Origin of the sequence: Myxococcus sp. AB056 (genome assembly GCF_006547365.1) — a bacterium.
Classification (GTDB): domain Bacteria; phylum Myxococcota; class Myxococcia; order Myxococcales; family Myxococcaceae; genus Myxococcus; species Myxococcus virescens.
In genome coordinates this window covers 113,120-170,032 of the sequence record NZ_VHLB01000004.1, presented here as the reverse complement: position 1 = coordinate 170,032, position 56,913 = coordinate 113,120, and the positions used below count along the sequence as shown (strand labels likewise).

Sequence of the window (56,913 nt, the reverse complement as noted above, 5' to 3'; positions counted from 1 at the left end):
CGCGAGCGCCGGGGCCGCGAGCGAGCCGAGGAGCGGCAGGTCTCCGACGAGGAAGACGAGGCGCGCAACCGCTGAGCCGCAGGGGAGGCCCGGACCTTCGGACCTCGTACCCCGTGAAACACCGGGCCGTGGCTCGCGAGCAAGGTCTCGCCACCACGGCCCGGGAGGACGGCCTGCGTGCTACTTCGCCGCGCGCGGCACCGGTGCTTCATCCGGCTCGATGGGCACCAGCTTGCCCAGCCCGAGCGGCGTCACCTGCTCCTGGATGGTCGCCGGGTCACCCACGAGGACAATCTGCATCGAGGCCGGGTCCAGGTACTGCTCGGCCATGCGTTGCACGTCCGCGGCGCTGGCGTCGCGCAGGCCCTCCACGGTGCGGTTGAACTCGTCCAGCGGGCGGCGGGTGATGAAGAGCGCCGCGGCGCTGGCACCCAGGCCCTCCACGGACTCGAAGGCGCCCGGGAAGGCGCGGATGAGGCCCTCGCGCGCGGCCTCCAGCTCCTCGGCGGTGATGGGCCGGTTCTTCAGGCCCGTCAGCTCGTTCATCACTTCGCTCAAGGCCGGGCCCGTCACGTCCTGGCGCACGGAGCTGTACGCGGTGAGCGGCCCCACGCCCAGGCGCGGAGAGAGGCTGGCGCCCGCGCCGTAGCTGTAGCCCTTGTTCTCCCGCAGGTTCATGTTGAGGCGGCTGCCGAAGAAGCCACCGAACACGGTGGTGGCCAGCTCCAGCGGGTACTCGTCCGGGTTCCCCGCGGCGATGCCAGCGCGGCCCACCAGCAGCAGCGTCTGGTCCAGGCCCGGCTTGGGCACCACGTACACCTGCTGACGCGGCGGGGCCTTCGTGGCCGGCGGCGGAGGCGGCGGCGTGGCCTTGTTCTTCGACCAGCCGAAGTGCTTCTTCGCCAGGGCCACCCCTTCTTCCAGGCTGATGTCACCGGTGAGGATGACCGCCTGGGCCTTGGGGCCGGTGTGCTTCCGGTAGAAGCCCATGACATCCGCCAGGGTGAGCGCCTGCACGGACGCGGGCGTGCCGTCGGGGAGGTGTCCGTAGGGGTGGTCCAGCCCGAACACGGCCTCCAGGTAGGCCAGCTGCGCCAGCACACCGGGCTGCCCCATCGCGCGCGCCAGGTCCGCGAGCTGCTGCTTCTTGCGGCGCTCGAACGCGTCGAGGTTGAAGGCGGGTCGCAGCGCCACGTCCGACAGCAGGGCCATGGCCGCGTCCAGGTTGCGCGTCAGCACGCGCACGCCCACCTGCGCGCCGTCCGCCTGCACGTCCATGGCGGGAGTCACACCCAGGTCCGCGAAGGCGTTGTCCAGCGCCACCGTGTCCCGCTTGCCCGCGCCTTCCAGCAGCATGCGGTACGTCAGCTCGGCGAGCCCTTCCTTGCCCTTGGGGTCCTGCGCGCTGCCCGCGGCGAAGGCCACGCCCGCGAACACGAGCGGCAGCTCCCGCCGCGTGCTCACAATCACGGTGATGCCGTTGTCCAGCTTCGCGCTCTGGAAGGTGGGAAGCACCAGGTCCGGCGCCTTGCCGGGCTGGGGCGGCGTGGCGCGGAAGGACTCGGCGTCAGCCGTGGCTTCGGCCGGGGCCGCCTTCTCACCCAGCGCGGGCGAGTCCGGATTGGCCGGCGCGGGCTTCGGGTTGCTGGCGCAGGCGGCCAGCGTGGTGACGAGCAGGGCGGAGAAGAGGCGGCGCATCAGTGGCGCTCCTTCGAGTCGAGGGGCGCCTGCCGGCGTGCGGGCGGCACCGCGTGGAGGATGACGCGCGCGCCGGGGCGCAGCGTGTCCTGGGCGAACTGCTTCACGGCTTCGGGCGTCACCGACTCGTAGCGAGCCAGGTCCTGGGCCACGTAGTTGGGCTCGCCGACGAAGTGGTTGTAGCTCTGGAGGACGTCCGCCTTGCCGCCGAAGCCGCCGACGGACTGGAGGCCGGCCAGCGTGCGCGTGTCGTAGCGCGTGCGGGCGCGGGCAATCTCCTCCGGGGTGATGCCCTGCTGGCGGACCTCGTCCAGCACCGCGTCCACCTCGTGGAGCAGCGTGTCCGTGGACACGCCGGGCCGCGCCACCACGTCCACCGAGAAGACGGACTGCGCGCCCTGGCTCTGCTGGGTGGCGTTGACGCTCTGGGCCAGCTCCTTGTCCAGCACCAGCCGGCGGTAGAGGCGGCTGGCCTTGCCGGTGGACAGCGCGGTGGCCAGCACGTCCGCGGTGGCGTCCCCTTCTTCCAGGTACGCGGGCGTGAGCCACTGGATGGACAAGAGCGGCAGCCGGGCCACGCGCTCCTCCTCGCGCAGCACCACGGGCGCGGTGAGGTTCACCGGCGCGACTTCCGGCCGCTGCGGCCGGGCGTGGCTGGGCAGCGTGCCGAAGTACTTCTCCACCAGCGCCTTCGTCTTCGCCACGTCGAAGTCACCGACGATGGCCAGCGTGGCGTTGGACGGCGCGTACCACTTGCGGAAGAAGTCCTTCACGTCGTCCACGTTGGCCGCGTTCAGGTCCTTCATCGAGCCGATGACGTCCCCGTGGTACGGGTGCGGCAGCGGGAAGAGCGCGTGCCACGCCTTCTCGCGGGCGGCGCCGTATGGCGCGGTTTCAATGGATTCGCGCCGCTCGTTCTTCACCACCTCGCGCTGCGTCTCCAGCTTCTCCGGCGTGATGGCGTCGAGCAGGAAGCCCATGCGGTCGCTCTCCAGCCACAGCGCCGTCTCCAGGTGGTTGCTGGGGACGGTCTCGAAGTAGTTGGTGCGGTCGAAGCTGGTGGTGCCGTTGAGGTCGGTGGCGCCCAACTGCTCCAGCCGGGCGATGTGGACGTCGTCGGCCACGTTGCGCGAGCCCTGGAACATCATGTGCTCGAACAGGTGCGCGAAGCCGGTGCGGCCAGGTTGCTCGTGATACGCGCCGACGTGGTACCAGATGTTGACGGCCACCACCGGCAGCTTCCGGTCCACGGAGAGGATGACCTCCAGGCCGTTGGGCAGCGCGTATTTCTCATACGAGATGGCGAGCGCCTCGCGGCCGGGCTCCAGCGGCTTCGCCTCCTGGGGGGTCGGTGTCTGGGCAAGCGCCGGCGGCCCGCTGAACACGAGGGCTGCGGCGACGAGGGCCTTCATTCGGAACAAGGTGCCTCCGGGTCTCGATGCCAATGACTCACGTGACGCGCTTAGCACGCACGTCCGGTGACGTGGGTAGGGAATGGTGGCGGGAAGACGCAGCGCGCCAGGATGTTGGTTCCTGGTCAGCATGAGAGACTGAAATCATGTCCGCCGAAGTCTCATCCGGTGCCCTGCCCCGCTGCGCCCTCCATCCGGATGCGCTCGCGGGCGCCACCTGTCAGCGCTGTGGCAGCTTCGTCTGCACCGAGTGCACGACGTGGGTGATGGGCCGCATGTACTGTCCTGCCTGCGCGGTGCGTCCGGAGGTGAACTACCTGGAGGCCTTCCGGCTCAAGCTCTGGGGACGGCGGGATGCGAGCGCCTGGCTGGTGGTGGGTGTCACGGAGCTGCTCCTCTTCCTGGCGCTGGGGGCGCTGATGGCGGGGACATTCGGCCTCGCGCTGGCGTGTCTGGCCAGCGCGGGCGTGGGCCTGTCGTTCTTCCTGGGCATGCGCTGGGCCCGCCTGGGCCTGCTGGCCGTCCCGCTGCTGGCCATGCTGCTCACCGCGCCGTCGATGGGCGCGCCCGCGCTGGTGTTCTTCGTTCCGCTGATGGTCGCGGTGAACATCTTCCGCGACACGCGCAGCCGTCTCTTCTTCCGCCTGGAGGTCCCCGAGCGAGAGCTGCGCCGGCTGTGGGACCTGCGGGTCAACAACCCCCTTGCACGGCATGCGTTGTCCCTGGGCGTGGGCTCGCTGCTCCTGCTCGTGCTCACGCCGTTGCTGTCCTTCCTCGGCGTGGGGCTCGTGTTGGGCTTCCTCTTCATGGCCGTGGCCATGGCCATGGCCATGCTGACCCTCGTCCTGGGCGCGGTGGCGCTGCGGCGGGTGGACCCGGAGGCACGGCCGCCCATCGGAAGGCGCTGGGAGGCGCTGGGCGCCATGGGCCTGGCGCTGGCCTCGCTGACGTTCGGGTTCATGCTGCATGGGCATCGGCTGGTGGAGCTGCTCGGCGGCGCGGTGGACTGACGGCGGCGAGACGGTGCCGCCGGTGCATGGCTCGCTTCCCGCCCTGGCGTCCCGGCGCGCGGGGGGCGGCCGGTGCCTGGGGAACGTGGGGTGCCCACGCTCACGGAAGAGACCCAAGCCCGACACCGGGGAGGCCACCGTCATGGCGAACATACGTGAGGAGCAGGGAGAGGCAGCGGAGGGCCGGGGCGCTACGCCCAGCCTCAAGGAGCAGCGCAGCGAGTCGCATGCGGCGCAGACCTATACGGCCTTCTTGAAGGACCTCGAAGCGAACGCGGGCGTCGTTCGTGACCTGGCGGAGAAGGCCGCGCAGTCCGTGCTGTGCCTGCTGGAGCAACGCCTCATGGACACCGAGGCGAAGCACCTGGAGGCCCAGCTTCCGCGGAAGGTGAAGGACATGCTGAAGCGGTGTCCTCGGCACGAGGGCAAGGTCGCTCGGAAGTACAAGCTGGAGCAGTTCCTCGCCATGGTGGCCGAGGAGCTCGACACCACGCCCAACGAGGCTGAACGCCTGGCCCGGGCCGTGTTCGTCACGGTGCGAAATCACATCAGCGAGGGCGAGGCCGACGACGTCATGGGCCAGCTCCCCGCGGACCTGCGCTCGCTGTGGGTACCCGAGGCCTGAACCCAAGGAAGGAGCCGTGTGATGCGGAAGGTACAAGACGTGATGACGAAGGACGTCACGGTCATCAACGCGAAGGATTCATTGAAGGACGCCGCGCTGAAGATGCGCGAGCTGAGCGTGGGCCCGCTGCCCGTGTGTGATGGTGACCGGTTGATGGGCATCATCACCGACCGCGACATCGTGGTGCGTGCGGTGTCCCAGGGAAAGGACCCCAACAGCACGACGGTGGCGGAGGCGATGACGGAGCAGCTCGAATACGCCTTCGATGACGAGGACATCTCCGTGGTGGCGGAGAAGATGAAGGAGAAGAAGGTCCGCCGCATCCTCGCGCTGGACCGGGACAAGAAGCTGGTGGGGATTGTCGCGATGGGCGACCTGCTGGAGGCGCTGGCGGAGGAGGACGTCGGAGAGACCCTGGAGAGCATCTCCGAGGCCCCTCCCCCCGCTGCGCACTGAGCGTCCCCTCCGCACTGCTCCCGTGGGTGCTCGTGGGACTGATGCGGGTCGTCATGGGGCGTCGCCGCAAGGACGCGTAGCGCTTCGAAGTGGAATGGATGCCGGGCGAACTCATCCGCCCGGCCCCCCGCCCTACTCGCGGAGCAGTGACGCCGCCAGCGCGCGCACGCTCGAGGACCCATCGTTCGCGGCCACATCGCGAAGCAGGGCCGCGGCGGGAGCTTCCACGGCTTGCGACTGGCCCAGCAGCCGCACCACTTCGATGCGGACGCGCTCACTTCGCTCGGCGCGCAGCACCCGGGCCAGCGCTTCCATGTGGGCGCCGACGACCCGCTGAGAGACAGCCTTCACCGCGAGCGCACGAACCCGCGGGCTCGGGTCGTCGAGCATCACCTGGTCCAGCAGGGTATCCACCGCCGCGCCAGGGATGGCGCTCAGTGCCTCCGTCGCCGCACCCCGAACAGCCGCCTCCGGATGCACGAGCGCCGACTTCACGTAGGCCAATCCCACCGGAGCCCCTGCCCGGGCCAGGGCATCTAGACAGACCTCGGGCTCCAAAGTACCCGTGCGGCAGCGCCTCACGAGTCCCTCCACCAGCGCCTGGCTCCGGCCCGGCTCTGCCACCTCCAACGCCTTCGACAGCGCCCCCATCGACAGCGCCGCCGCGCTCCTCACCCCCGCGTCCCGCGTCCCATCCACCACGCGCTCCAGCGCATCACCGAGCAGCAGCGAAGGCCGTTCCATCCGTCCTACGGCCCGTGCCGCGTGGGCCCGGGTCTTCGGCCGGATCCGTTCCCCCTCCAACACGGACACCAGCGCCCGCTGCGCCCCTGGCGTCCCCGCGCTGGCCAGCGCCTCCAGCATCTGCTCGGAGCGCACCGCGTCCGCGGCGCCCTGATGAATCAGCGCCACGGCTCGATCCACGTCCGCCAGATTCTGTCGGAACAAGGCCGTCAGTCGCAGCCGAGCCGTAGCCAGGCCCTCGCGCTTCGCCAGCGACCGCAGCAAGTCATCCAGCTTCGCCCCCTTCACGAGCTGCCTGTCCCGCGCCTCCAGCGAAGCCCCCTCCATGCCTGCCGAATCCGTGAGCCGCTCCGACCGCAACGTCGCCCGAACGGCGTCAAACGGCCTCAGCGACGAAAGCAGGTAGTCCACGCCCACGTGGGTCAACGCGACCCGCGTCTCCTCGCGGATGCGTGGGAACCCCGTGCCGGCGCCGCCCAGCTCCACCACCTCCGAGCCCGTGGCCTCCTTCACGCACCCATTCGAGAACAGGGTGAAGTCCAGGTGCCCTTGCAGCCGGGGGAGCACCGCCGAGCCCGCGCGCAGGTAGCGCCGCTTCGTCTTCACGTAGGTGTTCGCGCTGCCACCCGCGCGGTACACGGCTTCGACGTCACCGCGCGAGTCCGGCTCCTCGGTGCGCCAGCGGGGGCCGTCCTCCGCCACGAACTGCGTCGACGCGAGCAGCAGGCGCACGAGCCGCCGCGCAGACGCGTCCTGCGCCGCATCGAAGTGCACGGCCATCACCCGGCCCCGCACGTCCTGGCCCACGTACACCGGCCGCTCGAACATGCCCCGGAGCGCCTGCAGCGCTGCGTCACCGGGCGCCAGCGTCTCACCGGAGTCCATGGCCACCCGCGTGGGCATGAGGTGGCCGGAGAACAGGTGCTGTTCACCCTCCGCGCCCAGGTAGGTGAGTTCGAACAGGCCGCTCCAGCCGGTGTGCAGGGACTCGCGCGCGCCAGCCGAAAGGTCCGTGTGGGTCCGGAGGTCCAGGTCGAACGTGTAACGAAGCCGGTGGCCCACGACGAGCACCCGCTCCCGCCCCTTCACGCCCGGAAGGATTTCCTCGGGAGCCGGTGTGGGGGCTTCATCGTCCAAGGCGTGTGAGACGGCCGGCGGTGTCTCAGGAGAAGCCGGCGTCTGTGTCTCCTGGCCCGCACGCCACAGCGCGGCTGCCGTGAGCACGGCGAGCAGCAGGACCAGGCTCTTCAGGCGCGGGCTCACGCCCCCGCATACGCGCCCGAGCGTCAATCCTGGTTGCGCGTGAGCCGGCCACGGCCCGTTTCACGCGGGCGCGTGGCGTCCGACATGAAACAAAGGCACGGCCGTTTCAGGGATTGCCGAGCTTCAATTCCAGCTCCGCCAACTCACGCTGCACGGTGGCATCCGTCACGCGGAGACCTTCCACCTTGCGCACCGCGGAGATGACGGTGGAGTGGTCCTTGCTGAAGCGCGCGGCGATTTCCGGGAAGGAGCTCTTCGTCAGCTTGCGGCTGAGGTACATGGCCACCTGGCGCGCATGGGCCAGGGCCTTGTGCCGGCGGTCTTCCTTCAGCGACTCCACCGTGACTTTGTAGAAGCGGGCCACCTCGCGCTGGATGGCCTCCACGTCCACCGCGCTGTGAGCGGGGAGGATGTCGCGCAGCACCTGGGACGCGAATTCCTCCGTCACTGGCTGGCGCGTCAGGCTGTGCACCGCGGACAGCTTCACCAGCGCGCCCTCCAGCTCGCGCACGTTCTTCTGGATGTGCTTGGCGATGAAGTGCGCCACCGAGTCCGGCAGGTCCAGACCTTCGGCCACGGCCTTCTTCTGGAGGATGGCCACCCGCGTTTCGTAGGTGGGCTCGCGGATGTCCGTCATCAGCCCCATGGCGAAGCGGCTGCGCAGCCGGTCCTCCAGGCCCGGAATCTCCGCGGGCACGGTGTCGCTGGTGAGGACGATGGCCTTGTTCATCTCGTAGAGCGTGTTGAAGGTGTAGAAGAACTCCTTCTGCGTCTCCTCACGCTTGCCGAGGAACTGGATGTCGTCGAGGAGGAGCACGTCGCACTCCTCACGGAACTTCCGGCGGAAGTCCCCCATGCGGTGCTCGCGGACGCTCTCCACGTACTCGTTGGTGAACTGCTCGCTGGAGAGGAACACCACGCGCTGGGATGGATCCCGCTCCCAGATGAGGTTGCCCACTGCCTGGAGCAGGTGCGTCTTGCCCAGGCCCGTGCCGCCGTAGATGTAGAGCGGGTTGTAGTGGTGGCCCGGCTTGTCGGCCACGGCCTGCGCCGCGGCGGCCGGGAGCTGGTTGCTGTCCGCCACCACGAAGGTGTCGAAGGTGAAGCGCGCGTTCAGCCGGCCCGGGCGCGTGGCGCTCGCCTTGACTGAGGGTGTGGGTGGGAAATGCGGGTCCGGCTCCAGGCCCTCCACGACCTCATAGGCGATGGAGGTCAGGCCCTCCCCCATCCGCGCGAGCTGGACATCCAGCATGGGGCGGTAGTGGTCATCCACCCAGTCGCGGAAGAAGCGGTCCGGAACGCCCATCACCAGGGCGCCGTCACGCACCTCCAGCGGGCGCATCCGCTCCAGCCATCTCAGCGCGTAGTCGAACTTCTCCTGGCGGATGGCATCCAGCATCCGAGCCCAGAGAATTCCAGCACTTGGGAGGGGGGTAGCGGCTTGGGCGAGGGCGTTCACGCGTGTCTCAAACGTGCAAAAGCAGGGGAACGACGGGCGTTCGGCGGTGCTAACAGACGGTTCCAGGTGGATCAAGCAACCGGCCAAAACCGCCGTGGCCACGAGGGGTTTTCCGGACGGAGCGGATCCACCAGGAACGTGCCAACCCAGGAGGGTTGTGGATCCTCCCGGCCCCCACCCCAAGCACTGGGGGATGGAGCAATCCGTCTTGACTGAGAGTCCGTCCTGCAAAGCGTCCGGCTTTTGCGTGGGGACTTAAGGCGAGGTGTGGCCATGGGCAGCAGGTGCCACGCGTTCGGCAACCAGGAGGCTCGCGTCAGGGGGCCCACCACCACCAGATTCACCCGCGACAGAGTGAACTCGCTTGCCCGGCCAGGAAAAAGCGCTCGGAAACCAGACGCATTCGCTGTCCGCGATTAAAGTGCCCCCGCCGTGCGTTGGGCGGGGAGCATCCTGCTTCCTGTATCACCCAGACCTTCACTGTCCCACCTGGCTCCGGGCTTTCCACCGGGCCAATGGGGTTTCCAGAGTGGGCGAAGGTGATCCAACGTTGACTTACCCTGGAAATGGGGGTACGGACCCGCCCCTTTCCCTAGTTCAGGTCGCGCCGGAGCGGTAGGAGGCGCCGCCGTCATCACCAAGGAGTAAGAGCCGTGTCCAAGCGCACGTACCAGCCGTCGAAGGTCCGCCGCAATCGCGCCCACGGGTTCCGCAAGCGGAACGCCACGAAGGGCGGCCGGGATGTCCTCAAGCGCCGTCGTGCGAAGGGTCGCAAGCGGCTCGTCGTGTCCGCTCCCAAGAAGTAAGCGAGTTCGCGTGTGAGGGCCGAGGGTGCGACGCCGGGCCAGTCCCGCCCGGCAGACCAGCGCTTCCCCAAGGCCCTGCGCCTGCTTCAACGGCGCGAGTTCCTCGAGGTCCAGGAAGGCGGGCACAAAGTCCCTTCGGACTGCCTCCTGGCCCTCGTGAAGCGCAATGGCCGACCGTACTCACGTGTTGGCCTGACCGTGTCGAGCAAGGTGGGCAACGCCGTCGTCCGAGCGCGCTTGAGGCGCGTCTTGCGGGAGCTTTTTCGGAAGCGCCGCATGCAATGGCCGTCAGGCCTGGACGTCGTCCTGGTGGCACGCTCCTCCGCGAAGGATGCTTCCTTTCCGGCGTTGTCGCGTGCCTTTGACGGTGTCACCCGTAAGCTGCAGCGACTGCCCCGCGCCGCGGAGACGAAGCCGAAGGAGCCGCCCAGATGAGCCCCCTGGCCTTCGTCATCTCGCTGCCCATCCGCTTCTACCGGAAGTTCCTCGGACCGCTGCTCCCCAAGGTGTGCCGGTTCCATCCCTCCTGCTCCACGTACGCCATGGAGGCGCTGGAGAAGCACGGCGGCCTCAAGGGGTCGTGGCTCACTCTCTGGCGGCTCGTGCGCTGCCAGCCCTTCCACCCCGGCGGTATCGACCCGGTGCCGTGACGAGGGGTTCCACCCATTGCCGCCCTCTCCCTCGTGGAGGGGGGAGTCTATGAACGATCCGCTCTCGCCCCAGTCGAACGATTCGCAGAAGCGACTGCTGGCGGCCCTGGCCCTCTCGTTCGCGGCCACTGCCGTCTACACCTTCTTCTTCGCGCCCACTCCGCCTCCGCCCGGCTCGGAAATCCCCGACGCGGGCGTGGTGGCCACGGCACCCGCCGATGCCGGCACCCCCCCGGCCGTCCAGCCTCCCGAAGGCGGTACCGGGACGGGCGCCACCGCGGAGGCCCCGCCGCCTCCGGCGCGCAAGGTGGAGCTGCAGCGCGACGAGGCCACCTACGCCTTCTCCTCCGAGGGCGCCGGCCTCACTGCCGCCGTGCTCAAGGGCGCGAAGATGCGGGAGCAGCAGGAGCTCACCGTCTCCCAGGGCTTCCAGAAGCTGTTCGGCAAGGAGATTCCCCCCGCGCCGCAGATGGACCTGGCGCGCCCCACCCCGGGCCAGCCGCTGCCCCTGGCCGTGTCCATCACCGGCGCCAACCCGCTGCCCGCGGACCTGAACTACGCCCTGGATGAAGGCGCCCCCGGCAACGCGGACGGCGTCACCTTCACGGGCCGCCGCGGCCCGTGGGAGGTCGTGAAGACGGTCAAGTGGCCCATGGACGGGTTCGAGCTGAGCTACACGCTCCAGGTGCGCAACACCTCCGGCCAGCCGCAGAGCGGCGAGCTGCAGGTGCACCACAACCGCGCCATCGACCCCAACTTCGAGCACGCGCCGTCCTTCTTCGGCGGCGTGGGCAACCTGAGCCGCTCCGCCTGCTGGGTGGGTGACGAGCTCCAGAAGATGAGCCCGGGCGACGACCACCCGGACGCCGAGGAGACCCGCGGCCAGATTCAGTTCTTCGGCATCGACCAGCAGTACTTCCTGTCCGCGCTCTACCCGCTGGAGGGGCCGCGCGCCGGCTCGTGCTCCTTCGAGGCCACGCCCACCCTGCGCAAGGTGACGGCGTCCTTCCCGATTACGGCCGCGCCGGGCGAGACGGTGACGCTGCGCTTCGGCGGCTACTTCGGCCCCAAGGATACGGACATCCTGGCCCAGGTGCCCGGCGCCTCGCTGCGCGCGTCCACCGGCCTGACGGACGCGACGTTCCACCCGCCGCTGGCGGAGACGGTGGACTTCGGCATCTGGGCCGTCATCTGCAAGGTCCTGCTGTGGGTCATGAAGTTCTTCTACGGCGTCACCGGCAACTGGGGCGTGGCCATCATCCTGCTCACGGTGGTGGTGAAGCTCGTCCTGCTGCCCCTCACCTACCGCTCCATGGTCAGCATGGAAGAGGTGAAGAAGCTCCAGCCGCGCATGGAGGAGATCCGCAAGAAGCACGCGGACAACCGCGAGCAGCAGAACCTCGAAATCATGAAGCTGTACCAGGAGGCCAAGGTGAACCCGCTGGGCGGGTGTCTCCCCCTCCTCATCCAGATGCCGGTGTGGATTGCCCTGTTCACCGCGCTGCGCAACAGCTTCGACATCTACGGCGAGCCCTTCATCGGGCCCATCTGGCGTGACCTGACCTACAAGGACCCCACGTACCTGTTGCCGCTGGCGCTGGGCGTGTCCATGGTCATCACCCAGAAGATGCAGCCGCAGATGATGGATGCGACCCAGGCGAAGATCATGACCTGGTTCCTGCCCATCATCTTCACGCTGACGCTGCTTCAGTACCCGGCCGGCCTGTCGCTCTACATCTTCACGAACAACATCCTCTCCATCGCGCAGCAGTACGGCCTGCGGAAGTGGCTGGACCGGAACAAGCCCCAGACGGGCGGTGGGACGCCGGCGGTGGCCGGTGCGGGAGGCAGACGCAAGTGAGCGAGCAGGTTCCCCAGCAGACGCCGTCCACCCCGGCCTCCGGCGATTCGGCCGGAGAGTTCCGGGGCCGTGTGGAGAAGCTCCTCGGGGACATCCTCGGGCTGATGGGCTTCCCGGCGCGGCTGGACATGAAGGACGCCGCCGATGGCAGCCTGTCGGTGGCGCTCCACTTCGAGCCCGCACCGCCTCCCGGCGTGGAGGTGGGACGGCGCAGCCAGGTGGTGGACTCGCTCCAGTTCCTGTTGAACAAGATGCTGCATCGCCCTGGCGCCGACCGGCGCTGGGTGATGCTGGGTGCGGGTGTGCACCCGGAGCCCCGGCAGCGCCGTGAGCCCCAGGCCGCGGCGGCTCAAGCCGCGGCTCCGGCCGCCCCTGCCCCCGCCGCGCCCCGTGCCGCGGCGGCCCAGGCGCCAGCGCCTGCTCCGGCGAAGGGAGGCCAGCGGGGTGCGCAGGCGCCCGCCGCCAAGGCCGCTCCCGCCAGCAAGGGCGAGGGGGATGAGCGCTCGGTGACGGTGGAAGAGGATGCCGCGCTGAAGGCGGCCGTCAGACAGCTCGCGGAGAAGTCGGGCAGCCTGGGCCGCTTCTACGCGATTGCCGCCATGAAGCTTGAAGACCGCGCGCGCGTCCTCACGTCAGTAGAAGGAGTGGGTGGCGTGAAGGTGTCGGCGGAGGGCGAGGGCCGAAACCGCCGCGTGGTGTTCACTCCGGACAAGCCCGCCCCGCTTCCCAAGCGGAGCATGCTGCCGGACGACGACGAGGACGACTTCGACGCGTGAGCCGCTGGGCGCGCCGCGCGCGCCGGGGCTCCCGAAGCGAGACGAGGGATGGGCAAGGCGAAAGCTCTCAAGGACAAGCTGTACGGCGCGGCGGTGCTCAAGATGAGCTTCCGCCTTCGCGGGGATGAGGAGTCCCCCGCGTTCCGCTTCGTCTACCCGGGCGTCCTACGGGACCTGGAGCTCGAGGACGAGGCCGTGGAGCGGTACATCGAGGAGAACCGCGAGGCCGTGGAGAAGGCCGCTCGCGGCTCCACGCCTCCCATTGGGGCCCGCTGAAGCAGCGGGGCCCGCGCTGTTCGTTCAGGCTGGATGCGCTCCAGCGGCCGCGTATGACGTCTTCTTCCATGACCATCGCGGCCCTGGCGACCGCACCTGCCGCGGGCGCCGTGGGCATCCTCCGGCTGTCGGGCCCCGAGGCCCTGGATGTGGGCCGGCTGCTGGCCCCGGGTGTGCCCGCGCAGCCCACGCCGCGCCATGCGTACCTCGCGTCCTTCGTGGATGCGGAGGGCCGCTCGCTCGATGAGGGCCTCTTCCTCTACTTCCGCGGGCCTCAGTCCTTCACGGGCGAGGACGTGGTGGAGCTTCAGGCCCACGGCAGTCCGCGGCTGCTGCGGCTGCTCCTGACGCGGGCGCTGGAGGACGCGCGCGTGCGCCACGCCGCGCCCGGTGAGTTCACCCGCCGGGCCTTCCTCAACGGGCGGTTGGACCTGACGCGCGCGGAGGCGGTGGCGGACCTGGTGGCAGCGGACTCGGAGGCCGCGGTGCGTGCCGCGGCGGCGGGGCTCTCCGGTGTGCTCGCCTCGCGCGTGCAGGCGCTGGAGCAGCCGCTGCGCGCGCTGCATGCGGACATGGAGGGCGTGCTCAGCTTCCCTGACGAGGCGGAAGGCGCGGACGAGGACGTGGGCGGGCGTGTCACCGCGCTGCGTGCCCAGGCGGAGGCGCTGCTGGCCGAGGCGGGCCGGGGCCGGCTGGTGCGCAGAGGGGCTCGCGTGGCGCTGTTCGGTCCCGTCAACGCGGGCAAGTCCACGCTGTTCAACCGGCTGGTGGGCGAGGCCCGCGCGCTGGTGGATGACGAGCCTGGCACCACGCGGGATGCCTTGGAGGCCCGGGTCGAGTGGGACGGGCTGGCGGTGACGCTCTTCGACACCGCGGGGCTTCGGGAGACGCCGGGACGTGTCGAGGCGCTGGGCATCGCGCGAACGCGGGAGTTGCTCGCGGGCGTGGACCTGGCGGTGCTCGTGCTTCCGCCGGGTGTCACACAGGCGGACGTGGAGGCGTGGACGCGTGACGTGGGGAGCGCGCCCGTGCTGGTGGTGGACGGGAAGTGTGATGTGGCCGAGGTATCCAGCTCGCCGCGCCAGCGTGTGAGTGGCCTCACGGGTGAAGGTGTGGACGCGCTTCGCGACGACATGCTCGGGCGGCTGTGGGGCGGTGGCACGCCCTCGGCGGTGGCCCTGGTTTCCGAGCGTCACGCCGATGCCTTGCGTCGCGCGTCCGAGGCGCTGGGCCGCGCGGAGAGTGCCTCGCGCGTGTCCACCCTGGAAGTCGTCTCCGGTGAAGTGGGGCTCGCGCTGGAGGCGCTCGGCGAAGTGTCCGGTACCGTCGTTTCGGAGGCCCTGCTGGACGCAATCTTCCAGCGCTTCTGCATCGGGAAATGACGCCTTCCGTCGAGCGGAGGACGTGTCAGACGGCTCCATAGAATGCCCGCCTCAACCGGTGATTCTCGGAGGCGCTGTGATTGAAGGCATCATCCCCCTGGCGAACCATTCGATGCTCTCGGCCCTGCCCTCGGGCTGGGTGGGGGAGATTCTGGACGAGGAGCTGGTCGCCTCGCCTCGTCCCACGGCCGCGCAGACGCGCGCGGCCTTCATGTTGGGCGTGGAGCTGGGTGAGCAGCTCGACAAGCGCCGTGGCGGCAGTGGCCGCTGGTGCTTCCTGCGCGCGCCCGAGCTGCACCTCGGTCACGACATGCTCGTGCCGGACATGGCCGGCTGGCGCCGCGAGCGCGTGGACGTCCCCTTCGAGCCTGACGTCCCCTTCCTCACGCTGGTGCCGGACTGGGTCTGCGAGGTGCTGACGCCCTCCACCGCCGCGTTGGACCGCGCGCGCAAGCTGCCGCTCTACGCGCGCGCGGGCGTGTCACACGTGTGGCTGGTGGACCCCGCCGCGCGCACGCTGGAGGTGTACCAGCGCGTCAAGCGGGGCTGGCTCCTGACGGGGAGCTACGAGGATGACGCGCTGGTGCGGGCCGACCCCTTCCCGTCCTCGACGCTGGAGCTGGGCTCGCTGTGGCTGCCCGAGGGCGCCGAGAAGCCCTCGCTGCTGGTGGCTGTTCCGTGATGCGCGCCGGCGCCCGCGCTGAACTCACGGGCGATGTCGCGGGCATCGTCCGTCATCGCGTCACGCGGCGGCTGCCACCACCGGCTTGAGGACGTAGCGGCCGTACGTCACGAAGGCGAGCAGCACACCCATCACGAGCGACCAGAGCATCGGGTTCTCGGGCGTCAGCTTCGTCGAATGACGCGCGTACAGCACGGCGAGCGCGAACGTCTCGAATGTGAGCACCGCGGCCGCGTGCGCGGTGAGGCTGGGCATCCACTTGAACGCCGCCGGGATGATGAGCAGCACGCCACCGGCCATTTCAAGGAAGCCGAGTGCCCGCCATGCTCCGAGGGGAACCTCGCTGAACTGGCTCGCGAGCTGCTGGAAAGAGAATGCCTTGTACGACCCGCCTGCGAGAAACAGCAGCGCGAGGACGGCCTGAAGAATCCAGAAGACGATGTTCATGGGTGGGGGCTCGGTGTTCAGGCCTTGAGGGCCGGGTTGTCGGATGCCTTCTCGAGTGCCTTGGCGAGCTTTCCGTGCATCAGCTTCCAGCCGTACTCGGCGCCGTGGAACGCCTGGTCCTCCTTGAAGCCGGAGTGCTCGAAGAGGACGCGCGTCCCATCGCCATCGGCTTCGAGCCGGTAGCGGACGCGGGTATCCAGCCAGCCTTCGCCAACGACCCAGGTGAACTCGAGCTCGGACGGAGGCGCGCACTGGAGCACCTCGCAGTGCACGACGAGTCCATCGAATCGGGCCCGAGGGTCCGGAGGCACGCGGAAGGTGAAGCGATGCCCGACGCGCGGCTCGAAGTCGTTCGGGTACATCCAGTCAGCGAGCGCCTCGCTGGTCGCGAGCGCGCGCCACACGACGGCGGGCGACTGGGTGAACTTCAGCTCCCGTCGGATTGTCTTTGTCGTCATTGCTGCTTGTCGCCTTTCTCAAGGTGCCGCCGCAGGCGGGCGAAGTTGTCGTCCCAGAACCGCTCGTAGTGAGCGATCCAGTCGCGTACCGGCTCCAGTCGCTCCGGCACGAGGCGGTACCGCCGTTCCCTGCCGTGCCGTTGCTCGGTGACGAGGCCCGCATCGAGCAGCACGCGCAGGTGCTGTGACACCGCCGGGCGGCTCATCTCGAAGTTCTCGGCGATGGAGTTCACCGGGCGGTCGCCATCGACCAGCAGGTCGAGCATGCGGCGCCGCGCCGGATGGCTGATCGCTCCGAACACCCCTGGCTCGGTGTGCATCATCGTGTACCGATAATGCGTAAGAAGATGCTTACGTGTCAAGCGGCGGAATGTCGTGGCCCGGCTCTTCACCGCGCAGGTGTGCCGTCTCGATGAGCGAGTAGCGGAGCGCCGCGACCTCGGCGCCTCGCTTCGACCTGCTGCTGTCGTGGTTCTTCCGGACCTTCAGCTGGCGCGCTTGAGGTCCGCGTCACCAGCGGGGCGCGCCAGCCGGCGCACCGCGCGCAGGAGGAGATCCGGATCCACCGGAGCGGCGAGGAAGCCGCGGGCCCCCACCGCCTGGGCGCGAGGCAGGTCCTGTTCCGGCATCTTGCCGGCGACCAGGACCTGCGCGTGGACCTGACGCGGCAGCGCCTCCATCGCTGGCAGCGGCGCAACCACGACCTGGGCCGCGTTCGCCGCGAGCAGCTCCTTCGTGCTTGCGACCTGAGCCCGCAGGCCCGCCTCGGACATCACGCGCACCAGCCCGGTGGTGGCCTCCTCACCCCAGCCGTACACCAGGACCTGAGCCATGGGCACCGGCTGCGCGGCCGTGAGCACGGGCAACGCCGAGGAGACGTGGTCCCGCGTTCCGGCCGTGCGCTGCATGGCGCGCGCGGAGAACGGCGCCTTCGGGGACCCAGGCCGCGAGACATGCGCCAGGTGCAAGCCCTCCGTCGTGGCAGGCGTCGTGGCCTGTTCGGAGCGCCCTGCCTCCGGGGGCAGCGGCTGCGCGCCAGCGGCCAGCGGCTCGGGCATGGCGCGGATGGCCTGCACCAGCCGCCTCATCTCCGCGGGCACCGCCTGCGCCTGGACGACCACCTCCTCCAGCGAGCTCAGCAGCGGCAGCCCATCCTCCCCGCCAGGCGCCTCCATGTTCGTCAGCTCCGCCATGCTGCCGCCGAGCACCATGGGCATGCTCTCGTCCGCCTCCGGCAGCGAGAAGCTCTCCATGCCGGGACGCCGGGGCACCGCCTCACCGGTTTCACCCCGGTAGAGCTGTCCAATGGCCCGGCGGATGGACGCATCCGACGCCAGCTTCGCCACCACGCGGGGCTTGCCGGACACGCTCTTCACCGCGTCCAGGGACGCCAGACTGGCGGGGGCGGCGATGGCCACCACCAACACCGAGTCCCGGCCCCCCTGCCCTTCCAGCTTCAGCGGCACCACCCGGTGGGTCTCCGCCACGCGCTCCGGAATCAGCCAGGTCAGGCTCGCGTCCGGCGGCTGGATGTCCAGGTCCACCGTCTGCATCCCCGCCTGGAAGGCCAGGGCCTCCAACACCTGCTGCGCGGTGCTGAAGCGCTGGTCCACCACCACCTGCCCCAAAGGCACGCCCCACTTGCGCTGGTACGCCAGCGCCGAGTGGAGCTGCAACGCGTCCACCACACCCCGCTCCAGCAGGATGTCACCCAGTCGCTTCTTCATCTCGTCCCCCCTCACGCCTTCCTCCCTGGCCGCCAGCCCCCTGGGGCAGCCCGAGTCCGGGAAGGTCACAATGTCTTCTACGCGTCCATTCGCCGGGGAGCTTCCCGGCGGGCGACAGACGCTTCCGTCGCCGCGCCACGTGCAAGGCGGGGACCGGGCTCCGGTCCCCGCGCCGAGGCGGGCGTCTGGTACTCGATGGTCGGCCTGCCCTCAAGTGCGTTGTGACGCATTGAGCTATCCTCCGCCCGACAAGCCGGAGAGCACCCTGTCGGAGCGTTGCCTAGCTTCACTTCCATGAACGCCATGCGTCTGGGCGAATGGGTGGAGCTCCTTCGGGAGAAGGCGTGCGGGATGCCGGGCCTGGAGGGCGTGGGAGACGGCCTGGCGGGCCTGGTGCTGGAGCCGGCCAGCCTCCAGCCCTACCTGCACTTCCGGCGAGGGCGCTACACGCGCAACCTCATCTACCGGGATGCCAGGTTGGAGGTGCTGTTGAACTGCTGGGACGCGGGCACCTTCTCCCCCATCCACGACCATGACGGGCAGGAGTGCTGGTTCAGCGTCCAGTCCGGGGCCTTCGTGCTGGAGAACTACACCCTGGAAGCCGGGGGCCTGGGACCGGGGCCGGCCCGGCTGGGGCCTCCCGTCATGGTGGGGCCCGTGGGCTCGGGCTTCGTCGACTTCCGCTGCCCGGAGGCCCCCATCCACCGCGTCACCGCGGCGAGAGGCCCCGCCGTCTCACTGCACGTCTACGCGGGGCCGGTGGACCGGTGCCTCGTCTTCGACACGCGGCGGCAGCGCTGTGTCTCCAGGGAGCTGCGCTACCACTCCGTGTTCGGCCGCCCGCTGGCCCGGTTGCCGGAAGCGCCGGCATCCTCGGTCCCACTCTGAGCCGCCCAGGGGCCTGACGCTGTGAGCCGCGCGGCGTGGCACCGAAGCGTCCCGGTGCCACGCGAGCGCGTCCTGGAAGGACGCGCTACCAGCTCGCTTCGGGCATGGGGGCGTAGAGCTCGCCGCGCGTGCCCTCGAAGAGGCCCATGCGCGCGCCCACGGCGTACACCTGGCGCACGCCGGCCACCAGGGTGTTCCACGGGGACAGGACGCTGATGGAGGTGGCGTCGTCCTCGCTGTTGTCACCCGTCTGGCCCAGCAGCTCGGAGAGGAGCGCGGACGCGGGCTTCTTGCGCGGGTACACCTCCACGTTGACGCGGGCGTCGGCCGGCAGCTTCGCGGCCTCCTTCGCCAGCTCGAGCGCCTTCGGGTAGCCGCCCAGCGCGTCCACCAGCCCGTGCGCCAGGGCGTCCTCGCCCGTCCACACGCGGCCCTTGGCCAGCGATTGCAGCTTCTCCAGCGGGAGCTTCCGGCTGGCCGCCGCGCGCGTCGTGAAGTCCGCGTAGATGCGGTCCAGCGACGCGTCCAGGCGGGCCTGCTGCTCCGGCGTGTAGTCCGCGTCCGAGCCGAACATCTCCGCGTTCTTCCCCGCGGCCACGCTGTCGAAGTTCACCCCCAGCTTCTCCCAGAAGCCCGCCGTGACGAACTTGCCCGCGTACACGCCGATGCTGCCGGTGAGCGTGCCCGGATGCGCGACGATGCGGTCCGCCTCCATGGCGACGAAGTAGCCACCGCTGGCGGCGTAGCTGCCCATGGTGACGATGACGGGCTTGCCCGCCTCCTTCGCGCGCTGCACCTCGCGGCGGACGGTGTCACTGGCCACGTAGCTGCCGCCCGGGCTGTCCACGCGGAAGACAATGGCCTTCACGCGCGAGTCCTCGGTGGCCTTGCGCAGCGCCGCGGCGACGCTCTCCGCGCCCATGGACTGTCCGCCCGATAGCGGGTTGGACTGGTTCTTCCCGCGCATCACCTCGCCCACGCCGTACACCAGGGCAATGGTGTTGCCGGACACGTTCGGCCTGCCAGCGCGCTCCAGGTACTTCTTCACATAGAGAAAGCGCGCGCCCTCGCCGGCCTGCTCCTCCAGTTCGCCGAGCACCTCGTCCCGGTAGCGCAGGCCCGTCACCAGCTTCGCCTCCATCGCCTCCTGGGCCATCAGCGGCGCCTTGTCGATGAGGCCGCGCACGACGTCCTCCGTCAGCCCGCGGTCCTCGGCGATGCCGCGCACAATCTGGCCGAAGAGGCTGTTCGTGAAGCCCTCGGTGGCCTCGCGGTGCGGCGCGGTGAAGTCCTGCTCCGTGTAGGAGTTGATGGCGTTCTTGTACTCGTAGCGGGCGAAGTAGCGCGGCGTCACGCCCAGCCTGGTGAAGGCCTCGCGCGCGAAGGGCAGCTCGAAGGCGAGCCCGTTGATGTTCACGTCGCCCGACGGCTGGATGTAGATTTCGTCGAAGGCGGACGCCAGGTAGTAGCCCAGCGTGCTGTTGCCCAGCTCGCCGAAGGTGTCGGAGTACGCCACCGCCTTCTTGCCCTTGGCGCGGAAGGCCTTCACCGCGTCGCGCAGCTCCTGCGTGGCGGCCGGCGTCCCCGGATGGCCGATGCGCACCAGCAGGGACTTCACGCGCGCGTCGTCTCCGGCCTTCTCCAGCGCCTCCACCACGTCACGCACCGTGGTGGGTTCCTCGCCAAAGGCCCCCACCAGCGAGTCCCCTCCCCCGTGCTCCGACAGCGGGTCTTCCAGGTCCAGCTCGAGCACGAGGTTGGAGGGCACGCCGGGCTTGCTCGCGGACGCGAGCAGCATCAGGCCCACGAGGCCCACCACGAAGAGGACAGACAGCGCGCCCACGAAGGCCAGCGCGCCGATGAAGAATCGTTTCATCCGAAGGGACTCCTGATGCCCGGGAGAGACAGGGTACGGCCCTGGCAAGGGGTGCTTACTACTAACGCGCGCGGGCGACGATGCTTGCGCGTCCCCGTGCTTTCCCTGCGTGACGGTATGCCCGCGGCCGGGCCGGGGATGGCCACCACAGGCCCTCGCCGAGCGGCGGAGGAGGCACGGCGGGCCGTGGCTGTCACGCCGGCGACGCCGGGTTGCTCGGAGTGCCACCGTTCGGGATGGGCTGGGGGACATCTCGGGTTAGAAGCCGGTGCACTCCCAGACGACCCGCGAGGACCGCATGAAGCGTCGTACCCCGCTCTCCCTGGTGGCGGCCCTGATGATGGTGGCCGGCACTCCAGTGTGGGCCCAGACTCCCGCCGCCGCCAACAAGGCCCCCGCCACCCAATCCGTTGTCACGAAGAGCAAGGCGAAGGGCCGTGCGCTCGCCCCCGTGACGAGCGTGGAAGGCATCTCCGAGTACCGCCTGCCCAACGGGCTGAAGGTGCTCCTCTTCCCCGACCCCACCAAGCCCACGGTGACGGTCAACGTGACGTACTTCGTGGGCAGCAAGCACGAAGGCTACGGCGAGACGGGCATGGCCCATCTGCTGGAGCACCTGATGTTCAAGGGCACGCCCACCACGCGCAACGTGCCCCAGGCGCTCACCGAGCGCGGCGCCCGGCCCAACGGCACCACCTGGCTGGACCGCACCAACTACTACGAGACGCTGCCGGCCTCCGACGCCAACCTCCGCTGGGCCCTGTCCTTCGAAGCCGACCGCATGGTCAACAGCTTCATCGCGAAGAAGGACCTGGACAGCGAGATGACCGTCGTCCGCAACGAGTTCGAATCCGGTGAGAACGACCCGCGCGGCATCCTCTTCGAGCGCGTGATGAGCGCCGCGTACATCTGGCACAGCTACGGCAAGTCCACCATCGGCGCGCGCTCCGACTTGGAGAACGTCCCCATCGACCGGCTCCAGGCCTTCTACCGGAAGTACTACCGGCCGGATAACGCCATGCTGGTGGTGGCGGGCCGCTTCGACGAGGCCAAGGCCCTGTCGATGATTCAGGACACCTTCGGCAAGCTGAAGAAGCCCAGCCTGCCCCTGCCCGCCACGTACACCGCGGAGCCCACGCAGGACGGCGAGCGCGAGGTGCAACTGCGCCGCGTGGGCGACACCGCGCTGCTCACCAGCCTGTACCACGTGCCCGAAGGCGCGCACCCCGACTTCGCGGCCATCGACGTGCTGACGCTGGTCATGGGCAACAACCCCTCCGGGCGCCTCTACAAGTCGATGGTGGAGACGAAGAAGGCCTCGCGCGTGAGCGCGTCGAACCTCCAGCTTCGCGACCCGGGCATCATCGTCTTCAGCGCGGAGATGCGTGACGACCAACCGGTGGCCGCGGCCCGCGAGGCGCTGCTGAAGACGGTGGAGGACGCGTCCCGCACGCCGTTCACCGAGGAAGAGGTCAACCGGGCCAAGGCCACGTTGTCCAAGTACATCGACCTCACCATCAACAACTCCGAGCGCGTCGCCATCAACCTGTCGGAGTGGGAGGCCACCGGTGACTGGCGCCTGCTCTTCCTGCACCGCGACCGCATCGAGGCCGTGACGCCCGAGGACGTGACGCGCGTGGCGGCTGCCTACCTCAAGTCCTCCAACCGGACGCTGGGCACCTTCATCCCGACGCCGAAGCCGGACCGCGCGGAGCTGCCGGCGCCAGTGGACGTGGCGAAGATGATGGAGGGCTTCAAGGGCCGTGACGCCGTGGCGCAGGGCGAGGCCTTCGACCCGTCGCCGGCCAACATCGAGTCGCGCGTGCAGCGCGGTGAGCTGCCGGGCGGCGTGAAGTACGCGGTGCTGCCGAAGAAGACGCGCGGCAACATGGTGAACGTGTCCCTCACCCTGCGCTGGGGCACGGAAGAGGCGCTGCGCGGCAAGTCGGATGCGGCGCAGTACGCCGGACGCATGCTGATGCGCGGCACGAAGAAGCGCACGCGGCAGCAGCTCCAGGACGCGTTCGACAAGCTGAAGGCGCGCGTGGGCGTGGATGGCAGCAGCACCGGCGCCTCCGCCTCCATCGAGTGCCCGCGGGAGAGCCTGCCGGAAGTCCTCAAGCTGGTGGCCGAGGTGCTGCGCGAGCCCGCCTTCGACGAGAAGGAGTTCGCCATCCTGAAGCAGGAGCGGCTGGCGTCGCTGGAGTCCGAGCGCAGTGAGCCGCAGACGCTGGGCAACATCGCCTTCTGGCGTTCGCTGTCGGGCCACTACCCGAAGGGCCACCCCTACTACGTGGCCACGCTGGACGAGCGCATCGCCGGGGTGAAGGACACCACGCTGGAGCAGGCGCGTGCCTTCCACAAGGCCTTCTACGGCGCGTCGAATGGCGAGCTGGCCGTGGTGGGTGACTTCGAGCCCAAGGACATCGTGGCGCTCGCCGGCACCCTGCTGGGCGACTGGAAGAGCCCCGCGCCGTACCAGCGCGTGCAGCAGGTGCTCGGCGGCGGTGCGTCCGCGTCCGTCGCGCTGGAGACGCCGGACAAGGCCAACGCGTACTACATGGCGGGCCAGTCGTTGAAGCTCCGCAAGGACGACAAGGATTGGCCGGCGCTGGTGCTGGGCAACTTCGTGCTGGGCGGCGGTTTCCTCAACTCGCGGCTGGCCACGCGCATCCGTCAGCAGGACGGCCTCTCCTACGGCGTGGCCAGCAGCCTGGACGCGAGCGACGTCGACGAGGTGGGCACCTTCTTCACGTATGCCATCTACGCCCCGGAGAACGCGGCCCGGCTGGAGACGGCCATGCGTGAAGAGGTGACTCGCGCGGTGCAGAAGGGCTACTCGGCGGAGGAGCTGCAGAAGGCGCGCGCGGGCATCCTGGAGTACCGGCAGTCGGCGCGGGCGCAGGACGGCAGCCTCGCGCGGCAGCTCGCCAGCTACCTGTTCCTGGGCCGCACGCTGGCCTTCGATGCGGCGCTGGAGCAGAAGCTGACCCAGCTCAAGCCGGAGGACGTGCGCAAGGCCATGGAGCGCCACCTGGACTGGACGAAGGTGACGCAGGTGCGCGCGGGTGACTTCGCCACCGCGCAGAAGAAGGCCGCGCCCGCCGCGAAGGTCCCGGCCGCGCCGTGACGCCGTAGTCCGTCACCCCTGTAAGGGAATCAAGCCCCGCGGTGCCCCTGTGGCGCCGCGGGGCTTTTGCTTGAGAGGCTGAATGGCTTCAACCCTTGCCGCGCACTGCTTGCCAGAGACTGCGGAAGAGGCCGCCAAAGGAGCCCTGCTTGCTGTCATCTGGAGGGATGGCGCCGGTTTCCAGTACGGCGACGTGGGCGCGCACCTGTTTGAACTGCGCATCTCGGATGCTTGGCTCATTGGCTCTGACGTCCGCGTCTGAGAAGAAGTGCCAGAGGGAGTGAGGGATGCCGAGCAGTTCCTCGGAGGCCTTGATGCGGTCCTGAACCTTCTGCGCCTCGTCGTACCAAAGGCGCTGCGCTGCCTTTGTCTGGGCAGGCAGCGCCATGAGACGTCGGAGGTCCTGAGCGAGCTCACGTGGGCCGTAGGGGGGTGGGGATGAGGTATTCATGAGAGGCGACCCCGGGTGTGACGCGCCCTCCCCTCCCCTTCAACGCGGCGGCAGTGTGGCGAGGAATGCATCCAGCGCGGCGTTGAAGCGCTCCGGTGCATCCATCATCAGCCAATGGCTGACACCTGAGAACACGGTGTGCGGCGTGCCCGGGTACAGGAGGTGGTAGGCATTGGGCTGGATGAAGGCATCCACGACGAGCGTGTGGAGCGGGCCCTTGTAGCGTTCCAGCACACGGTCCGAATCGAACGTGAGCATGCTCTCCAGCGCGCCGACCACCACCTCGCGCGGCGTGGCATGCAGCCAGCGCATCACCGACTCGTGCGTGTGTGGCTTCGCGTTCTGGAGGATGGGGGTGAACCATGCGTCCATGAAGGCGCGGTAGGACTCGGGACGTGTGCCTTCGTGGAAGCCTTGGAGCTGTTCGGGCGGAAGCGGCGGCATCGTCCCCGCGGCATCCACGATGACGAGCCCGGCCAGCCGTTCGGGCCAGCCACGGGCGTACTCCGCCGCGATGTAGCCGCCGAAGCTGTGGCCCACCAGGACGAAGCGCTCCAGGTCCAGGGCCGTGGCCACTGCGTGGATGTCATGGGCCATGTCCTCGGCGCCGTAGCGGCCCTGGGCGTCGAGCTCCGAGTCGCCCATGCCACGCAGGTCGAACGACACGGAGCGCTGCTTCAAATGTGCTTGCTGCGCGGCCCACTGCTCACGCCGGGAGGCGTTGCTGTGGACGAAGACGACGGGGAGGCCCCCATTGCCAGTGTCGGTGACTGCGAGCTGGCCCGTGGGGCCCTGGACGGTGCGCGAGGTGGAAGTCATGGCGCGGAGGACGATGACACGATTCGCGGCCCGTGCGCTTGGGCACCCTCCCCTGCCTCCTGCTGGCGCGTGCGCGCCCGGAGCCCGAAGAACGCGGCGAGCCACGCAAGCAATGCCATGGCGACCATGACCCCGGCCATGGGCATCGCGGTGCCATTGTTGAACGTGCTCACGGCCCACGACGCGCCGGCCGCCGCGGTGAACTGGAGCGCGCCCAGCGCGGCGGACGCCATGCCCGCGCGCGTGGCATGCCGCTCCAGCGCAATCGCAGCCGCGTTGGGTCCCACCAGGCCCATGGCCGACACGAAGAAGAACAGCGTGACGGCGATGCCCCACAGGCCCATGAAGCCGGTCCACGCCACCGCCAGCACGGCCACCGCCGCGACGACGCACAGGCTCAATGCCAGACGCAGCAGCCGGTGCAGCGGCAGGTGTGTCACCAGCTTGCGGTTGAGCTGCGCCACCGCAATCAACCCCATCGCATTGACGCCGAAGAACCAGCCGAAGTGCTCCTCCGGAATGCCATACAGCGAGATGAACACGAACGGCGAGCCCGCGATGTACGCGAACATGCCCGCCTGCGCGAAGCCTCCGGCCAGTGCGGGGCCCACGAAGTCCGGGTCCTTCATCAATGCGCCCAGCCGGGAGCGCATCGTCTGCGAAGCCACGTGCGGCGGCGCCGTCTCCGGCAGCGACTTCAGCACGAAGGCCAGCGCCACCGCGCCCACCGCCGCCAGCACCACGAAGATGGCCCGCCATCCCGAGTACTGGAGCACCATTCCGCCCAGCAGCGGCGCGAGGATGGGCGCCACGCCCATGACCAGCATCAGCCGCGACATCGTCCGCGCGGCGTTGGCGCCGGACCACAAGTCGCGCACCACGGCGCGTGGAACGACCAATGCCACCGAGCCACCGAGCGCCTGCACGAAGCGCATGGCCACCAGCATGGACGCCGACGGTGCCAGCGCGCAGCCGAGCGAGCCCAGGACGTACAGCGCCAGGCCCCCGTAGAGCGGACGCGTGCGCCCGAAGCGGTCGATGAGCGGGCCCGTGAAGAGCTGGCCCAGCGCCAATCCCGCGAAGCACGACGCGAGCGTGAGCTGGATGGCGGGCGCGGTGGATTGCAGGTCCTCCGCGATGCGCGGCAGCGCCGGCAGATACATGTCGATGGAGAGCGGTGCGAACGCGGTCAGCGTTCCCAGCAGCAACTCGAGGCCGAGTGTGCCCTTCTCAGAGGACTGGGTCGAAGGCGTGGTCATGGACTCCCTGGGCCGAGGGCCGAGCCCCGGCGAATAACCGGCTCCGCGCCTCCTCACCGTGAATGTGCCGCGCGCCCAGAAGCACGGTTGCTGGAAGGGAACGCCATGGCTGTACACACCACCGGCGAGCAGCCTCGTGGGCGGCCACTGGCATGTCAGACCCCCGGGTTATTCCTTTTCCCGTCGCGCACACGAAGGTGTCGGGCCCTGGCGGCCCGAGCTTGATTTCGCCACTGCGCCCTCACCGCACGGAGCGAGTCCACCCACCCGTGTACGCGACACCCGATTCCCCCGCGCGCGGCGGAGATGTGACGTTGCGCGCGGGGGAAAAGCGCGGTGCCAGGGCCATGGGGGCCAGGGGCCGCGCCAGCGTGGGGCGGGCCTTCGGGTCCGTTGAGCGGGAAGGTGCCGTCAACCCGGGGGGGCGGGCGGCGCCATTCCTTTCTCCCCACGCGACGACCTGGCTTTTTGCCGCCCGGGACGGGGGGCGCGGTCCGGCTCGAAAGCCGGGCCCGACCTTCCGCCAGGTGGCCGGTGCGCGCGAGGCAGACAGCGCCTCAACCCCTCCCACTGCCTGCCTCGCGCGCTTCCGTAAATTCTCGAACGAGGGCAGGGCAGGGCGCTCGCTCCACCGGGCGCCCTCCCGCGCTCCAAGGGCCTTTGCTTGCCAAGGGCCCGGGTTGGGCGCCATACGAAGGCGCGAAACGGCGGCGGGGCAGGTCAGCCTGCCCGCGTCGCCCGCGACCTTCGTGAGACATGGGACTCCGGTACGACGTCATCGTGGTGGGACTGGGCCATGCGGGCAGTGAGGCGGCGCTCGCCTGCGCGCGGATGGGATTGGCCACGTTGGGCCTGACGCTGAAGCGCGAGCGCTCGGCGGTGTTGAGCTGCAACCCGGCGGTGGGTGGCACGGCCAAGGGCCACCTGGTGCGGGAGCTGGACGCGCTCGGCGGGGAGATGGGGCGCGCGGCCGACCAGGTGGGCACGCACTTCAAGACGCTGAATGCCTCCAAGGGGCCGGCGGTGCAGGCCTCGCGCCTGCTCTGCGACCGGGATGCCTACGCGGTCGGCATGCAGGCGGTGCTCTTCTCACAGCCGAACCTCACGGTGCGCGAGGGCGAAGTCGCCGCGCTGGTGGCCGGTGGAGGCCGGGTGGAGGGCGTGGTGCTGGGAGACGGCACGCAGGTGTCCGCCTCCGCGGTGCTGCTCACCACGGGCACCTTCCTCCAGGCGCTGATGCACGTGGGCGAGCAGAAGGAAGTCGGCGGCCGTCTGGGTGACGACGCGGCGCGCGGGCTGTCGGAGTCCCTGCGCGCGCTGGGCTTCACCCTGGGCCGCTTCAAGACGGGCACGCCGGCGCGGCTCGCGCGCGCGAGCATCGACTGGGACGCGCTGGAGCCGCAGCCGGGGGACACCCTCGTGCGGCCTTTCTCCTGGCGGACGAAGGTGGAAGGGGAGGGCGGGATGCCGTTTCCCCGTCAGCCCGCGGTGACGTGCGCGCTCACGACGACGACGCCTCGTACACACGCGGTGCTGCGCGACAACCTGCACCGCTCGCCGCTGTACCAGGGGGACATTGTCGGCCGGGGGCCGCGCTACTGCCCGTCGCTGGAGGACAAGGTGGTGCGCTTCGCCTCGCGCGAGAGGCACCAGGTGTTCCTGGAGCCGGAGGGGCCCACGTCGCCGCTGGTGTACCCGGCGGGCCTGTCCACGAGCCTGCCGGCGGACGTGCAGCTCACCTTCATGCGCACCATTCCGGGTCTGGAACAGGTGGAGGTGGTCCGCTTCGGCTACGCGGTGGAGTACGACTACGCGCCGCCCACGCAGCTCAAGGCCACGCTGGAGACGAAGGCCATTGCCGGCCTGTACTTCGCGGGGCAGCTCAACGGCACCTCGGGCTACGAGGAGGCCGCCTTCCAGGGCCTGTGGGCCGGCATCAACGCGGCGCTCCAGTTGAAGGGCGAGCCGCCGCTCCTGCCGGGCCGCGACGAGGCCCACGGCGCGGTGCTGGTGGATGACCTGGTGACCAAGGGCGTGGACGAGCCGTTCCGCATGTTCACCAGCCGCTCGGAGCATCGCCTGAAGCTGCGCGAGGGCAACGCGGACCTGCGGCTGGCCCGTCACGGGCACCGGGTGGGGCTGCTGCCGCGCGAGGCCTTGGAGCGGGTAGAGGCGCGAGGCCGCGCGGTGACGGAGGAGGTGGCTCGGCTGAAGCGCACCGGGCTGGCGGCGCGGCTGCGGCGGCCGGAGGTGACGTACGCGCAGCTGGGCGAAGGCCGCGAGGATTGGCCCGTGCTGTCACCCGACGTCACCGAGGAGGTGGAGGTCGAGGTGAAGTACGAGGGCTACGTGGCCCAGGCCGCGAGGGCGGCGGCGCGCGAGGCCGAGTCCACGGACCGGTGGCGGATTCCGGAGGGCTACCGCTTCCATGAGGTGCGGGGGCTGAGTTCGGAGGCGGTGGAGAAGCTGACCGCGCATCGGCCCGGGACGGTGGGACAGGCTCGCCGGATTCCGGGGTTGACGCCCGCCGCGGTGTCGCTGCTGCTGGTGGCGCTCAAGCGTGGAATAGAGGCCCCCGCAGTCTGCTCCCAGCCCGAGGATTGATCAAATAAGGGGCTGTGGACAACGTGTGGGAAACTTTAGGACTTGCTGTCTCCTGAATGATTCCAGTGGGTTGCAGGTAGGTTTGACGTGGAGGGCTTGTGGATAACGCGCGGTTCGAGGATCAGCTCGCGGCGGGGTGCCGGGCGCTGGGAGTGACGGTGGCGGCGGACCTGGGGCCGCGGCTCCAGCGGTTGATGAGCGAGCTGCTCAAGTGGAACGCGAAGGTGAACCTCACGGCGATTACGGCGCCGGAGGAGGTGCTGGAGAAGCACTTCCTGGATTCGCTCGCGGTGTTGCCGGAGGTGACGGGCGCGGCGACGTTGCTGGACCTGGGCGCGGGCGCGGGCTTCCCGGGTCTGCCATTGAAGCTCGCACTGCCCGCGCTGGGCGTCACGCTGGTGGACACGGTGGGCAAGAAGGTCGCGTTCATCAAGGCCGCGGCGGCGAGCCTGGGATTGCAAGGTGTGCGCGGGCTGCACGCGCGTGCGGAAGGCCAGCCGGAGACGGAAGGGATTCCGCGCGCCGAGGTGCTGATTGCGCGCGCCTTCATGGACCTGCCGGATTGGCTCGCGCTGGCGCCCGCGTATGTCGAGCCGGGCGGGCGCGTGGTGGCGATGCTCGGCAAGCCGCAGACGGACGCGGAGCTGGCGGCGCGCGCGGCGGAGCGGCAACTGCGCGTCGTGTCCGCGCGGGCGTACCGGCTGCCGTTCTCCGGCGCCGAGCGTCAGGTGGCAGTGTTCGCCAAGGAGTAGGGAAGGGGAGTGCCGCCGTGCGCGCCGGCCCGTGGGTGATTCCGGGTTGAGTGACACGGCGGTGTTTCCTCCCGGGGATGCACGGCGCTGCTGAGTGACTTCAGCGGCGCGCATCCCACCGGGAGGGAAGGGTGGCGCGAGCGGGGGGCCTCGTTCGGTTTCACGGCGGCGGTGCCACGCATGAAGCCGCTTCCGACGGACCGTCCTCGCGTCTGGTTGTTCGAGCGTCACGCTCACGCCGTCACGTTGAAAGCCTCGCGCTCCAGCTTCGAGCGCCAGTGGGGCCCGCCACATCGCGTGGTGACTCGCGATGACGGCCGCTTGCAGGAGGCGCACTGGGGTTGGCGCAGCGAGTGTGGGCTCGAGTTGATGGTCGTCTCGATGCGAGAGGCCGACCGGTTCCACGTTTTCATCGAACCCCTGGAAGTCGACCACGCCTTGCCCACCTGGGGTTGAAGGACGAGGTCGTGGAATGGCGAACGGACGCGGGGGGCCCGCTCCCATGTGAAGGCTGGGTTGTCACGCGCATGGATGAGACGGGCAATTGCTACGACGTCGCGCAGTCGCCCGAGCGCGCGCACGTGGCGTGCTTCGCGCGCATCCTCGAAGACCGTGCGCACAAGCAGTCGTACTACGTCGAGTTCCGCGGCACGCCGGCCCATGAGGACGCCGCGCGGAAGGACTGGGCCGTCATCCGTCAGGATGAGTACGGCAATCGCGCGGAGGTGGCTCGGCTTCAGTGGGAGCAGGGGGCTCGCGCATTCGCTGATGTCTACGAGGCGGACCCACGGCACATGCAGACGTACTTCGTGGAGTCAGTGGCTGCGCGTTCCTGAGTGGGTGCCGCGGGTGCGTGGTGAGCGTGTCGAATGGGATGCGCGCCCCCCGTGCCCCGCGTTGGCGTTGAACTGTCGATGTCGCTCGGAGCAGCACACGCTTGCTCACAACGACACGGGCGCATCATTCGTGTGTCCAGGGTGACAGCGAGCGTTGCTGTATCGCGACAGGCTCCTCCACGGGCAGCCCCAGTCAGAGCAGCCGCCGTACAGTCACCAGCGCGAGGACGTGTACGTCAACGAGCTGCCATCGGCCTCCCACGTTCTGGCATAGCTGTCGGCTTGGGGTCGCGACGACGACACCGTGCATCCTCACAAGGGCCTCGGTATGTGCTCGCGACAAGAGCACCGCGCGTTCTCCCGGTGCGGAGCAACTCCATGACTCGGAAGGACATCCTCGAGGCAGTGAAGAACTTCGTCGGAGTTCTCGACGAGCAGAAGCACTTTGAGGACCGCGAGGGAGCGCTGCGTGCTGCCCTGGACCGGCTCGCGTTGGCCTACCATTTTGCCGACGCCCCATTCGACCAGACGAAGTATCCGGACGCGCCTCGTGCCGACTACAGGTCCCTGCGAGAGTGCATCGCGCCACGCTTTCCCGCCCTCGGCCTGTACAACGAGGCGTTGCACATCGCGGACAAGGTGGGTGAGTCCGAGCTCAGCATCGGCGACGCCATCGACGACCTCACGGACATCGCGATGGACATGCACAGCGTCCTCTTCCGCTGGGAAAACACGAGCGAAGAAGATGCGCTCTGGCACTTCCGCTTTGGCTTCGAGACCCATTGGGGACTGCACCTGCGAAGCTTGCAGCTGTACCTCCATCAGCGTGCCTGCTGATGTGCCCAGCAACTCGCGACGGTAGCTGAGCCGGCGTCGATTCCCCTGGCGCCCGAGGCGCTCGCAGGGGAGGGGACGCGGCCCTGCTTGGTGCACGTCCTTGTTCGCAGTGGCTCGGAAGCAAGTCCGGCAACCTGAGCTGCAGGCCGGTCTCTCGGTGCATGACCTTGCTCGCGGCGTCTCGAGAGCCTCGTTGGGCGTCTGAGCTGCACGTGGGGCGCCGCATGCAGGACGAGTGGTTGGATGATGCGCCAACACGGCCGCGTCACTGTCCATCGAGGTGTACGTCGATGCGCGGCTTGTTGATGGAGCGCTGCGTGGACACGGTCGGCTCACGTCCCTCGGGCAGGCAGGACAACGCTCGTGCCGTCGGATGCACGGAGTCTGCGAGGCAGTGGGGCCGCTTGCCCGGCTGCGGGCCGAGAGCCGTCCACATCTGATTTCCGTAACGGCGCTTCACAGTTCGACGGGAGTCACTGCTTCGCGAGCGATGGTGGATGCTCGCGCGCGAGGCTGCGTTCTCAATATGGGCCTGCCATACGCCGCCTCCTGGGGGAGCGTGTTCGAGGGCGATGTCCGTGAAGAGAGGCCAAGTTGAACTCCTCGCTGACCGGGCAGCCAGGCCAGCGCCTGGTCGGCGTGTATGCGACGAACGGGGTGTCTTCGTCGCACGGAAGAGGCCCACGTCGTTGATGCTGCCGGTGGGCTCGTCGTCATCCTGAACGCTGCATCCGTGCGCCCGGTGTTGGGTGCAGTCCGCGCATCGGGCGCGAGCGAATGTCGTGACACGGCGCCTCGGGGACTTGATGCAAGTTGGGATGGGGTGACGACGGCGTGCATCCTCGCCGTGGTTTCGTGCGCCCGAGACGACGCGTCCGTCCTGTGCGGAGCGGTCTGAGTCCGTGGAGCTTCGAGGCAGTCGGATGGATGGAGATGCATCGCATGACCGACTCGGTGATGCCGTCTCACAGTCTCGCGAAGTCTCACCGACTGCGCTCAGTTGAGGGGCGACTCGAGGTGACGAAGACGCTCGGGATGGAGCTTCGCATTCGGCCACTTCGTACGCGGTGCTGCTTGAGGCTTCGTGCTGGTCATGCGCCCGTGCGTCACCGGTGGGTGCAGTGGCTCGCTTTCCTGTGGGCCTCCAAGTCCGGCTGCATGTTGGTGCCTGACCGCGCTGCTCGCGAACCGCTGCGGTGACCGAGCTCGCAGGTTCATGCGCGCGATGCGCGGCATGGCGCCAGCTCAGGGTCGTGATGGTCCGCGTGAAGCGGACGCCTGGCTTGGGCCCAGGTGTTGGTGTGGTGCGCGCCTGCACTTCGCCATCCTGGGACTGTCCCTGGGGACATAGCGAAGGCCGCCGAGGACAGGGGTTTTTCAGCGGCTGAACCGATGGGTCTCGTTCCAAGTGGAGCAGGGGAGGGGAGGGGAGGGGAGCACTCGTCATGGCGACCACATCACGCATGTCGCCGTGGCTCTGCGAGCGAGCGGCACCTTTGGCTCAGGCACATGCGAACGGTGCTGCGTGATAGCCACGCCACTTCTCGAGAGGGCTCTCATCCGGCGCGCGTTCATCGGGCTCGTGCTTCAAGTGGACCGTGGTGGCACTGGTTTCGACAAGGACGCGCTCCGTGAGTCGCGATGTGCAGGCGGTCGCATCGACATGAGCGGGCGGGTGCTTGTTCCGGACGAACCGCACGTTGATGGGAGTGGGCGTCGAGCATGGCCTCGCGATGGATGCGCGCGGCGCCCGACCGGCACGCCGACCTGGATGCCTGCGGAGTCGATGACCGGACCCATGTGGATGTGAGCACGGCATGTGACGGGCGGATGCCGTTCGCTCACACGACTGGCCCAGGTCCCCGTTCCACGTGGAACGGGACGCTCGGCATGCTCATGCGTCGTGGTGGCGGACACGTCTGGTCGGGGGTGTGGCTCAGGCCCCATGAGCGTTGAGCGTGGGCATCTCTGCACACGTCATCGGGGAGGACTGGCGGCGCCGGTGCGCATGCTCGGGACATCGCGTGGTCCGGGGGCCGGAGCGTGGGTGACGGGCGTCAGTTGTTCGCGAGCCCAGCCAGTGGCTGACCTCGGCTTCGACGTGGCGCTCGTTCCACGCGGAATGTGGTGCGCCCCACCTCAGAAGCGGTCGTCAGTTGTCCGCGTGCTCACCCAGGTGCTCGCGCCGCACAGCGCGCGGGGAGTTGCGAGCACACGGCTTCGATGAGCGCGCATTCACCTTGGTCGGGCCGTTCCACGTGGAACAGGTAGATGGATGCGCAGGCCGTCGTACTGACCGGAGTGGCTTGCTCAAGCGCGGTGCTACCGCCGTTCCCTGTTGAGCGAGAAGGCGCGAGCTCGTGGTCCCGTTGAACGGACGCGAGGTGTTCGTGCGCGGGCCCTTTGCTGTTCCACGTGGAACGGGGAGCAGGGAACGAACGGATGCGGCGTGTTGCTCGTCCCATCATCGTGCCCAGCGAAGAAGGAAGGAGGGAGGGAATGGCCGCGTTAGACGAACGTGGCTGGCTCATGCGCGATGCCTCTCGTGGTTCCACGTGGAACAGGAAGAGGGGACGCGCAGGTGGCCACGCTGAGCGGATGCGGCTCGCTCATGCGCGATGCCTCTCGTGGTTCCACGTGGAACAGGAAGAAGGGACGCGCAGGTGTGGCCACGCCGAGCGGGTTCGGCTCGCTCATGCGCGATGCCTCTCGTGGTTCCAGGTGGAGCAGGAAGAAGGCGTTGATGCGTGCTCCCGCGGAGCGGGTACGGCTTGTTCATGCGCGATGCCTGCCGTGGTTCCACGTGGAACACAGGGAGGGCGAAGCCACGTGGTTGCGCTGAACGAGTTCGGTTCGTTCATGCGTGATGACCTAGCGGCTCCATGCGGAGGAGGAAGAGGTGTTGGTACGCGCTCCCGCTGAACAGGTTCGGCTGGCTCATGCGCGATGGCTGTCGTGGTTCCACGTGGAACAGGGGAGGGCGAAACCACGTGGTTGCGCTGAACGAGTTCGGTTCGTCCATGCGCGATGACCTTCGCGGTTCCATGTGGTGGAGGAAGAGGTGTTGGTGCGTGGCTGCGCGAAGTGGGGGCGGCTTGCACATGCGCGATGCCTGTCGTGGTTCCACGTGGAACAGGGAGACAGCACAAGCGTGTGGTCGTGCTGAACGAGTTCGACTCGCCCATGCGGAGAAGGAAGATGTGTTGGCGCATGGCCTCGCTGAGCGGGTGCGGCTCGCCCATGCGCGATGCCCGTTGCCGTCCATGTGGTGCGGGAGCTGGAAGTGCGCGGCGCGGTCTGATGCGTGCGCAGTTCTTCTGCCTGACCGTTCCACGTGGAACAGCGAGATGGCCTGAACGCATCGACATGGGCACATCGCTGGGATGCGCGAACGCTGGATGCCAGTGCGCGATGCCGTTGCTCGTTCCACGTGGAACATGCCCGGTGCTGTGAGCACGTCAGCGCGGAGAACAGGCGCCGTTCGCTCATGTGCTCGAGTCATCCTTCGTTCCACGTGGAACACGGAGGCCATGGGTGAGTGGCCGCAGTGCCGCGAGGCCGTGTGAACACGCGCAGCGCTCGCTACCCGTTCCACGTGGAACATGGAGACGCCGTACCTGAGGGTGATGCGCGAGCTCCTGCTTCTTCGCGTGCTCAGTTCATGGCGTGTTCCACGTGGAACGCCGCGGCGATGGGCAGGCTGGCGTGTTGAGCGCGGTTGGTTCGCTCAAGTGCGTACTCAGTTCCACGTGGAACATGCGGACGCCATGGGCGTGCTCAAGTGCGCTGCTTCGAAGCGTTCCACGTGGAACGTGGGTGGCCGCAGCGGCACGCCAACACGGCGGTTGAGCGTGCCTCAGTTCTGGGTAGCGCCCCATCACGTGTTCCACGTGGAACGTGGACGCGGCTCATCGAAGCGGGCGAAGCTAGGTGGTCCGCCGCTTCTTGGGCTCCCAGTTCATGGATGCGTTGGCCGACTTGCACGCGCGAGAAGCACGCTGCTTGTTCCACGTGGAACGCGAACGTGTGGCGTGCACCCTTGCGTGTGCGCGGTGCATCGCCAGTTCCACGTGGAACGTGGGCACTGCTCGGGCGCGAACTCGCTGGTCATCGAGGACCTTGGTCATGTGGCGGGTTCGGTGGTGCGCGTTCCACGTGGAACGCGGCGACCCGCCATCCCTGGTGTTGGCCAGCGCCGATGTGCAGCGGCCTTCGCCTCGCTCCATGGTCCAGATGGCTCGGCCTTGCGCACCTCTTCATCAAGCACCGCGTGGTGGCGTTCCCGCGAGTTCGCGAACGCGTGTTCCACGTGGAACGAAGAAGCGGCGCATGAGGTGCTTCTTCGTGGTGGTTGGAGGCCGCCGCTCGGCCTGCGCGCTTCGCGGGGGCGGTGATGGTGGTGGGGCGCCTGCTCACCGAATCGATTCGCGCATGCGCTCCGCGTGGCGTGAGTTCCCGGCGCTTGGTGGGAAGGATGCGCGTGCTGAGGCGTGGACCTCCGCGAAGTGGATGGTTCGGCTGCTCATGTGCGGGTTGCTCAGCGCCTGTTCCACGTGGAACGCGGGATGGGTTGATGGCGGGCACGAGCGCAGCGCCGGAGAGTTCGGTGACGGCTCCACGTTCAGGCTCGTGATGCGCTCATGGCTCATGGAGTGGTGAGTGCTCCACCGTGTGGCGTGGAGAGGTGGTCGCAAGGGGGACTGCGCTCATCCACCATCCAGTGCCTGCTCCACGTGGAACGCCTGATGCGCTTCGTGATGCATGGAGGCCCCAGATGGGGGCTCCGACTGACGGCCAGTGGAGCCGCCTTGATGCACGCGCTCCATGTGGAGCGCCCGTGTGCGGTGCGGCGCCAACCGGCAGGCAGTCCGGTACACATGCTGATGGGGATTCCTGGGCAGTGCCGGTCGTGCGTTGGGCGGGCTCCATCCCGGCGCTCCGAGCTGAAGCACCCACGCGCTCTTCGACATCTGTGCTGAACGCGGGGCGTTCCACGTGGAACGCGTTGAACGTCGACATGGTGCTGACGCTGCGTTGCTGCGTCCCCGCGCACGTCGCTTGGTGCGCGCGAGGGATGCGAGCTTCAGGTGGAGCAGGCCGTGAGGACTGGCGATGGCGTGGGTGGCCGCATCGGCGCGAGCGGATGTCCTGCTGTGCTCGGGTGAGCTTCGGGTGCGCTGCGAGCCCAAGCGGAGCAGGTGGCGCGGGCTGGCGAAGGTGCGGATGGCTGCACCGTCACGAGTGCAGAGCACCCCATGCTCGGGTGCGCTGCGAACTCAAGTGGAGCGGATGGTGAGGACTGGCGAAGGTGCGGATGGCTGCACCGTCACGAGTGCAGAGCACCTCATGCTCGGGGGCGCTGCGAACTCAAGTGGAGCAGGTGGCGCGGGCTGGCGAAGGTGCGGATGGCTGCACCGTCACGAGTGCAGGGCACACCATGCTCGGGTGAGCTGCGAACTCAAGTGGAGCAGGTGGCGCGGGCTGGCGAAGGCTCGGATGCGGCACCGTCACGAGTGCAGGGCACACCATGCTCGGGTGCGCTGCGAACTCAAGTGAAGCAGGTGGTGACGACTGGCGGTGGCGCTGATGACCGCATCGGGGCGAGCGGATGTCCTGCTGTGCTCGGGGAGCTGCGAGCCCAAGTGGTGCAGGTGGTGACGACTGGCGATGGCTGGGACTGCCGCATCGGTGAAAGCGCAGGCCACCACATGCTCGGACGAGCTGCGAGTTCAGCGGGTGTGGTTGGTTCAGACCGGCGGTAGCTGCCACTGCCGCGTTCGACTCGGCCAGATGATGCCGCCTCGTTCCCGCGCGGATGGGACGCGATGGCGCTGTGGAAAGTGGGGCGAGGACTGACGGCGACGCGGACTGTCGTATCGGGACGACAGCATGTCGCCGGGTGTTCGCGGGGATGCGGTGCGAAGCCCCGTGGAGCTTGGGGGCTACCGGCGACAGCTCGAACCGCTGCATCGACACCGCCGCACGCTGTCCTGACGTGATGGTCACCATGTGCGAGTCCCGTATGGAGCTCGCGGCGACGATGGACAGTGACTTGAACTGCCGCATCGGCGCGGCTGCGCACTATCGGGAGCGCACTCGCGATGAGGTGCGAGTCCAAGGGATGGAGCCCGTGGCGCGGATGGGTGGTGGTGCGGACTGTCTCGCTGGCAAACCTGCATGTCGTCCGAGTTCATGCGCAACGAGGCGCGAGGCTTGAGCCGATGGCGCAGACGGCGAGAAGTCGTGCTGACGTGGATGGGCTGCGGCGTCGGTATGGCCGCGTGGCGTTTTGAAGCGATGGGCATGAGACGCGCGTTCCGCGGGGAACAGTCGACGCGGAGCGACTGCAACTCAGACCGGGGAGCTCAGGGGTTCGCCGTCCGGAGTCCATGCTCACCGAGACGTGAATGGCTCGCGATGCAGTCGGCGAGACATGGTGGCAACTCAGCCTGCGACGTCCGTAGGGCCGCAGGTCGTTCGGAACTCATGATCACCAAGGCGCGAGTTCCGTGTGACGCAGCCGACGAGGCCCGACGGCAACTCGCACCGTGACGTCAGCCCGGCCACATGCGGTCCGGAGTCTCTGCGCGCCGAGGCGCGAGTGTCGCGTGATGCAGTCTGCGAGGACTGGAGCCGTCGCAGACCGCGACGTCAACCCGGCCACATGCGCTCCGGAGTTCATGCTCATCAATGCCGATGTTCGTGTGGCTCAGATGGCAGGGACATGCGGCCACTCATCGCGGCTTGCGGATGAAGCGAGCACGCGGAGACTGTTGAGTGAGAGGAGGTACCGCCTGCCATGTCCGGTACGCATTCGCTCGGCCTGCGCGAGCGGTCCATCGCAGCCTGGCAAGAGAGTCCCCCACTCCTCCTGGCGGCCATTTCTCCGCGCGATGCAGCCGGTGGGTTGGCCTACCGGGGCGACGCAATCGCTCAGCCCTATTGAGGCACGCGATGAGGCGAGGCGCCCCAAGGGCCGGGGCGCACCTCGGCAGCTCGCTGTTCGGAAATGTCGGGGGTTTTGCGCCGCGAAATCTCCCGACATTTCCGAACAGCGAGCTACGGGAGTGACTCCGGCTCCCCCGGCGCGAGGGGCATCCTGTGGGGGCGCGCGGTCCGTTCAGCATGCAATCCACCACGGAGGTGATGGCATCCACGCGCGCCGTGCACTCACGAGGTGCCCCCGCGCGCATGCACTCCTACGCGGACCGCTACGTCCTGCTGTCGCTCGTCCTGCCCTACCTGGCGCTCGCGAGGCCCTCGGGCCACACGTCGCGGAGGGTTCGCCCACCGCGGCGGCTCCGTCGCTCAGCTCATCTGAGCTGCGCGATCAGACTGCGACACCGGTACGGCGGCACCTCTTCCGGAACTCATGGGCAACGAAGTGCGAGTCCCGTGTGGTGCAAGTGGCGAGTACGGACTGCCCTCGTGCTGCTGCGTCGGTACGGTGGAAGTTTGTCGGGCGCCTCGGCTCAGCGGGACGTGAGTTCCGTGTGGAGAGTCGGTGTGGACGAGCAGCAAGTCGGACCACGTCGTCGGCACGGTCGCATGTCACCCTGAAGCTCTGGCTCAATGCAGAACCGGGCTCAATGTGGCCGCGGAGAAGCTGCGATCCACATCACTCCGTCCCGCTCAGTGGTGCGCTATCTGGTCCCTGTTCCTGATGGGGAATCAGGGCACCTCGGTTGATGCATCGATGTGACGGCATGCTGCCTCGCGATTCGTGAGGTGCTCAGTGGGCGTGGATCTCCAGGTGATGCCACCGGATGCAGAACCTCATTGATGCGACGTCTGGCGCTGCGTACCCAGGTCGAGCGGTCCGGCTCCGGCACACTTGGAGGGCGCGAAACGAACTCGCCATGGTTGGCGAAGTCAGATGGAGTTCCTCGCCTGCCGCCATTGGATGCGTGTCCCTGATGAGCATCCCTGCGACGGAAGCTTCGTGCAGGTGTGAGTCGCCATCCGCATCGCCGTTCATCGCGGCGTGCTCCGGCTCGACCGCTGCCCGTCCCGAGTGGTGAGTCCGTTGAGCTGGGCCGACAAGTGGACTGACCTCGTCGATGCGATGCCCGCGGTCGTTGGCGGAAGTGAGGGGGGATGGGCCCTCGCCTGGAGTCCGCTTCGAGCATGTGACTTGGTCAGACGCGTCGCGCGCGATTCCAAGAGGGTAGGGCTTCCCGGCGGGAGTCCGCAGCGAACGGGGAGCCGATGTGCGTGGCCATGTGGACCGCCGGTGGCGAGGCTCATGCGGACGGCTGATATCGAGGCTCATGTGAAACCACCGTCGCTGCGCAGAACGCCGTCGCCCGTTCCACGCGGAACATGAGGAGGCGTGTCATCGTCACCCGAACCGGTGATTCATCGACGCGTGCAGGTTGCACTCGGCATGGCCTGGACCGCTTCAACACGCGTCGCATGGGGTGGCGGTATGGCTCCACTGCTCGGCATGGGCGCTTCCGGTCGGGTGCGCGAGGTCGCGGCACTCATCTGGCTGACCGCGCGCATCCCGGGAGCGTCGCTCAGCGACGGTGCCGCATCGGGCGGGCGAGAAATCGCAGCTGAAGTGCCAAGACCTGGCAGGAACCGGCGCCGCGCGGGTCTGCGAGGCGGTGCATCGGCTGCTCCACGCAGATGGACAGCGCCAAGCCAGTCGGGATGCGGCACTACCGGACCGAACATTGCCAAGGGCACCGCGTCGTGCCCGAGGATGGCCCACCACCGACAGCGTGTGATGCACCGACAGCGTGTGATGCACCGACAGCGTGTGATGCGCTGAAGCAATCAGCGCGTGCCTCCCGTCCCCGAATCGGCAACCCCAACCGCGGCCTCACGCGGGCATCATGCGAAAAGCACCCGCTGCCCGCGACAGCATCACCGCGTGAGGACAGGACCCTCGGACGCACGCGGCGGCCCGAAACGTGCGGCTGCATCCACGTTCAGGGAACCCAGAAGACCCGCCCTCGCGTGAGAACGCGACGCACGTTCGTCGCCTCCGCTCGAAGTCCACCGCCGCCGCCCCCCTGAAAACTGGCTCAAAGGTCCGCGAACCCCGCGAACAGACTTGGCACCTTTTATTCCGCGAGGGCGTCCTTCCCGCCTGCTCACTCGCTGCACGGCCGCGGGGTTCCACGAGGAACACGCCCTCTCCAGCCTGGGGGCGCGGTGGCCACGGCGGGGCGGAACAGGTGCGGCCCGGTGGGGGCCCCACGGACCGGCGGCTCGGCCGCATCATTATATAGGGGGCTGACACGGGCCCTCCGTGGCCCCGTTCGACTGGCACCCCGGCGCACCGCCTCCTTATATAAGGAGGCACACCCGGCCAGCCTCCAGGCCTCTTCCGGGCACCCGCAACCGGCCTCCAGGTCCGCGCAAACCCCCGAGAAGAGAGCAGGGAAGCAAGGCTCGCCGTGAATTTGATCCGATACCAAACCGCGTGCTAGCAGCGTGGATCAGCGCGCAACCGTGCACTGCATCACGCGCGGGGCCCTGGCCTACGGCCGGGGAGAGAGAGGATGGGCCACCGTGGGTCGTATCATCTGCATCTCCAACCAGAAGGGCGGCGTCGGGAAGACCACCACCGCCATCAACCTCGCCGCGAGCCTGGCCTCCGCGGAGCGCCGCACGTTGCTGGTGGACATGGACCCGCAGGGCAACGCGGGCAGTGGCCTGGGCATCAAGCAGGACAACATCACCGGCACCATCTACGAAGCGCTGCTCAATGACCGGCCCATTCAGGAGCTGCTCCACCCCACGGAGCTGCGCTACCTCCAGGTGGTGCCCGCCACGCCGGACCTCACCGGAGCCGAGGTCGAGCTGGTCAACCAGGACAACCGCGAGTTCCGCCTCCGCGACGCCCTGCGCCCGCTGGCCTCCGAATACGATTACATCATCATCGACTGTCCGCCGTCGCTCGGCCTGCTGACGCTCAACGCGCTGGCCGCCGCGGACTCCGTCCTCATCCCGCTCCAGTGCGAGTACTACGCGCTCGAGGGACTCTCGCAGCTCACCCACACCATCGACCTGGTGAAGCAGGGCCTCAACCCGGACCTGAAGATGGAGGGCATCCTCCTCACCATGTTCGACTCGCGGGCCAACATCGCCCATCAGGTCGTCGAAGAGGTGCGCGGGTACTTCAAGAAGCAGGTGTTCGAGGTCATCGTGCCGCGCAACGTGCGCCTGTCCGAGTGCCCCTCCTTCGGAAAGCCCATCATCCTGTACGACATCAAGTCGAAGGGGTGTGAGAGCTACCTCGCGCTGGGCCGCGAGCTGATGAAGCGGGACACTCCCAAGAGCCCTCGCAGGCGCGTGGCTTGAGCCGCGCCCTGGCTGGAGTCACGACGTGGTGAAAGCAGACATGCAGAAGCGGGCCCTGGGGCGCGGGCTGTCCGCCCTCATCCCCCAGGCGGGCGCCACCGGGGCCGGCAAGGGCGAGCAGGCTCCGAAGGCCGGCGTCCTCAAGCTCCCCATCGAGTCCATCCACCGCGACAAGGACCAGCCGCGCCGCTACTTCGACGAGGAGAAGCTCAAGGAGCTCACCGAGTCCATCAAGGCGCAGGGGGTGCTCCAGCCCATCCTCGTCCGCAAGGACAGTGACGGCTACCGCATCATCGCGGGCGAGCGGCGCTGGCGCGCGTCCCAGGCCGCCGGCCTCAAGGAAGTGCCCGCCATCGTCCGCGACGTGACGGAGGTCCAGGCCTTCGAGCTGGCGCTGGTGGAGAACCTCCAGCGCTCGGACCTGAACCCCATCGAAGAGGCAGAGGGCTACAAGCGCCTGGTGGAGGAGTTCAAGCTCACGCAGGAGCAGGTCAGCGTGCGCGTGGGCAAGGAGCGCTCCACGGTGGCCAACGCCCTGCGCCTGCTGGCGCTGCCCGCGGACGTCAAGGGCATGGTGGCGGATGGCTCGCTCAGCATGGGCCATGCGCGCGCGCTTCTGGGCGTGCCCCGGCTGCCGGAGCTGCAGAACCTGGCCAAGCAAGTCGCGGACAAGAAGCTCTCCGTGCGTGACACGGAGCGGCTGGTCCAGCAGAGTCGCTCCAGCGGGAAGAAGGACGCGGGCAAGGCGGCACCGAAGCAGAGCCCGCAGGTGAAGGCACTGGTGGAGGAGCTTCAGCGGCGACTGGGTACCAAGGTCCGGCTCACCGAACGAAGCCCCGGAAAGGGCACCATCGAGGTGGACTTCTTCTCGTACGATGACCTCGACCGGCTCTTGAAGCTTCTCAGGAAGGAGTAGGACGTGGCGCTCCTTGGCGGGAAAAAAGACGAATCATCCAGCAAGCCTCTGTTCAGGCGGGAGGAGGAATCCGTGTCGCAGCGTTCTGGTGAGGTCCACACGCTCCTGGGCAAGGGGAGCGAGTTCGAAGGGAAGCTGACCTTCGAAGGGCAGGTCCGTATCGACGGCAAGTTCCAGGGGCAGATCATCACCAAGGACGTGCTCGTCATTGGGGATGGCGCCAAGGTCCAGGCCGAAATCCAGGCTGGCACCGTCATCATCAACGGCCAGGTCGAAGGCAATGTGAAGGCGACGCAGATCATCGAGCTGAAGACGCCCGGCCGCGTGAAGGGCAACCTCGAGACGCCGTCGCTGTCCATGGACCGCGGTGTCATCTTCGAGGGCTCGCTGAAGATGGAGAACCTGGGCACCGCTGGCGCCCGGCCGCCTCCGCCTCCGGGTGGCGAGAAGAAGTAGACGTGCGTTCCTGGAAGCACATGGCGCCAGCCTCACTGCTGGCGCTCACCCTCCTGGGCGGCTGCAAGGGCTGTGGCCAGGAGGATGCTGCTTCCGGCACCGGAGAGGGTGACGGCCGTCCGTCCTCCATCCGCTCCGGTGTGAAGGTGCCGCTGCCGGACGGCTGGTCCGCGCTGGTCGCGCCGGATGAGAGCTTCCAGGCGGGCCCGCCCGGCCGGCCCGTGTTGCGGGTGGACCTGCGGCGCGGGGACGGCGAGCAGCTGCCCTCCGTGGACACCCTGGCCGACCGCGTCCGCGAGGAGCTGAAGGACTTCGAGCTCTCGCTGGACCAGGAAGAAGAGACGGAGCGCTACTCGCTGCTGCGCATCACCCTGGCGCCCAAGCTGGCGGATGGGGGCGTGGGCCCGGAAGCCCCTGGCTTCTTCGGCGCGCGGCGCGTGGGCAACGACTTGTTCCTCTGTGCCAGCCTGCCGGGCGCGACCGCCGAGGATGTGCTGCGTGCCACCGAGGCCTGCCGCGAAATCCAGGTCCAGGGCGCGCTGCCATAGCGAGCAGCACCGCGCGTCCAAGGCAATCGCACGTCGAGGCAGGTGGGAGTGTCACCTCCTGGCGGAGTCGATGCAGGCGGGCAGGCTTCCGTTACCGCCTCGTGAACATCTGGCGCGGCTCGGGTGTCCCAACGTTATGCATTTCAGGGTGCACTTCCGTGCACGCCACGCCGACATTGACGCTCAGGGACTTCCCCTGGCCGTCACGAATCTCTAACCTCACCCTCCCGGACTGCGTTGGGTGCTCGCCTCGGACCCATCCAGGACCTCCACGCAGTGCCCTCGCAAGGAGTCCCCGCATGTCGTTCTCCGGAATGCTCCCCCTCCCGTTCGCCACCGTGGACATCGCACCCGTGGGAGAGCAGCTGATCGCCGTGGGCGGCCTCGTGGTCGCCGGGCTGGGGGCGCTCTGGGCCGCCTGGACGCGGCCGTCCGCGCAGCCGGTGCCCATCCCCGTGCGCGGCGGCTCGTCGCGCCGCCACCCGCGTCGCTGAAGCACCGCGAAGGGCGCGAAGGCGGGGTGAGTCCCCGCCCCGCGCCCCTGAAAGCAGCACCCCGCCTCAGCGCTTGAAGGCCAGCGAGAGGGCGAAGTCGCCCGCGGCGTCCGTCCACCACTCGGCCAGCGTGAGTCCCGCGGCCGACAGTTCGGAGGCCACCTGCTGCTGGTGGAACTTGCAGCTCACCTCCGTGCGCAGCACCTCCCCTTCGGCGAAGTCCACCTGCTTGCGCAGCGTGGACAGCCACACCGTCTGCGCGCGCCGGGACACCAGGCGCATCTCAATCCAGGCGTTCTTCTCGTCGAAGGGCGCGAAGTGCTCGAAGGCGTCCGGGTCGAAGTCCCCTCCCAGCTCGCGGTTGAGCACCTTGAGCACGTTGCGGTTGAACTCGGCCGTCACGCCCGCGCTGTCGTTGTAGGCGGCGTACAGTCGCTCGCGGTCCTTGATGAGGTCGGTGCCCAGGAGCAGCCCGTCTCCCGGCTGCAACCCGGCGGAGAGCTGCCTCAGGAAGAGCGCGCGCTGCGCCGGCTTCAGGTTGCCGATGGTGCCGCCCAGAAAGGCCACCAGCCGCCGGCCGCCGTTGGGGAGCTGGCCCAGGTGGCGCTCGAAGTCGCCCACCACTGCGTGCACGGTGATGCCCGGGTACTCGCGCGCCAGGCCCGACGCCGCGCGCCGCAGGAAGGCCTCGCTCACGTCGAAGGGGACGAAGCGCGCCAGCCGGCCCGCTTCCTCCAGCGCGTCCAGGAGCAGGCGCGTCTTCTCGCTGGTGCCGCTGCCCAGCTCGATGAGCGTGTCCGCGCCGCTCAAGCGGGCGATGTCACCGGCGTGGGCCAGCAGGATTTCCCGCTCGCGCCGCGTCGGGTAGTACTCCGGCAGCCGGGTGATGTCGTCGAAGAGCTGGCTGCCGCGCTCGTCATAGAGCCACTTGGGAGACAGCTCCTTGGGCGTGCCGCACAGGCCCTGGAGCGCCTCTTCCCGCAGGGCGCGCTTCGCGTCGCCCGGCTTCACGTAAACGTCCACCTGGACTCCCGGCGTGTGCTGCGCGTCTTCACCCGGAGTCGCCACTGTCGGTACCGTCGTCACCCGCATCGCCTCACCTCACCTCGCGTTCCGTGCACAGCGGAAGCCGGCGAAAATCTGCCGGCGGTTGGGGAAGTCCCAATTGCGGAAGCCGTTGCGCACCGCGACGGGTGCGCTGGCCCACGCGCCTCCCCGGAGAACCTTGTAGGACTCGCCGAAGAACACCTCGGAGTACTCGGGGTACGGGAAGGCGCTGAAGCCCGCGTACGGGCGGAAGTCGCTCGCGGTCCATTCCCACACGTCGCCCAGCAGTCCCCAGACGCCGTCCTGGCTGACGCCCTGTGGATAGCTGCCCACGGGCGCCGGGCCCCACGTGCTTCCGTCCAGGTTGGCGTGGGCCCGGGTGGGCGGCGTGTCGCCCCAGGGGTACTCGCGGGGGCGGCCGTCACTGCCGCGCGCGGCCTTCTCCCACTCGGCCTCGGTGGGCAGCCGCTTGCCGGCCCAGCGCGCGTAGGCGTCCGCTTCGTACCAGCACACGTGCTGCACCGGCTCGTCCTTGGGCAGCGGCTCCACCTGGCCGAAGCGCCGCCGCAGCCAGGTGTGGTGGCCCTGGGGCAGCCAGAAGCCCGGGGACTTCAGCCCTTCTGCCTGGACGACCTCCCAGCCCTTGGGGTGCCACCAGCGCGGATCCTCGTAGCCACCCGCCTCCACGAAGACGAGGTAGTCGCCGTTGGTGACGGGGTGCACGTCCATCAGGAACGGGGCGACGTGCTGGGAGAACGCGGGCCGCTCGTTGTCATAGGCCCACGGAGACGTGCTGCCCAGCCGCACCTCGCCTCCGGGGATGAAGACCTCCGCCTGAGGCACGGCGCCAGGCCGGGGCCGCGGGCGCGCCGAGGGCACGTGGTACTCCGGCGACGTCATGAGTTGCAGCGTGGCGGCCAGCGTCTCCGCGTGCTGCTGTTCGTGCTGCGCCACCATGCCGAAGACGTAGCCGCCGGCCAGCAGCGGCGCGGTGCTGTCCTCGGGCAGCCGGTGCAGGTGCTCGCGCACCGCCGCACGCACGCGCCGCGCGTAGGCGAAGGCGGCCTCGGGTGGCAGCAGCGGCAGCTCGGCGCGCGTGGAGCGCGGGTGCCGGAAGGCGTCATAGATGGCGTCGAACGCCGGGTCGGTGATGGCCGGCGCCCCCAGCGCCCGGAGCAGCCACTGCTCCTCGTAGTTGGCCACGTGCGCCACGTCCCAGATGAGCGGCGACATGAGCGGCGAATGCTGACGGCGCAGCTCGTCCTCGGGCAGCCCGCCGAGCATCGCCAGCACGCGCGCGCGCGCCGTCTCCAGCTCGGTCCAGGCACGGGACTTCCAGCGTGGATGGGCCCCGCCTTCCTCTCGCGGGTGACTCCGTTCCTCGGCCATTTGGAACATCACCCGTCCAAGGTAGGGAGGCGCCCGGCGCGGAGGTAAGCCCCCGCCTCACCGGCGCCCGAGCGGCTCGTGAAGGAGCGCACGTTGCCCGCGCGCCCCCCAACGCCTTGTCTCTACGCCGGGCGTGGAGCCTCGTCCTGGGAGTAACCGAGAAATCCGCCAAGAAGGTTGAAGCTCAAACACTCTCCCCGGCCATGAGCGGATCCGCTTAGGGCTCGTTGGGGACGCGGGCGAGGCCGAGCAGGGTGAGCGTGCGTGAGCGTTCGTCCCACGCGTACTCCAGCTCCAGCCCGTGCTGCGGCACGACATGCCGCGCCACCAGGCCGTTGGCCGCTGGGGGCTCGCGCAGGGCCGGGTCGCCCAGGCGCTCCAGCACCTGCTGGAGTGCATGGAACGTCTCCGCCGTCATGCGGCCCACCTCCCGCCACGCTTGGGGTGCGTAATGCACGCGGTGAGGGCCCTGTCGTTGGCGGAGCTGCGGCATATCCCGGTGGTCCTTCGTCCTTTCCGGGATGCTTCGTATGCCAACGGCGTGCCCACCCTCCGTCGCTTGGATTTTCAACAAGCTGGGGCAGGTGCGGGGTGACCCGGGCTGCAGGAGTTACAGGCTGGCGACAGCGGAGGCAGAAGAAAGGACAGGCTCGAAGTCCCGGGAGTCACTGTTTGGCGGCCTTTCGGGGGCCGCCTGGCCGGGTTCCATCCGAGGGTGCGTGACGCGAATGTCCCGGGAGCGTGGCGCGGCTTGGAAATGCGAGGCCGGCCCGGTGGCCGGCCAGGGAGGCGGCGTCGCGGACCCCCGCCGCGTCCTGGCTGCCCGCCTGTGCCGGGCATGCCCAGGTTGAACGCAGGGCCGAGCATGCGGCGGGCCCTGGCAAGGAGGAAGGATGGCTCGGCGGAGGTACACACCCTGGTCCGCCACCAATGGCCTGCTCTTTGGCATGGCCGCGGGCGTGGTGCTGGCATTGGCGGAGGTGGTGCTGGCGGTGGCGTCGGGGGACAACCCGATGCGTCCGGTGCGCATGTCCGCTGGGGTGCTCCTGGGGCCGTCCGCCTTCACGGCCTCGGTCTCCGACAGCACAGCCCTGCTGCTGGGCATGGGCGTCCACCTGCTGATTTCCGCGGTGGTGGGGCTCTTCTACTCCGTGCTGGATGCGTTCCTGCCGCCAGACGGGCGCAGCCGCTGGGAGTTCCAGGCCGCGGTGGGGATGCTCTACGGCATCTTCGTGTGGCTGGTGAACTTCCAGTTCATCGGGCGTGGCTCGTATCCGTGGTTCCTGGACGTGCCGCAGTTCCCCCAGATTGTGTTGCACGCCTTCTTCCTGGGACTGCCGCTGGCGTCGCTGTTCACCGCCGCGGAGCGTCGCCGGCTGCTGCTGGATGCGGCGGAGAGCACCCCCGCTCGCTGAGGCGCGCGAGCGCTTTGAAAAAACGCGGAAGGTATGGTGAAAGTACCCGACCTTGAGGGTTAGCTGGGCCGGCCCTTCTTCCGTGGACTGATACACGCATGGACACAGAACTGGCGAGCATGCTGGGGGCCGCGTCGAGGGCCGCCCGGGTGCGGATGGGGCTGACGCAGGCGGACGTCGCCGAGCGCATTGGCATGGCGTCGGAGGTGTACGGGCGGTTGGAGCGCGGCCACATGCTGCCCAGCGTCCAGAACCTGCGCCGGCTGTGCATGGTGCTGAACGTGCCTCCTCACGAACTGCTGGGCCTGGGCGAGGGCTTCACCGCCCCGCCGCCGGTGAAGGAGAAGGCCGCCGCGAAGAATCGCGAGGAGGACACGCCGGAGATGCGGCGGCTGATGCGCAACCTGCGCAAGCTGACGGCGGTGCAGCTGAAGCTGATGAACCTGATCGCCTCGGCGATGCAGCACAAGAAGAAGTAGCCTACGGCTGGTTCCGCGTGACGAAGGGGAACGTCTGGATGGCGAAGTTCCCCGCCGGGTCATCCATCCACACCTCCACGGTGTGCTCGCCGTCCACCAACTCGCGTGTGTCCAGCTCCGCCGTCCAGGTGCCGTCCGGCTGGAGCGTGGCGGCCCGGATGCCGGAGCCATCCCGCGTGAAGGCCACCCACCGAACGCCGCTCACCGCGTCCGTCACCCGCGCGGTGATGTGAATCACGCCGCGGTACGCCTGCCCCGGCACCGGCAGCAGCAGTGAGGCCACCGGCGCGGCGTCGTCGTAGCGCACCGTGCGCGACAGCGTGGTGCGCATGCCCGTCTCGCTCGTCACGTCGATGGTGAACGCGTTGTCCCCGGGCACCAGGTCCAGCGTCGCCTGCACGCCGCCGCCACCCCGGGGCAGCGTGTACGTCCGCCCCGTGGACAGCGTCACCGTGGTGGCGGACGCGGAGTACACGCCGATGTCGTAGGGCATCGCGTTTCCCGGCTGCGGCCCGACGAGCCACCCATCCGGAAGGCCCGTGGACACCCACGGCGCCTCCGCGTCCACCCACACCGTCAGCATCCGCTCCGTGACGTGGCCCACCGAATCCGTGGCTCGCACCAGGATGAGGTTCTCCCCTGGCCACAGGTCCACCCGGTGCGTCACGTCTCCTCCGCCCGCGGGCACGTCCGTCACCTGCACCCAGTTGGTCTCCACGCGCACTGGCGACCAGTCACGCACCACCATCCGCACGTCCACGCTGTAGGAACGAATGGCCGCGCCGTTGGCCGGTGAGAGGAAGGTGAGCTCCGGCGCGGTGTTGTCCACCATGACCACGGCTTCCTCGCTGGCGATGCCGCCGAACGAGTCGGTGGCCACCAGCCGGATGACGTTGGGCCCGTCCACCAGCGGCAGCACCGTGTCCACATAGCCGCCGCTGGGGTCGGGGGCCACCGGGTGGCTGACGCCCTGGATGACGAAGGTGGCCGAGTCGATTTCCGCGCCCGCCGCCAGCGGAGTGACGAAGCCACACACCTCCAGCGTCAGCGCGTCCGTGAAGCCCGGCAGTCCGCACAGCGTCACCGACGGCGCGGGGAAGGGGGACGGATGCACCTCCACCGCGAACGACGCGGAGCTGCCCAGCCGGTTCTCCCGCGCGGGCGCCAGCGTCACGCCCGAGTACACCGCGCGCAGGTCCTGCACGCCCAGCTCGCTCCAGGTGGAGGCGCGCGGACGCCACACGAAGGAGTAGATGCCGTCCCCGTCCGCGTCGTTGTCCGCGCCCACCGTGACGCCCGCCACGGAGAACGTCACCACGCCCATGCCCGGGCCTCGCGCTTCCCAGCCGCGGTCATCCACCACGCGCGCGGACAGGATGTTGTTCAGCGCCACCGTGAGCTGTCCGTCCACGGGCGAAAGCAGCGTGGTGGTGGTGGGCACGCCGTCGGTGGGCGGCGGCGGGTTGGTGTAGGTGGTGACGCGCACCGAGCCCTTCACTCCCTCCGCTTCCTGGGAGGCCGCCACCACCATGACGTCCGAGGTGAGCGACGGCTCCAGCCCCTCCGGCGCGGTGATGGTGAGCGTGAGGGTGGCCTCGGTGTCCGGTGCCAGCTGCAGCGTGGTGCGGCTCAGCGTCGCCGTCCAACCTGTGAGCCCGCCCTGGGTGCTCAGCCGGTAGCTGTCCGTCCGGTAGCCGTGGTTGCGCACCGTGATGGGGTAGGTGACGGACTGGATGCGTGGCAAATCATGTTCGAAGGGCCGGCGCGCCCCGCCGCTCACGGTGACGCTCACGCTGTAGTCGCCGAAGCACGCCAGCCCCAGCGAGGCGAAGGTGGTGGGGATGTCCGGATAGCGCGTGTCCGCGCCCCAGCTTCCGTTCACCGCCTGCCGTGCCTTGAGCCACTCCAGCGCTTCCGACATGCGCCCATCCGCGCCGGGCTTCCGGCCCGCGAGGCACAGCGCATACAGGGAGATGCCGGTGGCGAACTCGTCCGGCACGTCGCCTTCCAGCGAGCCCCAGCCCGGCGCGCCTCCGCCTGCGCGTGTGGACAGAAGCCGCGCGGCCAGGGTCTCCAGGGCCTGGGTGTTCACCGCGTTGGCGCCGGGGCCGGCGGCCTTGAGGCCCACCATGGCCCACGCCACCTGGTGCGTGTAGCGCTGGCCGTCGGTGGCCGGGCCGTCCGTCCAGTCGTTCATGTGCGCGCGCACGTACGCGGCGGCGCGGTCCAACGCGGCCTGGTACTGCGAGGCCTTGGCCGGATCCACGCGCTGCCGGGCCTGGGCAATGGCCGTCATCATCCGCGCGGTGACGCCGACGTGGCCGTAGCCCACCGGGTAGAAGGGGAAGTCCTCGCGCCAGCGGCCGGTGGCCTCCTGCCGCGTCAGCGCCCAGTCCGCAGCCAGCACCAGCGCGTCCGAGTACCGCGTGCCCAGGTGTGCGTCGTAGCCCGCGAGCCCGAAGGCGGAGTAGCTCGTCTTCGCGTTGGGATAGAAGATGCCCTCGTGGAACCACGAGCCGTCCGCGCGTTGCTCGGAGACGAGCCGCCCGGTGATGAACTCCATGTTCTCCCGGTTGGTGCGCCCGTTGTACGTGAGCGCGTCCAGGTCGTAGCCGGTGGTGCGCGCGTTCGCGAGGCCGAACAGCGCCGCGCCGTGACGGTGGCACGACGTGCAGCCGAAACGCACTGACCAGTTCGCCGCGTCCGCGCTGAGGTAGTTGATGGCGCGCTGCGCGGACTCGGCGTTGGTGGCCGCGCGTGCGGGCCCGGCGAGCAGCAGCCCTGCCAGTGCGACGAGGAAGAACGTGACGCGCGCGAGCGCGGCGCGCGGCAAGGCAGGAGAAGCGGCGTGTGAGGGCATGGGGGGCTCGCTCGAAGGATACCGCTCTGGGTATTCATGCAAGCAAAGCGCCCGAGGAAGTGAGCGCATGCCTGTCTTGGCGGCATGACAGCCATCATCTTCACGTGAGGGTCGCGCCCCACCCCGAGGCCACTTCGCCCCGAGGCAATCGAGACACATGCGCAATCCATGCTCATCGCGCTGACGCGCCGCGTGTACGGCTCCAGCGCGATTGACATGACACGCCAGACATTCACTGGATGCCGTGCTGGCGGTGAATCACACGCATTCACGCGACAGGCATTGCGCCGTGCGGGGGAAGGGCGCCCACCCTGGATGGGATTCCAGGGTGGGCCCTGCGCTCACCGCGTCAGTTGCTGACGACGATGTTGAAGCTCTGCACGGCGAAGTTGCCCACGCCGTCGTTCATCCACAGGTCGATGGTGTGCGCGCCGTTCACCATCTCCCGCGTGTCGAACTGCGCCGTCCACGTCCCGTCCGACTGCTGGGTGCCTACGCGGATGCCGGACATGTCGCGGCTGAAGCCCACGTTCGTCACCGGGCCGAAGTTGTCGGTGACGCGCGCGCGCACGGTGAGGGCGCCGCTGACGGTGCTGCCCGCGGTGGGGCTGAGCAGCGTGGCCGTGGGGGCCTGCACGTCGTAGTTCACCCGGCGCACCAGGTTGGCCGTCATGCCCGTCTCGCTGATGACGGAGATGCCCAGCGTGTTGACGCCCGGGGCCAGCGTCACCGACGTCTGAATCTGGCCGCCGCCGCGAGGCAGGTGGAAGGGCGCCCCTCCGTTGACGCGCACCGTGGTGGCGGAGACTGTCTGCACGTTGATGGCGTACTGGAAGGTGCCGTTGGGCAGCGGGCCTTGGATTTGGCCATCCGCGAAGTTGGTGCTCACCACGGGCGTGCCCGCGTCCACCCACAGGTACAGCAGCTTCTCGGTGACGTTGCCGGCGCTGTCGGTGGCGCGCACCAGGATGACCTGGCTGCCGTAGCTGACGTTCACCGGGTGCTCCACGGTGCCGTTGCCGAACTCCAGGAGCGAGCTGTTCACCCACTGCGTCTCCACGCGCACGGGCGTCTGGTCCTGCACGGACGAGCGCACCGTCACCACCGGCGTGTTCACCGCGGCGTTCTCCGCGGGCGACAGGATGGTGAGGATGGGGGCCACCCGGTCCACCGTGAGGTTGACCTGCTTGGTGGTGACGCCGCCGAAGCTGTCTCGCGCGGTCATCTGGATGATGTTGGGGCCTTCTTCCAGGGTGATGGAGGTGTAGATGAGGCCGCCGTTGCCCGGCGTGAGGACGATGGGCGCGCCGCCGTTGATGATGAACGCGGCGTAGGTGATGACGGCGCCCGGCGCGCGCGGCGTGGCGTAGCCCCAGATGTCCAGCGCCGTCTCACGCGTGAAGGCCGGCGGGTTGCCGATGGTGACCATGGGCGTCAGGTGCGGGAACGGGTCGATGATGAGGGTGCTCGACGCCGTGCTGCCCAGCAGGTTGGCCAGCGGGGCCTGCCGCTCCACGCCGGAGTACACCGCGCGGTAGTCCTGCGGGCCGGTGATGGTCCAACTGTCCACCGCGGGCACCCAGTTGAAGGCGTAGATGCCGTCGCCATCCGCGTCCACGTCCGCGCCCACGGGCACGCCCGCGACGTAGAAGGTGACGACGCCATGGGCCGGGCCCGGGACGATGGCGCCCCCGTTCGTCACGCGTGCCGACAGCAGGGTGCCGTTGCCAACGGTGACGCGCGCGTTGGCCGCGGGCGTCACGATGGTGGTGACGGTGGGCAGGCCCGTCACGGGCGGCAGGGGCGGGGTGTATGCCGCCACGCGCGCGGAGCCGGTGACGCCGGGCGCGCCGCCGGACGAAGCGATGAGCGTCACCGCGGAGGTGAGCGCGGGCAGCAGCCGGGGCGGCGCATGGACGGTGACGGTGACGGTGCCTTCGCCGCCCGCGGGCAGGAAGAGGGTGACGGGGCTCACGGACGCGGTCCACCCGGGCAGGCCGCCCTGGGTGCTCAGCGTGTACGTGTCCGCCTGATAGCCGTGGTTCTTCACGGTGAAGGTGAAGGTGGCCTGCTGCGGCGACGGGTTGTCCACCAGGAGCTCCTGCCGCTCCGCGCCGACGACGGAGACGCGCACGCTGAAGTCACCGAAGCAGGACAGGCCCAGGGCCGCGAAGGTGGTGGGGATGTCGAAGGTGGCCGAGCCGGTGCGCCAACTGCCGTCGGCGGACTGCCGCGTCTTCATCCACTCAATCGCGTTGCGCAGGCGCGGGTCGGTGGCGGGCTCGCGGCCCGCGAGGCACAGCGCGTAGATGGCGCTGCCGGTGGCGAAGTCGTTGGCGGCCTCGTTGGGCAGGTTGCCCCAGCCCGCGTTGCCGGGGGACGTGCGGGTGATGAGCCGCTCGGCCAGGGTGTTGATGGCGCCGGTGTTGACGTCGTTGAGGCCGGGGCCCGCGGCCTTGAGGCCCAGCACCGTCCAGGCCACCTGGAAGGTGTAGGGCATGCCGTTGCCGGGCGCGCTGGTGTCGTTGTTGTTGAGGTTGGCGCGCAGGTACGCGGCGGCGCGGTCCAGCGCGGCCTGGTACGTGGCGGCGCGCGCGGGGTCCACGCGCTGCTTCGCCTGGGCCAGGCCCGTCATGATGCGCGCGGTGGTGGACACGCTGCCGTGGTCCACGGGGAAGTGCGCGTGGTCGCTCGGCCACCGGCCGCTGGGCTCCTGCGTGGTCAGCGCCCAGTTGGCCGCGTTCACCAGCGCGTTGCTGTACTGGGTGGAGACGTTCTCGTCGTAGCCCGCGAGCCCGAAGACGGAGAACGACGTCTTCTCGTAGCGGAACGCGGTGCCCTCGTGAATCCACGAGCCGTTGGCGAGCTGGTCATTGCGGATGCGCTGGGCCAGCAGCTCCAGGTTGGCCAGGTTGGTGCGCCCGTTGCCGACGACGGCGTTCATGTCGTAGCCGTTGGCGCGCGCGCTCGACAGGCCGTACACCACCGCGCCCTGACGGTGGCAGGCCACGCAGTTGTTCTCCTGCGTCCAGTGCACCACGTCCGCGCTGAGGAAGTTGATGGCCCGCTGTGTGGACTGGGTGTTCGTCTGCGTCTGCGCGGCTGAGGGAAGGGCGACGACGAGCGGGACGAGCACCACCAGCCGCAGCAAGAGCGCGGGGAGGTGACGCCAGGAGGGACGCCGGGGGACGTGAGCCATCTGAGGTCTCCGAAGAGAGGCGGGGGCCGGGATTGGCACCCCGCGCGACCTCCGGGAGGAGCGCTCCAGACGCACGACGGCAGCGCTGGGCGAGCGCTCTCTCCGCGCTTCACCCAGAGTGGCTGTTGCGGCTTTGAGAGCATCCCCCCGGACTGCGCGATTGAGGGAATACTCCTGTGTTGTTGGAACTGTCCAGTCTTGCGGGTTCCGAATGAGTCACAAGATGTACGGGGTAGGCTTGACCCACTGGGTCAGCCGTTTCCGACGATGTCGAAGGGCTGTCCGAGCCCTCGCGCCAGAGCGGAATCGTAGAGGGCGCGAGCGAGGGCCACGTCCTGGAGCGCGAGGCCGGTGGAGTCGAAAACGGTGATTTCGGTCGCGTGGGTGCGGCCGGGCTTCTTGCCGGAGACGACTTCACCCAGGGTTCCAGCGATTTGCTCGGCGCGGAGGCGGCCGTCATGCAGCGGCACGTTGACCTCGCCGGAGTGGAGGGCCTGCTCGGTGTCGTCGATGAAGACGCGGCCTTCGGTGAGCAGGCGCGCATCCAGCTCCTGCTTGCCGGGGGCGTCCGCGCCCATGGCGTTGATGTGGGCGCCGGGCTGGAACCACTCGCGCTTCACCACGGGGACGCGGGCGGGGGTGGCGGTGCAGACGATGTCGGCGCCGCAGGCTTCCTGGGTGCTGACGATGCGGCCGCCCTTCTCGGCCTGGAGCGCCTTGGCGGCGGTCTCGGAGGTGTCGGCGAGCAGCAGCTCCAGGCTGTCGCCGAAGACGGCGCGGTGCGCATCGATGAGCACGCGGGCCTGCACGCCGCAGCCGACGAGGCCCAGGGTGCGCGGCTGCTTCTTCGCGAGGAACTTGGAGGCCACGCCGCCCGCGGCGCCGGTGCGCCAGGCGGTGAGCAGGGTGCCGTCGAGGATGGCCAGCGGGGAGGCGGTGTCCGGGTCGCTGAGGATGTAGAGGGCGCGGACGGTGGGCAGGCCGTGCTTCTCCGGGTTGCGCGGATGGGCGTTGACCCACTTCACGCCAGCGGCGCCGTCGAGGAACGCGGGCATGGCGCGGAAGTCGCCGTCGTAGGAAGGCAGGGACAGGTACACCTTGGGCGGCATCAGCGACTCGCCGAGGCCGTGGGCACGGAAGGCCCGCTCGACGGCGGTGAGGCCGAGCTCGACGGTGTAGAGACTTCGGAGGTCCTTCGCGCTGAGGATGAGGGTGGGCATGGCGGCGCTACATAGCGCTCCCTAATCCGGCTGTGCATCCACCCACTCCGCCAGGATGTCCGCGTGGCAGGGGCCGGGCTTGCACCAGCAGCCCAGGCGTTTGCCACGCAACATCAGCACGGCGGCGCGGTGGTCCGCGTCATGCCGGGTGCGCAGCGCCAGGTACCAGCGGAACGCGTCGAAGGCGTCCTCGTCCGGCCCCATGCGGCGCAGGGCTTCCTGGCGGATGCGCTCCTGCTCCGCCTCCGGAAGCGTTCCCAGCCACGGTGCGAAGTAGGTGCGCAGCATGGCGCCTGGAGTGCGCACGCCTCCGGGCTTGAAGGGGTTGCCGAAGCGGCCGGGCACCGGGTTGATCGGGCTCGGCTTCGCATAGGCGCGGAAGGCCCGGCCCACGTACACGTCGCAGCCGTCGTGGACATGGACCGCCGTGGTGCGCGTCACGGTCATCGGCGTGGCCTCGCGGAGGCTACTTCTTGCGCTTCTTGCCCGCGGCGGGCGCGACGACGGGCTCCGGGGGCTTCTCCGCGGCGGCCTTCAGCGTGTCGCGCTCCTCCTGCACCTTCGCCAGCTGCCCTTCCAGCTCGCTGACGCGCTCCTTCAACGTCGCGTTCTCCCCGCGCAGCGTGTCCGCGTCCTTGCGCAGCGTGTTCGCCTCCACGCGCGCCCGCGTCAGCTCGCGCGACGACGTGCAACCCACGGCGAGGGGAACCACCGCCAGCGACACCACCGTCATCCATGCCTTCATGTGATTCAGCTCCTGGACGCCCGGGCCTAGGGCCTTGAGCCCAGTCGGCCCGGCGTCGTGGCGCGGAGCGTAGGCATGGAGCCTGCGTCACAGGAAGCCGCGTCAATTGGTTGTATCTCCAACGACACTGTCGCGGACCTCGTGAATCCAGACGTGCTCCAGGCCCCAGGTGAAGAGCAGCCGATGTTTGGAGAGGACGGTGAAGCCCGGCGCCTCCACTGGCCGCGTCACGGTGAGGATGCGTGTGCCGGGGCGGCAGGTGCGGAAGCGCTCCACCAGCCGGGCCCGCGTCCGCGGTGTCAGCGCCGTCCAGTTGGTGAAGACATGCGTGGCATCCTGGAGGTCCGCGCGGGTCGCGTCGCCCACGATGAGCTGCGCGCCCGCCTTCTCCACGGACTCTCGGGCCAGGTCCACGTGGTGCTGCATCAACTCCACGCCCTGGGCCTCCGCGCCCAGCCAGCGCGCGGCCAGCAGCGTGCGGCCCCGTCCCGCGCCCAGGTCCACCAGCCGCGAGCCACGGCCCAGCCCAGCTTTCCAGAAGAGCCACACCCCTGTGTGTACCGGCATCTCGCCGTACATCAGCTCCTTGAAAATCTGCCCGCTCGCCTGGAGGACTCGCGTCGTTTCGAACGAGCGCTTCAAGCGGT

47 protein-coding genes (2 of these 47 only partly in view) are annotated in these 56,913 nt (G+C 69.1%); 26 read left to right on the top strand and 21 right to left on the bottom strand.

Features of this window, described 5'->3' with window-relative positions; all coding sequences use genetic code 11:
- Positions 1-75: the end of a hypothetical protein gene (locus tag FMP39_RS03550; protein WP_090491145.1), read on the top strand. 234 nt of this gene lie to the left of the window's left edge; only the last 75 of its 309 coding nucleotides appear in the window; the start codon falls outside the window, past its left edge; the stop codon is at positions 73-75.
- Between the two features lie 105 nt (positions 76-180).
- On the opposite strand, the gene FMP39_RS03545 is transcribed toward FMP39_RS03550, so the two are convergent.
- Together FMP39_RS03545 and FMP39_RS03540 are read right to left on the bottom strand one after the other, a co-directional pair.
- Positions 181-1,698: a pitrilysin family protein gene (locus FMP39_RS03545; RefSeq protein ID WP_141588593.1), complete on the bottom strand. Its 1,518-nt coding sequence runs from the start codon at positions 1,696-1,698 to the stop codon at positions 181-183.
- Positions 1,698-3,110 carry a pitrilysin family protein gene (locus FMP39_RS03540; RefSeq protein ID WP_141588592.1) on the bottom strand — a complete coding sequence of 471 codons (1,413 nt, stop codon included), beginning with the start codon at positions 3,108-3,110 and terminating at the stop codon, positions 1,698-1,700. The genes FMP39_RS03545 and FMP39_RS03540 overlap by 1 nt, the downstream gene beginning before the upstream one ends.
- A 146-nt stretch (positions 3,111-3,256) precedes the next feature.
- Between FMP39_RS03540 and FMP39_RS03535 the strand changes: the two genes are divergently transcribed.
- From FMP39_RS03535 to FMP39_RS03525, 3 genes are all read left to right on the top strand, one after another.
- Positions 3,257-4,120 carry a hypothetical protein gene (locus FMP39_RS03535; RefSeq protein ID WP_141588591.1) on the top strand — a complete coding sequence of 288 codons (864 nt, stop codon included), beginning with the start codon at positions 3,257-3,259 and terminating at the stop codon, positions 4,118-4,120.
- 142 nt (positions 4,121-4,262) lie between these two features.
- Complete coding sequence (locus FMP39_RS03530) at positions 4,263-4,745, top strand: DUF2267 domain-containing protein (protein WP_194858220.1); 483 nt, start codon at positions 4,263-4,265, stop codon at positions 4,743-4,745.
- 21 nt (positions 4,746-4,766) lie between these two features.
- Positions 4,767-5,201 (top strand): CBS domain-containing protein, encoded by a 435-nt coding sequence (locus FMP39_RS03525; RefSeq protein WP_225888396.1) that lies wholly within the window; start codon positions 4,767-4,769, stop codon positions 5,199-5,201.
- A 132-nt stretch (positions 5,202-5,333) separates the two neighbouring features.
- On the opposite strand, the gene FMP39_RS03520 is transcribed toward FMP39_RS03525, so the two are convergent.
- Both FMP39_RS03520 and dnaA read right to left on the bottom strand, forming a co-directional pair.
- Positions 5,334-7,208: a HEAT repeat domain-containing protein gene (locus FMP39_RS03520; RefSeq protein WP_228557619.1), complete on the bottom strand. Its 1,875-nt coding sequence runs from the start codon at positions 7,206-7,208 to the stop codon at positions 5,334-5,336.
- Between the two features lie 106 nt (positions 7,209-7,314).
- Positions 7,315-8,667 (bottom strand): chromosomal replication initiator protein DnaA, encoded by a 1,353-nt coding sequence (gene dnaA / locus FMP39_RS03515; RefSeq protein WP_141588588.1) that lies wholly within the window; start codon positions 8,665-8,667, stop codon positions 7,315-7,317.
- A gap of 653 nt (positions 8,668-9,320) precedes the next feature.
- Between dnaA and rpmH the strand changes: the two genes are divergently transcribed.
- Genes rpmH through FMP39_RS03475 form a run of 8 tightly spaced genes read left to right on the top strand, consistent with a single transcriptional unit; the run spans position 9,321 to position 15,100 of the window.
- Entirely contained in the window at positions 9,321-9,473 is a 153-nt protein-coding gene (gene rpmH, locus FMP39_RS03510) for a 50S ribosomal protein L34 (RefSeq protein ID WP_002637840.1), read from the top strand.
- A gap of 12 nt (positions 9,474-9,485) precedes the next feature.
- Complete coding sequence (gene rnpA / locus FMP39_RS03505) at positions 9,486-9,908, top strand: ribonuclease P protein component (RefSeq protein ID WP_141588587.1); 423 nt, start codon at positions 9,486-9,488, stop codon at positions 9,906-9,908.
- On the top strand, positions 9,905-10,123 hold the full coding sequence (gene yidD, locus FMP39_RS03500) for a membrane protein insertion efficiency factor YidD (RefSeq protein WP_011557412.1): 219 nt from the start codon (positions 9,905-9,907) through the stop codon (positions 10,121-10,123). Before rnpA ends, yidD begins: the two co-directional genes overlap by 4 nt.
- A 49-nt stretch (positions 10,124-10,172) precedes the next feature.
- The gene (yidC, locus tag FMP39_RS03495; protein ID WP_141588586.1) at positions 10,173-11,984 is read left to right on the top strand and encodes a membrane protein insertase YidC; all 1,812 of its coding nucleotides are present in this window, start codon (positions 10,173-10,175) and stop codon (positions 11,982-11,984) included.
- Positions 11,981-12,760 carry a hypothetical protein gene (locus FMP39_RS03490; RefSeq protein WP_141588585.1) on the top strand — a complete coding sequence of 260 codons (780 nt, stop codon included), beginning with the start codon at positions 11,981-11,983 and terminating at the stop codon, positions 12,758-12,760. The genes yidC and FMP39_RS03490 overlap by 4 nt, the downstream gene beginning before the upstream one ends.
- A 48-nt stretch (positions 12,761-12,808) precedes the next feature.
- Complete coding sequence (locus FMP39_RS03485; protein ID WP_141588584.1) at positions 12,809-13,036, top strand: hypothetical protein; 228 nt, start codon at positions 12,809-12,811, stop codon at positions 13,034-13,036.
- Positions 13,037-13,089: 53 nt separating this feature from the next.
- The gene (mnmE, locus tag FMP39_RS03480; protein WP_141588583.1) at positions 13,090-14,418 is read left to right on the top strand and encodes a tRNA uridine-5-carboxymethylaminomethyl(34) synthesis GTPase MnmE; all 1,329 of its coding nucleotides are present in this window, start codon (positions 13,090-13,092) and stop codon (positions 14,416-14,418) included.
- 22 nt (positions 14,419-14,440) lie between these two features.
- Positions 14,441-15,100, top strand: coding sequence for a Uma2 family endonuclease (locus FMP39_RS03475; protein ID WP_011557407.1), 660 nt, complete (start codon positions 14,441-14,443; stop codon positions 15,098-15,100).
- Between the two features lie 60 nt (positions 15,101-15,160).
- Here FMP39_RS03475 and FMP39_RS03470 read toward each other — a convergent pair whose 3' ends face one another.
- The 4 genes from FMP39_RS03470 to FMP39_RS03455 form a co-directional block, all read right to left on the bottom strand.
- Entirely contained in the window at positions 15,161-15,547 is a 387-nt protein-coding gene (locus tag FMP39_RS03470) for a DoxX family protein (RefSeq protein ID WP_011557406.1), read from the bottom strand.
- Between the two features lie 17 nt (positions 15,548-15,564).
- The gene (locus tag FMP39_RS03465; RefSeq protein ID WP_141588582.1) at positions 15,565-16,005 is read right to left on the bottom strand and encodes an SRPBCC domain-containing protein; all 441 of its coding nucleotides are present in this window, start codon (positions 16,003-16,005) and stop codon (positions 15,565-15,567) included.
- Complete coding sequence (locus FMP39_RS03460; RefSeq protein ID WP_011557403.1) at positions 16,002-16,328, bottom strand: helix-turn-helix transcriptional regulator; 327 nt, start codon at positions 16,326-16,328, stop codon at positions 16,002-16,004. Before FMP39_RS03460 ends, FMP39_RS03465 begins: the two co-directional genes overlap by 4 nt.
- 162 nt (positions 16,329-16,490) lie before the next feature.
- Positions 16,491-17,732, bottom strand: coding sequence for a general secretion pathway protein GspE (locus FMP39_RS03455; protein WP_141588581.1), 1,242 nt, complete (start codon positions 17,730-17,732; stop codon positions 16,491-16,493).
- A 294-nt stretch (positions 17,733-18,026) separates the two neighbouring features.
- Between FMP39_RS03455 and FMP39_RS03450 the strand changes: the two genes are divergently transcribed.
- Positions 18,027-18,620 (top strand): cysteine dioxygenase family protein, encoded by a 594-nt coding sequence (locus tag FMP39_RS03450; protein WP_141588580.1) that lies wholly within the window; start codon positions 18,027-18,029, stop codon positions 18,618-18,620.
- Between the two features lie 85 nt (positions 18,621-18,705).
- Here FMP39_RS03450 and sppA read toward each other — a convergent pair whose 3' ends face one another.
- Positions 18,706-20,496, bottom strand: a complete 1,791-nt coding sequence (sppA, locus tag FMP39_RS03445) for a signal peptide peptidase SppA (RefSeq protein ID WP_228557618.1) — start codon at positions 20,494-20,496, stop codon at positions 18,706-18,708.
- Between the two features lie 298 nt (positions 20,497-20,794).
- Here sppA and FMP39_RS03440 point away from each other — a divergent pair, with 298 nt between their 5' ends.
- Positions 20,795-23,626, top strand: coding sequence for a pitrilysin family protein (locus FMP39_RS03440; protein WP_228557617.1), 2,832 nt, complete (start codon positions 20,795-20,797; stop codon positions 23,624-23,626).
- A gap of 88 nt (positions 23,627-23,714) precedes the next feature.
- Here the strand turns inward: FMP39_RS03440 and FMP39_RS03435 are convergent, their stop codons facing one another.
- From FMP39_RS03435 to FMP39_RS03425, 3 genes are all read right to left on the bottom strand, one after another.
- Positions 23,715-24,014 carry a hypothetical protein gene (locus FMP39_RS03435; RefSeq protein ID WP_141588577.1) on the bottom strand — a complete coding sequence of 100 codons (300 nt, stop codon included), beginning with the start codon at positions 24,012-24,014 and terminating at the stop codon, positions 23,715-23,717.
- 102 nt (positions 24,015-24,116) lie between these two features.
- Positions 24,117-24,896 carry an alpha/beta fold hydrolase gene (locus FMP39_RS03430; protein ID WP_141588576.1) on the bottom strand — a complete coding sequence of 260 codons (780 nt, stop codon included), beginning with the start codon at positions 24,894-24,896 and terminating at the stop codon, positions 24,117-24,119.
- The gene (locus tag FMP39_RS03425) at positions 24,893-26,155 is read right to left on the bottom strand and encodes a multidrug effflux MFS transporter (protein WP_141588575.1); all 1,263 of its coding nucleotides are present in this window, start codon (positions 26,153-26,155) and stop codon (positions 24,893-24,895) included. The genes FMP39_RS03430 and FMP39_RS03425 overlap by 4 nt, the downstream gene beginning before the upstream one ends.
- A 756-nt stretch (positions 26,156-26,911) precedes the next feature.
- On the opposite strand from FMP39_RS03425, the gene mnmG reads away from it, so the two are divergent.
- The 10 genes from mnmG to FMP39_RS03375 all read left to right on the top strand — a co-directional run bounded on the left by mnmG (position 26,912) and on the right by FMP39_RS03375 (position 43,912).
- A complete protein-coding gene (gene mnmG / locus FMP39_RS03420; protein ID WP_141588574.1) occupies positions 26,912-28,759 on the top strand; it encodes a tRNA uridine-5-carboxymethylaminomethyl(34) synthesis enzyme MnmG in 1,848 nt (615 codons plus the stop codon).
- Between the two features lie 98 nt (positions 28,760-28,857).
- A complete protein-coding gene (gene rsmG / locus FMP39_RS03415; RefSeq protein ID WP_011557395.1) occupies positions 28,858-29,511 on the top strand; it encodes a 16S rRNA (guanine(527)-N(7))-methyltransferase RsmG in 654 nt (217 codons plus the stop codon).
- 180 nt (positions 29,512-29,691) lie between these two features.
- Positions 29,692-29,967 (top strand): hypothetical protein, encoded by a 276-nt coding sequence (locus FMP39_RS37735; protein WP_228557616.1) that lies wholly within the window; start codon positions 29,692-29,694, stop codon positions 29,965-29,967.
- A 71-nt stretch (positions 29,968-30,038) separates the two neighbouring features.
- Positions 30,039-30,347 (top strand): hypothetical protein, encoded by a 309-nt coding sequence (locus FMP39_RS37730; protein WP_228557615.1) that lies wholly within the window; start codon positions 30,039-30,041, stop codon positions 30,345-30,347.
- A gap of 378 nt (positions 30,348-30,725) precedes the next feature.
- Positions 30,726-31,184 carry a DUF5063 domain-containing protein gene (locus tag FMP39_RS03405; protein WP_141588573.1) on the top strand — a complete coding sequence of 153 codons (459 nt, stop codon included), beginning with the start codon at positions 30,726-30,728 and terminating at the stop codon, positions 31,182-31,184.
- 9,522 nt (positions 31,185-40,706) lie between these two features.
- Positions 40,707-41,498, top strand: a complete 792-nt coding sequence (locus FMP39_RS03395) for a ParA family protein (protein WP_090491169.1) — start codon at positions 40,707-40,709, stop codon at positions 41,496-41,498.
- Positions 41,499-41,523: 25 nt separating this feature from the next.
- On the top strand, positions 41,524-42,414 hold the full coding sequence (locus tag FMP39_RS03390; RefSeq protein ID WP_141588572.1) for a ParB/RepB/Spo0J family partition protein: 891 nt from the start codon (positions 41,524-41,526) through the stop codon (positions 42,412-42,414).
- A 3-nt stretch (positions 42,415-42,417) separates the two neighbouring features.
- Entirely contained in the window at positions 42,418-42,870 is a 453-nt protein-coding gene (gene bacM, locus FMP39_RS03385; RefSeq protein WP_011557381.1) for a bactofilin BacM, read from the top strand.
- Between the two features lie 2 nt (positions 42,871-42,872).
- Positions 42,873-43,418 carry a hypothetical protein gene (locus FMP39_RS03380; RefSeq protein WP_141588571.1) on the top strand — a complete coding sequence of 182 codons (546 nt, stop codon included), beginning with the start codon at positions 42,873-42,875 and terminating at the stop codon, positions 43,416-43,418.
- 299 nt (positions 43,419-43,717) lie between these two features.
- Positions 43,718-43,912: a hypothetical protein gene (locus tag FMP39_RS03375; protein ID WP_141588570.1), complete on the top strand. Its 195-nt coding sequence runs from the start codon at positions 43,718-43,720 to the stop codon at positions 43,910-43,912.
- Between the two features lie 66 nt (positions 43,913-43,978).
- Here the strand turns inward: FMP39_RS03375 and egtD are convergent, their stop codons facing one another.
- The 3 genes from egtD to FMP39_RS03360 all read right to left on the bottom strand — a co-directional run bounded on the left by egtD (position 43,979) and on the right by FMP39_RS03360 (position 46,766).
- Positions 43,979-45,004: an L-histidine N(alpha)-methyltransferase gene (gene egtD, locus FMP39_RS03370; protein ID WP_141588569.1), complete on the bottom strand. Its 1,026-nt coding sequence runs from the start codon at positions 45,002-45,004 to the stop codon at positions 43,979-43,981.
- Between the two features lie 9 nt (positions 45,005-45,013).
- The gene (gene egtB / locus FMP39_RS03365) at positions 45,014-46,357 is read right to left on the bottom strand and encodes an ergothioneine biosynthesis protein EgtB (protein ID WP_194858219.1); all 1,344 of its coding nucleotides are present in this window, start codon (positions 46,355-46,357) and stop codon (positions 45,014-45,016) included.
- Between the two features lie 208 nt (positions 46,358-46,565).
- The gene (locus tag FMP39_RS03360) at positions 46,566-46,766 is read right to left on the bottom strand and encodes a hypothetical protein (protein ID WP_141588567.1); all 201 of its coding nucleotides are present in this window, start codon (positions 46,764-46,766) and stop codon (positions 46,566-46,568) included.
- A gap of 475 nt (positions 46,767-47,241) precedes the next feature.
- Between FMP39_RS03360 and FMP39_RS03355 the strand changes: the two genes are divergently transcribed.
- Together FMP39_RS03355 and FMP39_RS03350 are read left to right on the top strand one after the other, a co-directional pair.
- Entirely contained in the window at positions 47,242-47,763 is a 522-nt protein-coding gene (locus FMP39_RS03355; protein WP_141588566.1) for a hypothetical protein, read from the top strand.
- A 98-nt stretch (positions 47,764-47,861) separates the two neighbouring features.
- A complete protein-coding gene (locus tag FMP39_RS03350) occupies positions 47,862-48,242 on the top strand; it encodes a helix-turn-helix domain-containing protein (RefSeq protein ID WP_011557374.1) in 381 nt (126 codons plus the stop codon).
- A 1-nt stretch (position 48,243) separates the two neighbouring features.
- Here FMP39_RS03350 and FMP39_RS03345 read toward each other — a convergent pair whose 3' ends face one another.
- The 6 genes from FMP39_RS03345 to FMP39_RS03320 all read right to left on the bottom strand — a co-directional run.
- Positions 48,244-51,102 (bottom strand): Ig-like domain-containing protein, encoded by a 2,859-nt coding sequence (locus FMP39_RS03345; protein WP_141588565.1) that lies wholly within the window; start codon positions 51,100-51,102, stop codon positions 48,244-48,246.
- A 349-nt stretch (positions 51,103-51,451) separates the two neighbouring features.
- Positions 51,452-54,376, bottom strand: coding sequence for an Ig-like domain-containing protein (locus FMP39_RS03340; protein ID WP_141588564.1), 2,925 nt, complete (start codon positions 54,374-54,376; stop codon positions 51,452-51,454).
- Between the two features lie 176 nt (positions 54,377-54,552).
- Entirely contained in the window at positions 54,553-55,521 is a 969-nt protein-coding gene (locus FMP39_RS03335; RefSeq protein WP_141588563.1) for an ornithine cyclodeaminase family protein, read from the bottom strand.
- A gap of 21 nt (positions 55,522-55,542) precedes the next feature.
- Positions 55,543-55,968 (bottom strand): DUF4326 domain-containing protein, encoded by a 426-nt coding sequence (locus tag FMP39_RS03330; RefSeq protein WP_141588562.1) that lies wholly within the window; start codon positions 55,966-55,968, stop codon positions 55,543-55,545.
- Between the two features lie 19 nt (positions 55,969-55,987).
- On the bottom strand, positions 55,988-56,266 hold the full coding sequence (locus FMP39_RS03325; RefSeq protein ID WP_020480693.1) for a hypothetical protein: 279 nt from the start codon (positions 56,264-56,266) through the stop codon (positions 55,988-55,990).
- 102 nt (positions 56,267-56,368) lie between these two features.
- Positions 56,369-56,913, bottom strand: partial view of a class I SAM-dependent methyltransferase gene (locus FMP39_RS03320; protein WP_141588561.1) — the 3' portion only. 199 nt of this gene lie beyond the right edge of the window; only the last 545 of its 744 coding nucleotides appear in the window; its start codon lies off the right edge, out of view; it ends in the stop codon at positions 56,369-56,371.

Excerpts from the sequence above, each read along its gene's own strand:
- mnmE (WP_141588583.1), top strand. The coding sequence starts at position 13,090 with ATGACGTCTTCTTCCATGACCATCGCGGCCCTGGCGACCGCACCTGCC.
- FMP39_RS03430 (WP_141588576.1), bottom strand. The coding sequence starts at position 24,896 with ATGACTTCCACCTCGCGCACCGTCCAGGGCCCCACGGGCCAGCTCGCA.
- FMP39_RS03355 (WP_141588566.1), top strand. The coding sequence starts at position 47,242 with ATGGCTCGGCGGAGGTACACACCCTGGTCCGCCACCAATGGCCTGCTC.
- FMP39_RS03335 (WP_141588563.1), bottom strand. The coding sequence starts at position 55,521 with ATGCCCACCCTCATCCTCAGCGCGAAGGACCTCCGAAGTCTCTACACC.
- FMP39_RS37735 (WP_228557616.1), top strand. The coding sequence starts at position 29,692 with ATGAAGCCGCTTCCGACGGACCGTCCTCGCGTCTGGTTGTTCGAGCGT.
- FMP39_RS03470 (WP_011557406.1), bottom strand. The coding sequence starts at position 15,547 with ATGAACATCGTCTTCTGGATTCTTCAGGCCGTCCTCGCGCTGCTGTTT.
- yidC (WP_141588586.1), top strand. The coding sequence starts at position 10,173 with ATGAACGATCCGCTCTCGCCCCAGTCGAACGATTCGCAGAAGCGACTG.
- FMP39_RS03465 (WP_141588582.1), bottom strand. The coding sequence starts at position 16,005 with ATGACGACAAAGACAATCCGACGGGAGCTGAAGTTCACCCAGTCGCCC.
- FMP39_RS03360 (WP_141588567.1), bottom strand. The coding sequence starts at position 46,766 with ATGACGGCGGAGACGTTCCATGCACTCCAGCAGGTGCTGGAGCGCCTG.
- FMP39_RS03455 (WP_141588581.1), bottom strand. The coding sequence starts at position 17,732 with ATGAAGAAGCGACTGGGTGACATCCTGCTGGAGCGGGGTGTGGTGGAC.
- FMP39_RS03425 (WP_141588575.1), bottom strand. The coding sequence starts at position 26,155 with ATGACCACGCCTTCGACCCAGTCCTCTGAGAAGGGCACACTCGGCCTC.
- FMP39_RS37730 (WP_228557615.1), top strand. The coding sequence starts at position 30,039 with ATGGATGAGACGGGCAATTGCTACGACGTCGCGCAGTCGCCCGAGCGC.
- FMP39_RS03540 (WP_141588592.1), bottom strand. The coding sequence starts at position 3,110 with ATGAAGGCCCTCGTCGCCGCAGCCCTCGTGTTCAGCGGGCCGCCGGCG.
- FMP39_RS03405 (WP_141588573.1), top strand. The coding sequence starts at position 30,726 with ATGACTCGGAAGGACATCCTCGAGGCAGTGAAGAACTTCGTCGGAGTT.
- FMP39_RS03450 (WP_141588580.1), top strand. The coding sequence starts at position 18,027 with ATGAACGCCATGCGTCTGGGCGAATGGGTGGAGCTCCTTCGGGAGAAG.
- FMP39_RS03325 (WP_020480693.1), bottom strand. The coding sequence starts at position 56,266 with ATGAAGGCATGGATGACGGTGGTGTCGCTGGCGGTGGTTCCCCTCGCC.
- yidD (WP_011557412.1), top strand. The coding sequence starts at position 9,905 with ATGAGCCCCCTGGCCTTCGTCATCTCGCTGCCCATCCGCTTCTACCGG.
- egtB (WP_194858219.1), bottom strand. The coding sequence starts at position 46,357 with ATGTTCCAAATGGCCGAGGAACGGAGTCACCCGCGAGAGGAAGGCGGG.
- FMP39_RS03525 (WP_225888396.1), top strand. The coding sequence starts at position 4,767 with ATGCGGAAGGTACAAGACGTGATGACGAAGGACGTCACGGTCATCAAC.
- FMP39_RS03375 (WP_141588570.1), top strand. The coding sequence starts at position 43,718 with ATGTCGTTCTCCGGAATGCTCCCCCTCCCGTTCGCCACCGTGGACATC.
- FMP39_RS03345 (WP_141588565.1), bottom strand. The coding sequence starts at position 51,102 with ATGCCCTCACACGCCGCTTCTCCTGCCTTGCCGCGCGCCGCGCTCGCG.
- FMP39_RS03535 (WP_141588591.1), top strand. The coding sequence starts at position 3,257 with ATGTCCGCCGAAGTCTCATCCGGTGCCCTGCCCCGCTGCGCCCTCCAT.
- sppA (WP_228557618.1), bottom strand. The coding sequence starts at position 20,496 with ATGAAACGATTCTTCATCGGCGCGCTGGCCTTCGTGGGCGCGCTGTCT.
- FMP39_RS03435 (WP_141588577.1), bottom strand. The coding sequence starts at position 24,014 with ATGGCGCTGCCTGCCCAGACAAAGGCAGCGCAGCGCCTTTGGTACGAC.
- FMP39_RS03440 (WP_228557617.1), top strand. The coding sequence starts at position 20,795 with ATGAAGCGTCGTACCCCGCTCTCCCTGGTGGCGGCCCTGATGATGGTG.
- egtD (WP_141588569.1), bottom strand. The coding sequence starts at position 45,004 with ATGCGGGTGACGACGGTACCGACAGTGGCGACTCCGGGTGAAGACGCG.
- mnmG (WP_141588574.1), top strand. The coding sequence starts at position 26,912 with ATGGGACTCCGGTACGACGTCATCGTGGTGGGACTGGGCCATGCGGGC.
- FMP39_RS03485 (WP_141588584.1), top strand. The coding sequence starts at position 12,809 with ATGGGCAAGGCGAAAGCTCTCAAGGACAAGCTGTACGGCGCGGCGGTG.
- FMP39_RS03530 (WP_194858220.1), top strand. The coding sequence starts at position 4,263 with ATGGCGAACATACGTGAGGAGCAGGGAGAGGCAGCGGAGGGCCGGGGC.
- FMP39_RS03545 (WP_141588593.1), bottom strand. The coding sequence starts at position 1,698 with ATGCGCCGCCTCTTCTCCGCCCTGCTCGTCACCACGCTGGCCGCCTGC.
- FMP39_RS03460 (WP_011557403.1), bottom strand. The coding sequence starts at position 16,328 with ATGATGCACACCGAGCCAGGGGTGTTCGGAGCGATCAGCCATCCGGCG.
- FMP39_RS03330 (WP_141588562.1), bottom strand. The coding sequence starts at position 55,968 with ATGACCGTGACGCGCACCACGGCGGTCCATGTCCACGACGGCTGCGAC.
- FMP39_RS03350 (WP_011557374.1), top strand. The coding sequence starts at position 47,862 with ATGGACACAGAACTGGCGAGCATGCTGGGGGCCGCGTCGAGGGCCGCC.